A 57554-nucleotide genomic window follows, 5' to 3' on the forward strand; every position below is an offset into this window, starting at 1 on the left:
GCTCGCCCGCGACCACCTCGACGAGGACGCCTGGGAGGAGATCGAGGACAGCCTGATCACCGCCGACGTGGGCGTCGACGCGACCCGCGACATCGTCGACCGGCTGCGCGAGCGCACCCGGGTGCTGGGCACCCGCTCGGCTGGTGAGCTGCGGGCGCTGCTCGCCGCCGAGCTGGTCAACGCCCTCGACCCCGGCATGGACCGTTCGCTGCGGACCGCCCCGAAGGACGGCGTGCCGGCGGTGGTGCTTGTCGTCGGCGTCAACGGCGCCGGCAAGACCACCACCTGCGGCAAGATCGCCCGGGTGTTGGTCGCCGACGGCCGCACCGTGCTGCTCGGCGCCGCCGACACCTTCCGGGCCGCCGCCGCCGACCAGTTGCAGACCTGGGGTGAGCGGGTGGGCGCGGAGACCGTCCGGGGGCCCGAGGCCGCCGACCCGGCAAGCGTCGCCTTCGACGCCGTCAAGCGGGGCGTCGACACCGGCGTGGACACCGTGCTCATCGACACCGCGGGCCGCCTGCAGAACAAGGTCGGCCTGATGGACGAGCTGGGCAAGGTCAAGCGCGTGGTGGAGAAGCAGGGGCCCATCGACGAGACACTGCTCATCCTCGACGCCACGACCGGCCAGAACGGTCTGGAGCAGGCCCGCGTGTTCACCGAGGTCGTCAACGTGACAGGCGTGGTGCTGACCAAGCTCGACGGCACCGCGAAGGGCGGCATCGTGATCGCCGTGCAGCGCAAGCTCGGTATCCCGGTGAAGCTCGTCGGCCTCGGTGAGGGCAAGGACGATCTCGCCCCGTTCGACCCGGCGCAGTTCGTCGACGCGCTGCTGGGCACCGAACCCGCCGGACGGGACGCGTAGTCTCGGGTGACCACTGACGATCGCGCGTACGCGGGCTGGCGCGACCCCGGCCACCCCTCGCAGCGCCTCGGGAGACCGTACGTGACTTCGCAGGAGATCCCGCTGCACGGCGGCAACGTGAGCACCGTGGTCCGGGTCGGTGACACGGTCCGTCGTAACGCCGGCCCGTGGACCCCTTCCGTACACGCTCTGCTGCGGCACCTGGAGTACGTCGGGTTCACCGGCGCTCCCCGGGCGCTCGGGATGGACGAGCGCAACCGTGAGGTGCTGTCGTACCTGGAGGGGGAGTGCGGGGAGTACCCGCTCGCCCCGCACTGGGTGACCGACGAGGCGCTGGTCACCGTCGCCACCATGCTGCGGATGTTCCACGACGCGCAGTACGGCTTCGCCCCGCCGCCGAACGCGGTCTGGCGCTCGTTCGGGCCTCCGCCGCCGGACACCGAGGTGATCTGCCACCACGACGCCGCGCCGCACAACGTGATCTGGCGGCCCGACGGCACCCTCGGGCTGATCGACTTCGACCTCGCCTCGCCCGGCGCCCGGATCTACGACGTGGCGTACGCCGCGTGGACGTGGGTGCCGATCTTCGCCGACCGGGACTCGATCACGCTGGGCTGGAAGCGCCCGGACCGTCCGCGCCGGCTGCGGCTCTTCGCCGACGCGTACGGGCTGATCCCGCGGGATCGGCACCGGCTGATCCGCACCATCCGTAAGCGCATCGTGGACCACGTCGAGGGCATCCGCCGGATGGCCGCGGCCGGTGAGCCGGCGTTCGTGCGGATCGTGCACAAGGGGCACCTGCGGCGGCCGATGCGCGATCTGCGGCTGCTCGACTACGAGCGGCACGCGCTGGAGAACGCCCTCCGCTGAGCGCGGATCGGTCGATGCTCGGCCGGGCCCCTCACGCGCACCGGTCGATGCCGCTGGCCGGTCAGTCATCGACGTTCGCCGTCCGGTCGATCCACAATCGTCCATGCTGCTGACTGTGCGGAGTTCGTGACACGTCCGAAACAACTGGTCACGAAACGGAAACCCGCACGGGACCCTGGGTGAAACAGCCGGCCGCGAGGCTTCCGCGCAACCGGCCTACGGGCGACGCTGCCCCGGAAAGCCGCGAAGGAGGACTTCACCTTTAGGAGGCCAGCGTGCCTGAAGCACCGACGATCGACGGCGCCAATACCACATGGCTGCTGGTTTCGACCGCACTCGTGCTGCTCATGACCCCCGGACTGGCGCTGTTCTACGGCGGCCTCAACCGGGCCAAGGGCGTACTCAACATGATGATGATGAGCTTCTCGGCAATCGGGCTCATCTCTGTTCTGTGGTGGTTCTACGGCTTCAGCGTCGCCTTCGGCACCGATCAGAACGGCATCATCGGTGACCCGGGCGCTTACCTCGGCACCAAGACGTTCCTCGCCGAGACCGACCTGTGGGGCGCCACGACGGAAAACCCCAGCGGCATCGGGATTCCGCTCTACGTGTTCATGGCCTTCCAGATGGTCTTCGCGGTGATCACCGTCGCGCTGATCAGCGGCGCCATCGCCGACCGGGCCAAGTTCGCCGGTTGGCTGCTGTTCGCGTTCGGCTGGGCCACCCTGGTCTACTTCCCGGTCGCCCACTGGGTGTGGGGAGGCGGCTTCATCGGCGCCGACATCCACGCGCTGGACTTCGCGGGTGGCACCGCGGTGCACATCAACGCCGGTGCGGCGGCCCTGGCCGTGGCGCTGGTGCTCGGCAAGCGGCTCGGCTGGCCCCGCGAGGGCATGAAGCCGCACAACATCCCGCTTGTCGCGCTCGGCGCCGGCCTGCTGTGGTTCGGGTGGTTCGGGTTCAACGCCGGCTCGGAGCTGACCGTCGACTCGGTCGCCGGTCTCGCCTTCATCAACACCCAGCTCGCCACCGCCGCCGCGGTGCTCGGCTGGATCGCGGTCGAGTGGTTCAAGGACCGCAAGCCGACAATGGTCGGCGCGTCCTCCGGCGCGGTAGCCGGTCTGGTCGCGATCACCCCGGCCTGTGGTTTCATCGCCCCGTGGGCGTCCGTGCTGCTCGGCATCGTCGCCGGGGTCGTGTGCGCGCTCGCGGTAAGCCTCAAGTACCGGCTCGGCTACGACGACTCCCTCGACGTGGTCGGCGTGCACTTCGTCGGCGGCTGGATCGGCTCGCTCTGGCTTGGCCTGTTCGCCACCAACTCGGTGAACGCCGCGATCAGCGACGTGGTGGGCGGCTCCGACGGCCTGTTCTACGGCGGCGGCGCGACCCAGCTCGGTCGGCAGGCCCTCGCCGGCCTGATCGTCACCGCCTGGTCGTTCGGTATCGCCTGGGTGCTCGCCTTCGTCATCGAGAAGACGATCGGCTTCCGCGTCAAGGGTGAGGCCGAGGTCGAGGGCATCGACATCGCCGAGCACGCGGAGAGCAGCTACGACCTGTCCCCGGCCGGCGGCGGCACGGGCGGCGCGTTCGCGATGGCCGGTATCGGTACCCCCGGTGGTGGCACGCCGAGCGGTGCCACGCCGGAGGCCGAGCCCACCGAGCCGGTCAGCGCCAAGGTCGCCGGTTAACGTTCCTGGGATGGAGGGGTTGGACATGAAGCTGGTGACCGCGGTCATCAAGCCGTACCAGCTGGACGCGGTGAAGGAGGCTCTGCACGCCCTGGGCGTCGCCGGGCTGACCGTCAGCGAGGTCCAGGGGTACGGACGGCAGAAGGGGCACACCGAGGTCTACCGGGGTGCCGAGTACACGGTCGAGTTCCTGCCCAAGATCCGGGTCGAGGTGCTCACCGACGAGATCGACGTGGAAAAGATCGTGGACGCCATCGTCGGCGCCGCCCGTACGGGCAAGATCGGCGACGGCAAGGTGTGGGTCACAGGTGTCGAGGAGGTCGTCCGGGTGCGTACCGGCGAGCGCGGCCTCGACGCCCTCTGATCCGGGCCACGACGACATGACCTCGTTGATCAAGAAGGACGCGTCAGGGCACGCCGGTGACGGCGACGCGAACCTCTTGATCAACGAGGTCGTCGGCGTACCCGGGGGGATCGGGGAGGCCGCCCGCCGGGCGCGGGCGGCCGCGTACGACGAATTTCTGCGCGGACTGCTGCCGGCGCGCGACGGGGTCGCGCTGATGGCGGTCGGGGGGTTGGGGCGGCGGCAGTGCGCCCCCTACGGCGACCTCGACCTGGTGCTGCTGCACGCCGGGGTGCCCGGCACGGACGAGTTGGCGGCCTCGGTCTGGTACCCGATCTGGGACGCCGGCCTGCGCCTGGACCACTCGGTGCGGACCGTCTCCGAGGCCCTCTCGGTGGCCCAGGACGACGTCAAGGTCGCCCTCGGGCTGCTCGACGCCCGCCTGGTGGTCGGCGACCAGGCGCTCGCGGACGCCCTGATCCGCACCGCCGCCGACCACTGGCGGCGTACCGCAGTCCGGCAGCTGCCGGGCCTGCGGGAGGTCACCGTCGCCCGCTGGCAGGCACACGGCGAACTGGCCTTCCTCCTCGAAGGTGACCTGAAGGAGGCCGCCGGTGGGCTGCGCGACGTGGGACTGCTGCGCGCGATCTCCGCGGCCGGGATCACCGACGCGCTGCGCCCCGCCGTCCGCGCCGCCCACCTTCGCCTGCTGGACACCCGCGACGCCCTGCACCAGCAGGTCGGTCGCCGGGTCGACCGGCTGGTCGCCCAGGAACGCGAGGGTGTCGCCGCGCTGCTCGGCGTGGAGGACGGCGACGCCCTCCTCCGTCGGGTGGCCGGGGACGCGCGCACGGTCAGCCACGCCCTCGATGACGCCTTCCGCGCCGCCGACCGGCTGCGCTCCGGCCGATCCCGGGGCGGGAACGGCCCTCCCGTGCGCCGGCCCGTGGCCCGCGACGTGGTCGAGCACGACGGAGAGCTGGTGCTGGCCCGTACGGCGATCGGCGCCCGCCCCGACCCGAGCCTGTCGCTGCGGGTGGCCGCCGCGGCGGCCACGACCCGGTTGCCGATCGCCCGGGCCACCTGCGAGTGGCTGGCGGCGTACTGCCCACCGCTGCCCGCGCCCTGGCCGGCCGAGGCCCGGGCCGCGCTGACCACGCTGCTCGGCGCCGGTCCCGGCCTGGTCCCGGCCTGGGAGACCTGCGACAGGTACGGGCTGGTGGACGGCTGGCTGCCCGAGTGGACCAGGCTGCGCAGCCTGCCCCAGCACAACCCGGTGCACCGCTACACCCTGGACCGGCATCTCGTGCAGGCCGCCCACGAGGCCAGCCGGCACGCCCGCGAGGTGGACCGCCCCGACCTGCTGCTGCTCGGCGCTCTGCTGCACGACATCGGCAAGGGCCTGCCCGGTGACCACAGCACCGTCGGGGTGCCGCTGGCCGAGACGGTGGCGACCCGGGTCGGGCTGCCCGCCCCGGAGGTCGAGCTGATCGGCACGCTGGTCCGGCTGCACCTGCTGCTGCCCGACGTGGCCACCCGCAGGGACCTCGCCGACCCGGTAACCATCGCGTCGGTCGCCGGGGCGGTGGGCGACACCGGCACCCTGGACCTGCTGCACGCGCTGGTCCGGGCGGACGCCGCGGCCACCGGCCCGGCCGCCTGGTCGGACTGGAAGGGCCGACTGGTCGCCGAGCTTGTCGCCCGCGTCCGCACCGCCCTGGACACCGGCGTGCTGCCCGAGCCACCCGCCCCGGATCCGGCGCTGCTGGCCGGCCCGTTGCCTGTCGTCCACCTGACCGGGGACCGCGTGGCGGTGGCCGCCGCCGACCGACGGGGGCTGCTCGCCACGGTGGCCGGCTGCCTGGCCCTGCACCGACTGGAGGTGCTCTCCGCGGACGCCTCGGTGGTCGACGGCCGAGCCCTTGTCGAGTGCCGGGTGCAACCCCGCTACGGCCTGCCGGCCGATCCGGTCCCGCTGCGCGCCGACCTCCGTCGTGCGGTCGCCGGCGACGTGTCAGTCACCCAACGGCTGCGCGGTCGAGCGCTCGCCGCCCGGGGCAGCGGTGCCGCCCCGCGGGTCGTCTGGCACCGCGAGGCCGCCACCGACGCCGTGCTGCTCGAACTTCGCGCGGCCGATGCCGCCGGGCTGCTCTACCGGGTCGCCTGCGCGCTCGACGAGGCGGGCGCCCTGGTCCGCGCGGCACGCATCTCCACGCTGGGCGCCGACGTGGTCGACGCGTTCTACCTGGTGGGTGGCTGGCCGGACGACGCCACCCGGGCCCGCCTGGAGGCGGCCATCCTCGCCGCCGTCTGAGTGGGTGGGTACGCCCGGGGGCGTACGGGCGGTGCCGCTCGTGGACGCACGTCAGAGGGCGTGGTCGCGGGCAGAATGACGGCCATGCGATGGAACGGGTGGCGGGCGTGGCCGGACGTGGCGGGTGACGCCGTGCTCGCCCTGGCGCTGCTCGGGTTCGGCCAACTCGCCAGCGGGCTCGCGGGGGCCAACCAGCCGGGGTCGAGGCCTGTGGACGCCGTCTGCCGGGTGCTGATCGCCGTCGCGGCGCTGGCGCTCGTCGGTCGGCGGCGCGCACCGGTCGCCGTCCTCGCCGTGGTCACCCTGGCCACCACGACGTACCTGGTGCTCGGCTATCCGTACGGGCCGATCCTGATCACGTTCCTGGTCGCGGTGTTCACCGTGGCCCTGCGGCTGCCGGTGCGACCGGCGGCGCTCGCCACCGTCGGCGCTTTCGTGGTGCTGCTGGCGCACGTCTTCTGGTCCCGGGGCCCGGCGCCGGGCTGGACCGGAGTGCTCCCCGCGTCGGCCTGGGCTGTCGTACCGTTCGCTGCGGGCGTGGTGGTGCGGGTCAACCGCGAGGCCGCCGCTCGCAGCCGCGCCGAGCAGGCACGTGATCGTGTCGCGCAGGCCCGGCGGCAGGCCGACGAGGAGCGGCTGCGCATCGCTCAGGAGGTGCACGACGTGGTGGGGCACGGGTTGGCCGCGATCAGCATGCAGGCGGAGATCGCCCTGCATCTGCTGCCGAAACGGCCGGAGCAGGCGGAGGTCGCGCTTACCGCGATCGGTCGCACCAGCCGGGAGGCGCTCGACGAGCTCCGGGTCACGTTGGGCGCGGTGCGCCGGGGCGCGGAGCGTGAGCCGGTGCCGGGGCTGGCCCGGCTCCCGGCGCTGTGTGACCGGCTGGCCGGCGCCGGTCTCGCCGTCGACCTGCGCCAGGACGGCGAGCCTCGGGAGTTGCCGGCGGCGGTGGACCTGGCCGCGTACCGGGTGGTGCAGGAGGCGCTGACAAACGTGCTGCGGCACGCCGGGGTGGCCCGCGCGGAGGTGACCGTCGGCTACCGGGCCGACGAGGTGACGGTGGAGGTCACCGATCGTGGCGTCGGGGTCCCTGCCGGATCGTTCGACGCGACCGACGAGGAGGGCGGGGGGCACGGCCTGGCCGGTATGCGGGAGCGGGTGGCCGCGCTGGGCGGGCGGCTGACGACCGGGCCGCGTCCGGACGGCGGGTTCCGCGTCCTGGCCCGGCTGCCCGTGGAGCCGCCCGCGTGATCCGGGTGCTGATCGCCGACGACCAGGACCTGGTCCGCCTCGGTCTGCGCGCGCTCGTGGAGAGCGAGGACGACCTGGCGCTCGCCGGTGAGGCTGCCGACGGGCTGCGGGCCGTGGAGCTGGCCCGCCAGGTCCGGCCGGACGTGGTGCTGATGGACATTCGGATGCCCGGTATCGACGGGATCGAGGCGACCCGCCGGATCGTCGCGGATCCCGACCTGACCGGTACGCGGGTGGTGGTGCTCACCACCTTCGAGCTGGACGAGTACGTCTTCGACGCGCTGCGGCACGGCGCGAGCGGGTTCCTCACCAAGGACACCCGGCCGCCGGAGTTGCTGCGCGCCATCCGGCTGGTCGCCGAGGGGGAGGCGCTGCTGTCGCCGTCGGTGACCCGGCGGGTGGTGCGGGAGTTCGCCACCAGGCCGTCGCGGGCGCCCCGGCCGCACCCGCGGCTGGACACCCTCACCGATCGGGAGCGTCAGGTCGTCGGGCTGGTCGGTGAGGGCCTGAACAACGAGGAGATCGCCGCGCGGTTGGTGGTCAGCCCGGCGACCGCGCGGACCCACGTCAGCCGGGCGATGGGCAAGCTGGGAGCCCGGGACCGGGCCCAGCTCGTCGTCTTCGCGTACCAGTCGGGTCTGGTGTTGGGATAAGGCCCGGGAAGCGGGCCGGGCCGGGCGAGAGCGGCCCCGCGGCTGGGCGGTTACCCTAGCGGTGGCCGGACTCCGCAGTGCCGGCCGCGTTGTGCCCGCCGGAACACTGACAAACGGGATGTTCGTGTGTTTGACACCTTGAGTGACCGCCTGTCCGGGATCTTCACCAAGCTCCGCGGCAAGGGGCGGCTCACCGACGCCGACATCGACGCCACCGCGCGCGAGATCCGCCTCGCGCTGCTGGAGGCGGACGTCGCGCTGCCGGTGGTCAAGGGCTTCATCGCGGCCGTCAAGGAGCGGGCCCGCAGCTCCGAGGTCTCTCAGGCGCTCAACCCCGCCCAGCAGATCATCAAGATCGTCAACGAAGAGCTGATCAACGTGCTCGGCGGTGAGGGCCGGCGGCTCCAGTTCGCCAAGCAGCCGCCGACCGTGATCATGCTGGCCGGTCTCCAGGGTTCCGGTAAGACCACCCTGGCCGGCAAGCTGGCCCGCTGGCTCAAGGGTCAGGGGCACCAGCCGCTGCTGGTCGCCGCCGACCTCCAGCGCCCCAACGCCGTCGGGCAGCTCCAGGTGCTCGGTGGTCGGGCCGGCGTCGAGGTGTACGCCCCCGAGCCCGGCAACGGCACCGGTGACCCGGTGCAGGTGGCCCGCGCCTCGATCGAGCACGCGAAGCGCGCCGCCCGCGACATCGTCATCGTCGACACCGCCGGCCGCCTCGGCATCGACGCCGAGATGATGCAGCAGGCCGCCGACATCCGCGACGCCGTCAACCCGGACGAGGTCATCTTCGTCATCGACGCGATGGTCGGTCAGGACGCCGTCCGCACCGCCGAGGCGTTCCGCGACGGCGTCGGCATCACAGGCGTGGTGCTCTCCAAGCTCGACGGTGACGCCCGTGGTGGCGCCGCGCTCTCCGTGCGCGAGGTGACCGGGCAGCCGATCCTGTTCGCGTCCACAGGCGAGAAGCTGGAGGACTTCGACGTCTTCCACCCCGACCGGATGGCCAGCCGGATCCTCGGCATGGGCGACGTCCTCACTCTGATCGAGCAGGCCGAGCAGGCCTTCGACTCGGATCAGAAGGAGAAGATGACCGCCAAGCTGATGGGCGGCGAGCAGTTCACGCTTGACGACTTCCTCGACCAGCTCATCGCGGTGCGGCGGATGGGTCCGATCGCCAACGTGCTGGCCATGATGCCGGGCATGGGGCAGATGAAGGACCAGCTCGCCGAGCTGGACGACAGCCACTTCGACCGGGTCACCGCGATCATCCGGTCGATGACCCCGGGCGAACGCACCAACCCGAAGATCATCAACGGTTCCCGTCGGGCGCGCATCGCCAACGGCTCCGGGGTCACCGTGATGGACGTCAACCAGCTGCTCAACCGCTTCGCCGACGCGCAGAAGATGATGAAGCAGATGGGCGGCATGATGGGCCTGCCCGGCGGCGGCCGGCGCAAGGCCACCAAGTCCCCGAAGAACAAACGCAAGGGCACCAAGGGTGGCGGTCGTCCGCGTACGGGCGCCGGCGCCGGGCTCCCGGGCGGTTTCCCGGGCGGCATGCCGCAGCTCCCGCCGGGAATGGACCCGAACGACCTCGCTGGCGGCCAGGGCCTGCCGCCCGGCTTCAAGCTCCCGAAGATCGACTTCAACAAGCTCGGCAAGGGCGGCGACAAGGGCCCGCGCTGACGCGTGTCGGTGACGGCGGGCGACGTCACCCTTGCCTAGGGTGATGTCGCCCCCTGGAAGGAGATGTCATGACCGCGGCCCCGATCCTGCCCGAACGGCACGAGTGGACGGTCGACGACCTCGGCGAACTACCGAAGGACCTTCCGTACGAACTGATCAACGGAAGGTTGATCGTGCCGTCCCCCACTGCCGTACACCAAGAGTTCTGCGTCGAGCTCCTGCTCACGCTCCGCGTCAACTGCCCGCCGGAATACCTGGTCAGCATCGACCTGTCCATGCGGGTCGACAGGCGCAACGAGCCGCGCCCCGACGTGGTGGTCATCCGTCGTACGCACGCCAATCGGTCACCCGTCCCGGTCGAGGACGCCCTGCTCGCCGTGGAGGTCGTCTCGCCGACCTCCAGCTTCCGCGACATGTACGACAAGGCCAAGGTCTACGCGCACGCCGGCGTCCGGTCCTACTGGGTCGTGGACCCGTTGCAGGAGCACGTGACGCTCACCGAGTACACCCTCGGCGCCAACCGGGAGTACGAGCAGGTCGCCCACACCGAGGACCTGTTCGTCACCGAGCGCCCGTGGAAGGTCTCCGTGGACCTGCCGGCCCTGACCTCCCGGAAGAACGACCTGCTCGCCCCCGACGAGGAGTGATCGGGTAGGACTGTGCCCATGGCTCTTCATGTGCGCGGTGTGCTGCTCCCCGACGACGAGGTCCGGGATCTCTGGCTGGTCGGCGACCGGGTGACCCTCGCCCCGGTGCCCGGTGCGGAGACGGTCGTCGACGGCGGTTACGTGCTGCCGGGGCTTGTCGACGCGCACTGCCACATCGGCATCGCCCGCGGTGGCGCCCCGATCACCTCGCTCGACCAGGCCCGCGAGCTGGCCCACGTCGACCGGGACGCCGGGGTGCTGGCGATCCGCGACGCCGGCTCGCCGTACCCGTACCCCGAATTGGACGACGAGCCGGACCTGCCGCGACTGGCTCGCGCCGGCCGGCACGTCGCGCCACCGAAGCGCTACCTGCGCGACATCGGGGTCGAGGTCGGCGCCGCCGAGGTGGCCGCGACGGTGGCCGCGCAGGCGCGGGCCGGCAACGGCTGGGTCAAGCTGGTCGGCGACTGGATCGACCGGGGCGTGGGCGACCTCGCGCCGGCCTGGGACGCCGACACCCTCACCGCCGCCGTGCGGGCGGCACACGACGCCGGGGTACGCGCCGCGGTGCACACCTTCTCCGAGTCGGCCGTCGAGATCATGGTGCGCGCCGGGGTGGACTCGGTGGAGCACGGCACCGGCCTGAGTCTCGACCTGATCGACGAGATGGCCCGCCGGGGCACCGCGCTGGTCCCCACGATGATCAACATCGCGACCTTCGGGGGTATCGCCGAGCAGGCGCGCGCCAAGTTCCCCGGGTACGCCGAGCACATGCTCGCGCTGCGGGACCGTTTCCCCGAGGTGGTGCGGGCCGCGCACGAGGCGGGCGTACCGATCTACGTGGGCACCGACGCCGGCGGTGGCATCGACCACGGGCTGGCCGCCGAGGAGATGCTGCTGCTGCACGAACGCGCCGGCATGACGCCGATCGACGTGCTCGCCGCCGCCTCCTGGGGCGCCCGCGAATGGCTCGGCTTCCCCGGCCTGGTCGAGGGCGGCCTCGCCGACCTGACCGTCTACCCCGAGGACCCCCGCCACGACCTGCGCGTCGTCCGTGCCCCGTCCCGCACGATCCTGCGCGGTCGCGTCGTCCGCTGACCCTCAGCAGTGGTACGCCGCGTCGGGTCGCGCCGAATGCGGCGCAAGATAGTTGCGCGGATCGTGGTGCGGGTGCGGGGGGTGACCGCTGCCCGGAGGGCTCGTTGCGCGGCGTGGCGACTCCCGGGCGCGATGACGCCCCGCGTGGCGCATAGGATGTGCGGTCATGGCACGCGTGCTCACTCCCCGTGCGGAGGATTTCCCCCGCTGGTACCAGGACCTGATCGCCAAGGCGAAGCTGGCCGACAACGGCCCGGTCCGCGGCACCATGGTCATCCGTCCGGCCGGCTACGCCATCTGGGAGCGCATGCAGCTCGAGATGGACGCCCGGATCAAGGCCGCCGGGGCGGAGAACGCGTACTTCCCGCTGTTCATCCCGGAGAGCTACCTCAAGCGTGAGGCCCAGCACGTCGAGGGCTTCTCGCCGGAGCTGGCGGTCGTCACCCACGGTGGCGGCAAGCAGCTCGCCGAGCCGGTGGTGGTTCGCCCCACCAGCGAGACGGTGATCGGCGAGTTCATGGCCAAGTGGATCGACTCGTACCGGGACCTGCCGCTGCTGCTCAACCAGTGGGCCAACGTGGTCCGGTGGGAGCTGCGTCCGCGGATCTTCCTGCGCACCAGCGAGTTCCTCTGGCAGGAGGGGCACACCGCGCACGCCACCCGCGAGGACGCCCGCGCCTACGCGCGGCGGATCCTGCACGAGGCGTACGAGGATCTGATGGTCAACGTGCTCGGCATTCCGGTCGTGGTGGGCCTCAAGACGGCCCGTGAGCGCTTCGCCGGGGCGACTGCCACGTACACCTGCGAAGGCATGATGGGCGACGGCAAGGCGCTGCAGTTGGGCACCAGCCACGAACTGGGTCAGAACTTCGCCAAGGCGTTCGACATCAGCTACTCCGCCAAGGAGGGCGGTCGCGAGCACGCGTGGACGACCTCCTGGGGCACGTCGACCCGGATGCTCGGCGGTCTGATCATGGCGCACGGCGACGACAACGGCTTGCGGGTGCCGCCCAGGCTGGCCCCCATCCAGGCGTACATCATGATCGTCAAGGACGGCGAGGGCGTCGCGGAGGCGGCGGCCAAGCTGCACGACGGCCTGCGCGACGCCGGTGTCCGGGTCGCGCTCGACGACCGGACCGACACCGCGTTCGGCCGCCGGGCCGTCGACGCCGAGCTGCGCGGCTATCCGGTACGCGTGGAGGTCGGCCCCCGTGACCTGGCCGTCGGCAACGCGACTGTGGTCCGTCGTACCGACGGGTCGAAGTCTCCGACGCCGGTGGCCGACGTGGTCGGCGCGGTGCTGGCGGCGTTGGAGGCCGATCAGCAGGTGCTGCACGACCAGGCGCTCGCCCACCGGTTGTCGCGCACGGTCGAGGTGGCCACCCTGGCCGAGGCGATCGAGGCGGCCGCGACCGGCTGGGCGCGGGTTCCGTGGTCGGCTGTCGGTGTGGCCGGCGAGGCCGAGGCGAACGGCCAGGGCGTGACGGTGCGCTGCCTGCTGCGCGCCGACGGCTCGGTGCCGGACTCGGAGGACGAGCCCGACCTCGTCGCCATCCTCGCCCGCGCCTACTGAGGTGACTGCCGACCGCTTCGAGCCAGGTCGGCTGATCCTGCACCGGAACGTGCGGCGGGGGCGGATCGGGTGGGTCAGGCCGGCGCGGGTCGTCCTCGACGACGAGCGGGGGCTGCTGCTCTGGGTCGCGGAGGGCTCGCCGGTGGCGCACGAGGTCAACGAGGTCGGCCTGACCATGCGGGGGCTGCCGTTCGCCGAGTGGATCACGCCGACGTACCAGCTCGCACAGGGGCGCTGGAACGGGCCGCCGCTGTTGAAGTTCCTGCCCACCGGGGCGGCGCACTCCGTCTGGTGGTTCCGCGACGCGGCGGGCCGGTTCAGCCACTGGTACGTCAACCTGGAGGAGCCCGGCGTCCGCTGGGACGACGGACAGGTGGCCGGCGTCGACGTGATCGACCAGGACCTGGACGTGGTGGTCGCCCCGGACCGCACCTGGCAGTGGAAGGACGAGGACGAGTTCGTCGAACGTCTCGCCTTTCCGGAGGACTACTGGGTGACCGACGAGAAGGCCGTCCGCGCCGAGGGGGAGCGGGTGATCGCGCTCGCCGAGGCGGGTGTGTTCCCGTTCGACGGCACCTGGTGTGACTATGTCCCGCCACCGAACTGGGGCGTACCGGATGGGCTGCCCGCCGGTTGGGATCGTCCGCCAGTCCGCTGAGCTGCATCCATTACTGTCTGTCATTCTGCGGACATAGAGCGTGGTGCCAACGGTGTGGTGGCCTAGGGTTCAGGCAACGTCACCACCAGTAATGGGAGGCCCGATGGCCGACCAGATCAACACCTTCTCCGATCTGCAGGCCCGCGCCAGCGTGATCCTCGCCCGGCTGAGCGACGCTCCCGCCCTCGCGATCGCGGCAGCCACGAATCCGCTGCTGGCCGTCGAGCACCTCGACTACCAGTTCAACCCCGACACCCGTACCGGCATCGGTGACCGCATTCGGCTCGGACCGACAGCCGCCGAGAAGCTCGCCGATCTGCGTACGACTATCGCCCGGCGGGTCGACCGTCAGGTCGACCCGGACGACGGTCCTGCCGTCCGCCGGCTCCTCACCGACCTGGGCGTGCTCCCGGGCTCCGACGGCGATGAACCGGACACCGACCCGCCGCGCTGGCAGCCCGGCGGTGCCGGCGCCGACCCACTGGAACCGCTTCGGGACCGGCACCCGGTGCTGGTTCCGCTGCTGGAGTACCGGCGGATTTCCGCCCGTCGGCCGAGGTTCGCACCCCCGCGGGCCTTCGCCGCGATTCTCAGCGGCGCGGTGACCACGCCGTTGACGGCCGTGACCGGCCGGCTCCAGTCGCCCGCGCCCGACACCCCTCCCCGCTGACCAACGGGCGGCCCGCCGCTCGGCGACCACCCCAAGCAACTTCTGACGTCTGGCCCGGCCTCCGGTCGTCCACACCCTCCGGCCTCCACCACATCGGCCCCGAAGGGGGACCAATGGCCGACACCCATGGCTTCGAGGTCGTCGTCGAGGCGACTTCGCCCGTTCTCCGCAAGGCCCTGCAGGGCGCCTGGAAGTCCGCCGAGTGCGGCGACACCAGCACCGACGAGGGACGCATTCCGCAGTACCTGCCGGTCCCGGCCGGCCTCGGGATCGGCGGGCTCACCACGGCCGGCGGCCAGGTGGAGATCCCCCGAGACCAGCTCGACGCCACTCCACGACCCGACATCGACGGTTGCGAACTCACCTTCGGTCTGGTCATCCAGGTGATCGTCGCCGACCCGCCGGTGCCCTCCGCGCAACTGCTGGACCTCACCGCCACCGCGCACGCCGGCGTGCCGATCGGGGTGCTGCCCGACTCGAAGAACGTGGGGCTGCGCTTCGACGGCCTGCCCCGCAGCGCGGTCACCGCGACCCTGACCAGCGGCGACCCTCTCGCCCCGAAGCTCGTTCAGATCCTCGGCGAGTACGTCCACTTCGCCTACGAGAACGGCGGCCCAGGGGGCGTGCTGCATCCCGGTATTCCGGCGATCCCACACGAGCAGGACGACACCGGGCTGGTACTCGGCCTCGGCGTCGGGAGTTACACCCTCGACACCCACCTGGAGATCTACGACGACCAGGCCGACCCCGCCCACCGGATCGACGTCAGTCAGCCCGACCCGACGCACGTCCTCATCAGCATGCCGATCTACCTGCGGATGTTCCACATCGTGGGCAGTGGCGCGGCGCCCTCGCTGGCCGACCCGATGGCTGTGGAGACCCGGCTCGCCATCACGGTGCCGCTGGAGACCCCGCCGGGGGCGTACACGTTGCGCTTCGACACCGCGACAGTGGTGGCGGGGCCGATCAACCCGGCGCCCGGCATCGAGGGCACCCACTTCACCACAAACAACGCCACCCTCTTCGGGTTTCTCGACAACGCGCTGCAAGCCCAGCTCAACCAGCAGGGGGCGGCGTTGGTGCACGGCTTCGGGGCGCAGAGCATCGTGGTGCCCACCGTGGCGCAGATCGAGACGGCCATCGGTGACCTGCTCTTCGACGACCTGGTCGGGCGGGGCTTCCTGGCCCTGTGGACGCCGGAGGTGGGTGGCGAGGTCTTCGAGGCCGACAATGTCGCCACCCGGGTCTTCGCCGACCTGCTGGTGATAGCGATAAACGCCGGCGAGGGCGCCGACATCGGGGCGATGACAAACGTCGTACCGGCCGGGCGGGACTTCGCCATCCTGCTCGACGGGACGATCGTGCAGGAGAACATCGACTCCGCCCGCGTCGCCAACGGCTGGGCGGACAGCGACCTGCCGCGCCGCGTCGACCAGGGCGACGACAAGGCGGACGTCCGGGAGTTGGACGTCGAACTCCGGGACGGGTCGATCCGGATGACCGGAGAGCTGACGGTCATCGACGCGATCCTCGGCAGCATCGACGTCGACGCCAGCTTCCGGGCCGACGTCGGACTGCACTGGACCCCGAGCGGCGATCTCAACCCCGACGGCGTCCAGCGAATGGACAACCACCTGATCGGCGAACCGGACGTCGACCCCGAGGAGTCGGTCCTGTTCTGGGTCATCGCCATCATCCTGGCGATCATCAGCTTCGGCGCCGGGAGCATCCTGATCGGGGTCATCATCATCGTGGTCGCCGCGGTGATCACGGCCGTGGTCAACAACATCGGCGGGTCGCGCCTTGTCGACCCGATCACCGGGGCGGTCAGCGGCATCACCGGCTGGCCGCCCGAGCTGGCCCGGATCGGGCGGGTCAGGGCCGTCTTCTTCGACCCGATCGTGATCAACGCCGACGGGCTCGTCCTCGCCGGTGACCTGGAGGTGCTCAGCTCCTGTGAGAGCACCGAGGTGCTCGCCGCCCGCAGCAGTGGACCGTACACCGGGACAGCCCAGTCGGCAGTGCTGCTGGCCGCCGGGCACACCAGCGCCGCGGCCGGCTACACCTGGCTGGCCGGCGACGGCGCGGCACCGGCCGCCACGGCGGACGTCAACCACGTCTACGCGGCCAGCGGCACCTACCTGGCGGCGCACTCGTTGACGATCAACCAGCCCGGCGGCGCCACCAGCCGCCACTTCGCGCTGGTGTACGTCGCCAACGTGGCGCCCACTGTCGACGCCGGCCCGGACCTCACCGTGGACGAGGGTGAGGTGGTCACACTCGTCGGCCGGTTCAGCGACGTCGAGTACGCCGACACCCACGAGACCACCTGGAACTTCGGCGACGCCCAACCCACCGAGCCGGGCACGGTCGTGGAGACCAACACCCCGCCGCGGGCCGAGGGCACCAGCACCGTCCAGCACGCCTGGTGTGACAACGGGGTGTACGAGGTGACCCTGCGGGTCCGGGACCAGAACGGTGGGATGGCGACGGACACCCGGACCGTGACGGTGCGCAACGTCCCACCCGTTGTCGATGCCGGCCCGGACCTGTTCACCTACCCCTGCACGGTCCTCACCCTCACCGCCGCGTTCACCGATCCCGGTTGGTGCGACACGCACACTGCCGTCTGGGATTTCGGCGACTGCACCCCGCCGCTGCCGGCCGTGGTCACCGAGACGCACGAGCCGCCGGCCGGCAGGGGAACCGCCGTGCTGTCCCACCGCTACCCGGACTGCGGCACGTTCCTGACCCGGTGCACGGTGGTCGACGACGACGGTGGGACCGGTGTCGACGAGCTGGTGGTCCGGGCCGTCGACGTGGTGAACCGGCACTTCGAGGACGGGTTCGCCCAGCGCACCACCGGACAGGTCGCCAACGGGTGGGAGCCGTACGTGCTGGCCGGCCCTGCGGCCGGGGGCACCGGGCACCATGTCGCGAGCAACTTCGTGGTGCACGGTGGTCGCCGGGCGCAGGGGCTCGTTCCTGGTCCGCAGCAGCGGGTCGGCATCCGGCAGCAGATCGGGGCCAACCCGGGCTGGGCCTACCAGCTCACCGCCTGGTACGACCTCGACCAGGCCGAACCCGCGACGGCCCGGCTCGGCGTCGACCCGACCGGCGGCACCGACCCCACCTCCGCCGCCGTCGTCTGGAGCGAGGGCACGAGCGCGCAGCGGTGGACCCCGCTGGTGGTACGCGTCGCCGCCCAGGCCGCCGCGGTGACCGTCTTCCTGGAGGCCGTGGCCGACGGCGGTGAACCCCGAAGGGGCGGCGGACGGGTGTGGTTCGACGACGTGGACCTGCTGGCCGCGCAGCCGTACTGCCCGACGGAGCTGCCGCCGCCACCACCACTGCCGCGCGACTGCCTCGACTTCGCCGACCGTCAGCCCGGCACCCAGTACCCGGCCGAGTGGACGGACCACGGGTTCCTCATCCGTTCGCTGGACGGCGGCGGCCGGGTGGTCGTCGTGGTCGGGCCGCCCACCGGCGGCGCGGCCCTCCAGCTCGGCGCCGGCGTCTACATCGCCCTGCCCCACCCGGCGGACCGGGTCGTCGCCACAGTGGTCAACCAGGGCGGCAAACCGGTCGAGCTGGCCGCGCTCGACGACGACGGCACGCAGCTCGACCGCGTCGAGGTGCCGGCGAACTCGCCACCGGGCCCGGCGGCGGTGACCCTGGCCGGTCCCGGCATCGTCGCCGTCCGAATCGTCGGCCGGTCGGCGGAGGGGCTGCTGGTCCGGCTCTGCGCCGAGTACGCCGACACCGCCGGGCCGGACGACGACTCCGCTGGCGAACACGGCGATCCCACGTCGCACCCGGTTCCCGTCGATCCCGGTGTCACCGGTTCGACCCGCCGGTCCGACCCTCCGACCCGTGGCGGCTGCTGTGGCTGAACCTGGCTCGCTCGACAACGTCCGTGCCGTGCTGGCCGCGCACCGGACCGACCTCACCCGACGGTACGCCGCAGTCGGCACCGGCATCGGCCGGCCCGATCCGTCCGGCCCGTACGTCATCAGCGTCTACGTCACCGACCCCGTGTTGGCGGCCCGCACCGGCGAGAGCGTCGACGGTGTCCCGCTGCGCTTCGTGCTCACCGGGCCGTTCGAGGCCCGCCGAACCTGATCCATCACCCCGTTGCACGGCAGGAGGCGCCATGTCCAATCCGAACGACGACAGTTACGTCAAGGCCCGGGCGTTGGCTCGGGCGGCTCGTCAAGGCCCACTGGCCGGGCTGCTCGGTGACCCGAACGTCAGCGGTCTCGCCTACGGCCGACGGGAGGTCAGCGGCCGCCGCACGGACGAGCCGGCCCTGGTGGTGTACGTGGTGCGCAAGGTGCCGACGCAGTTCCTACCCACCACCCGTTTGCTGCCGCGGCGGGTCTACTTCGGGCCCGACTTCGTCGAGGTCGACGTGGTGGAGACCGGCCCGTTCTTCGCCCAGGAGTTCACCGCCCGGGAACGTCCGGCGCCCAACGGGGTGAGCATCGCGCACGTCAACGTCACGGCCGGCACGCTTGGCGCGCTGGTCACCGACAACACCGACGGTTCGCTCTGCATCCTGAGCAACAACCACGTGCTGGCGAACTCCAACGCCGGGGTGATCGGCGACGCGATCACGCAGCCCGGCTCGTACGACGGCGGCACCGCGCCGGCCGACACCATCGCCACGCTCAAGCGATTTGTCATGATCAACCCAGCTGGCAACCGGGTGGACTGCGCGATCGGCCAGGTCTCCCAGCCCAACGACGTAGTCGACCGGGTCAAGAACGACATCTTCCCGGTGGCCAACAGCGACCATCCGGCGGTCGGTCTGCTCTTCGCCGGCTCGTGCAACCGAACCCTGATCAACCCCATCGACGAGGTGCTGCGTCAACTCGACGTGACCTTCCCCGCGGGGGCAAGCGCCATCGCCGGCGTCGACATCGGCAGCAACGTGGAGAAGGTCGGTCGGACCACCGAGTACACCACCTCCACGGTGACCGAGGTGGATGTCAGCGCGAGCATCGACTACGGCCCCGGCGTCGGCGTGGCCACCTTCGAGGGCCAGATCGCCACCGCCCACCTGTCCGAGGGCGGCGACTCCGGGTCGGTGGTCTACCTGGGCGGCGCGGGGGGCAACGAGAGTGCCTGTGGCTGCGCCTCCAGCAGTACCGCCCGCCGGGTCCTGGACCGTGACGTCGACCTCGACGTGGCGGTCGAGAAGGAGTTCCGGCAGCGCTACCTGCAGCAGACCAGTGTCGGCCGGTTCGCCGTCGACACCTACTTCGCCAACGAGGATCGGCTGGTGGCTCGGGCCCGGTCGACGAAGCTCTCCGACGCCGACCGGCGGCACCTGCAGAAGCTCTACGACACGTACGCCGAGACGGCCCGTGCGGTACTGCTCCAGCCGCAGCGCTCCGAGGCGACGCTCACGACCGAGCACCTCGACGAGGCCCGCAAGACGCTGCGCCGGTTCGCGGACCGGTTGACCGCCGAGGAGCTGTCCGCCGCCGAGGAGGTGCTGGCGCTGGCCAACGACGCTGTCGGTCGTACTCCGGTGGAGATCCTGCGGATGCTCGACGATGAGCAACTGCTGCGCAAGGCGCAGGAGTTGGTGGAGCGGGTGCCCACCCTGTGTGCACCGGGCAGTGGTCGGCGCGGCGACGGTGGCTGTGGCTGTGGCGGCGGTGCGAGCGGCGGCGACGCCCGGCAAGCGGCGGACGAGAAGCCCACCAAGTCGAAGCCGAAGCGGAAGCGGTGACGATGGGTGACCCAACCGGCCCGGACTGGCTGGCCAGCGCCCGTGCCCGGGAGGCGCTGGCCGGCCTGGACGGGCGGATGCGGGAGGCCGTCGCCGCGTCGGACCCGGCGCTCTGGGCGATGGCGACGGCGCTGCAACGCCGTGGCGGCAAGCGGATCCGTCCCGCGCTGCTGCTGGTCGCGGCCGAATTCGGCACCGTCCGTCCGGCACATCTGCTCGACGCCGCCGCGGCGTTGGAGTTGTTGCACCTCGCCTCGCTCTACCACGACGATGTGATGGACCGTGCCGTCACCCGGAGGCACGGCCCCAGCGTCAACGCCGAATGGGGCGAGCCGGCGGCCGTGGTCGCCGGGACCTTCCTGGTCGCCCGGGCGATCGCCCTGCTCGCCGCCTTCGACGACAGGTACGGCCGGGAGGCGGCGGCCGCCCTGGTCGCGCTCTGCACGGGCCAGCTCCGCGAGACGGAGAACGCGTTCTACACCAGACTCACCGAGGCCGAGCACCTGGAGATCATCGCTGGCAAGACGGCGACCCTGTTCGAGTTGCCCTGCCGGTTGGGCGCGCTGCTCGCCGGTGCGTCGCCGGCGACCGTCGAGGCGTTGGCCGGGTACGGCCACGACCTCGGGGTCGCCTTCCAGCTCACCGATGACGCGCTCGACGTGCGCGGCAGCTACGCGGCACTCGGCAAGCGGCCGCTGACGGACGTACGGGAAGGGGTCTACACCATGTCGGTGCTGCGGCTGCTGGCCCGCGACACAGCGGTGGCCGGGCGGGTGCGCGACCTCCTCGAGGTACGCGAGCCCACTCCGGCGGAGTTGACCGAGGTGGCTGAGCTGGTCGTCGCCTCGGGCGCGGTGGACGAGGTCCTCGCCGAGGCCCGGAGCAGGGCCGCGCAGGCCGCCCGGCGGCTGGATCCGCTGCCGCCCGGCCCGGCCCGGGACTCGCTGGTCCGGCTCGCCGACTATGCCGTCACCCGGGCGGGTTGACGTGGACCCGCCGGACAGGCCGAGCCCGATGATGGTTCCGGACCGGCTCGACGGCTTCGACGCGGTGGTGGTGGGCGCCGGGCCGGGCGGTGCGGCCGCGGCGTACCGGTTGGCGGTGCTGGGCCGCCGGGTTCTGCTTGTCGACAGGCGCGAGTTTCCCCGCGACAAGTGTTGCGGCGACGGCCTGACCCGCAGCGCGGTGCGTCTGCTGGCCGACATGGGAGTGCTCGACGAGCTGACGGGTGCCCAGCGGGTCGGCGGGGTGCGGATCCGGATGCGCGGGCGGGGCGCTCGCGACTTCCACTACGAGGACCCCGACGGCACCGGGTACGGCATGGTGGTGCCCCGGCTGGAGTTGGACGCGGTGCTGTGCCGGCGGGCGGTGAGCGCCGGCGCGGTGCTGTGGACCGGGGCGCGCGCCACCGGGCTGATCGGCGGCGGCGCCGGGGTCCACGGCGTGCGGATCGAGTACGAGGGACACCGGTTTGCGCTGCGCGCCCCGGCTGTGGTCGCCGCCGACGGGGCCTCCTCGCGGCTGGCTCACCAGGCCGGGTTGCGGAGTCCGGACCGGGAGTGGACCGGGTTCGCCGCCCGGGGTTACTTCACCGAGGTGACGGACCTCGACGAGTTGCTGGAGATCCACCTCCCGCTGGCCGACGTCACGGACCGACGGGTGCTGCCCTCCTACGGCTGGGTGTTTCCGGTCGGTGACGGGACGGCAAACGTCGGCGTGGGCCTCTTCGACCCGACCCACCGGGAGAACGTCCGGTTGCTGTACGAGCGTTTCGTCGCCGACCTGGCGGCGACCGACAGGCGGTTCCGGGCGGCCCGCCCGGCCGGGCCGATGACCGGTGCGCCGCTGCGGCTGGACTTCGACCCGTCCCGGTGCGGTGTGCCGGGGCTCCTGCTGGTCGGCGACGCGGCGGGTCTGGTCAGCCCGTTCACCGGCGAGGGCATCAGCTTCGCCCTGGAGTCGGGTCTGCTCGCCGCCGACCGGATCGACGCCGCCCTTCGTCACGCCGAGGTGGGACCTGTGGATCCCGCTCCGTACGCCCGGCAGTTGGCCGTCCGGCAGTCCGGCTATTTCGAGACCGGCCGGTACTCGGTGCGCCGGTACCTGCTCGCCTGGCGGGTGCTCGACGCCACCTTCGACGACGACCGCCCACTCTTCGCGCTCTGCCGAAGGCTGGCGCTCTTCCCGGACGGCGCGCGAGCCGGTGTGCTGCTGGACCCGCTGCCCGCGCCGGCCCCGGAACTCGCCCGCCACCTGCGGCGCGATCTTCTGGCGGTGGGCGAACTGCTGGCCGGATGTGTTCGGGAGGACTGGCCGATGTTCGTCCGGCTCGGCGGGGTGGACGAGGACCTGTCGACCCTCTCGCTACGTCCGTCGGTGCTGCTGCTTGTCGCCGCAGCGGTAGGTGGCCGGGAACATCCGCTGCGGCACGCCCTCGCCGCGGCGGTGGACCTGGGGCTTCTCGCCGGGTTGGCGGTGGACAGCGCCAGAGACGAGGCCGGGTCGACCGGGCCTCGGCCGACGCCGTGGGGCAACCGGTTCGCGGTGCTTGTCGCGGACTTTCTGTTGGCCCGCGCCTACGAGTTCGCCGCGCAGGGCGGTGGCCCGGTCGTCGCCGAGTTCGCCGAGGCGTTGACGGTGGCCTGTGAGGGTCGGGCTCTGGAACTGCGTGCCGGCCCGCCGTCCGGTTCCGATGCCGGTGGCGCCCTGCTGGCGGGGCGGGCCGCCGTCGCGTTCGAGTTGCCGTGTCGGCTCGGCGGTCGGCTCGGAGGCGCTCGGGTGCCGGTGGTGAACGCGTTGGCCGCGTACGGTCGGGAGGTTGGCGCGGCCCACGCCCTCGGCGAGCAGCTTCGGGACCTGACCGGGGCGTCCCGGTGGGGTGGGTCGGCGCGGCCCGGGGCGGCGGTTGCGCACGACGACCCGCGGGTGATCGGGCTGCTCGGCCTGGTCGCCGAGCATGCCCAACGTGCACGTGAGGCGCTGCGGACGGTGCCCGCCGGTCCGGCCCGCGAGCTGCTGGCTCGGCTGGCCACCCCCGAGTTGTCGGGCCGCGAGGGCCCCGGTGGGAGAGTGATGTCGGTCACGTAGTGGTGTCAGGTGGGCTCGCTCGGGGCTCCGGTGCGAGGGATCGGCGCTCCATCTGGCAGAATGGGTCGCTGGTATCCGGCGCGCGTCCGGCGCCCTCTAACCCGGGCACGTCGCTAGTCCACCGAGTAGTCTCCGGCCCAACCCCACGGGTCCGGTCGGCGCTCACCCACGCACACCGCCCATAACGGGCTGGTGAGATCGCAACAGGAGCGAAACAACTGTGGCCGTAAAGATCCGGCTCCTGCGGATGGGCAAGATCCGCAACCCGCAGTACCGCATCGTCATCGCCGACTCGCGCACCAAGCGCGACGGCCGGGCGATCGAGTTCGTCGGGGTTTACCAGCCCAAGGAAGACCCCTCGATCATCGAGGTCAAGTCGGAGCGGGTCCAGTACTGGCTGTCCGTCGGCGCTCAGCCGAGCGAGGCGGTGCAGCGGCTGCTGGAGCTGACCGGTGACTGGCAGAAGTACAAGGGCCTGCCGGCCCCGCCGCCGCTGAAGGTCGCCCCCGAGCGGGCCGACCGCAAGGCGGCGTACGAGGCTGAGGCGAAGGCCGCCGCCGGTCTCGCCCCGGAGACCCCGGCCAAGCCGGCCAAGAAGGCCGCCAAGGCTGCCGAGGCTCCGGCCGAGGCCCCGAAGGCCGAGGCCGCTCCGGCGACCGAGGCTCCGGCCGAGACCCCCGCTGCCGACGCCGGTGAGCAGGCCTGACATGCCTCTGCGTCCGGCGTTGGAGCACCTGGTCAAGGGCATCGTCGATCACCCGGATGACGTCCGGGTCCGGATGGTCGATTCCCGTCGGGGCAAGCGGCTCGAAGTCCGCGTGCACCCCGAGGACCTCGGCACGGTGATCGGGCGGTCCGGCCGGACCGCCAAGGCGCTGCGTCAGGTGATCGGCTCCATCGGCGGGCGCGGGGTACGCGTCGACATCGTCGACTCGTACTGATGCAGCTCGTCGTCGGAAGGATCGGCAAGCCGCACGGTGTCCGCGGTGAGGTCACCGTGGAAGTGCGGACCGACGAACCCGAAGCACGGTTCGCCCCCGGTGCGGTGCTGCGCACCGAACCGGGGGCGACACCCCCTCCCACCACCGACGAGCCCGGGGTGCCGTTCCGGGTTCCCGCGAAGCTGACCATCGAGGAAGCCCGCTTCCACCAGGGTCGGGTGCTTATCGCTTTCGAGGGCATCCTGGACCGCAACACCGCCGAGGCGCTGCGCGGAACCCTGCTCGTGGTGGACAGCGCCGACGTGGCGCCTCCGGAGGACCCGGAGGAGTTCCACGACCACCAGTTGGTGGGTCTGGCCGTGGTCACCCCTGCTGGCGAGCAGCTCGGCGAGGTCGCCCGGATCGACCACGCGCCCTCGTCCGACCTGCTGGTGCTGCGGCGTCCCGAGGGGCGTACCGCGTTGATCCCGTTCGTCCGGGCGATCGTCCCGGAGGTCGACCTGGCCGGTGGACGCGTGATCGTCGACCCGCCGGCCGGACTGCTCGACCTTTAGGACCACCCCGCATGCGCGTCGACGTCGTGTCGATCTTCCCGGAGTACTTCGCCCCACTGGACCTGTCGCTGATCGGCCGTGCCCGGGCCAACGACGTACTCCAGCTCGCCGTGCACGACCTGCGGTCCTGGACCCACGATGTGCACCGCACGGTCGACGACACCCCCTACGGTGGCGGCCCGGGCATGGTGATGCGCCCCGAGCCGTGGGGCGCGGCGCTGGACGCGCTCGCCCCGGCCGAGGCCCCACCGCCCCGGCTGCTCGTGCCGTCCCCGGCGGGCGTCCCGTTCACCCAGGCCATGGCGCACGAGCTGGCCGCCGAGCCGCACCTGCTCTTCGCCTGCGGCAGGTACGAGGGGATCGACCAGCGGGTGTTGGCGCACGCCGCCACCCGGATGCCTGTCACCGAGGTGTCGCTCGGCGACTACGTTCTCTTCGGCGGCGAGGTCGCGGTGCTGGTGATCCTTGAGGCGGTCACCCGACTGCTGCCCGGGGTGCTGGGCAACGCCGGCTCGCTGGACGAGGAGTCGCACGCGCACGGGCTGCTGGAGGCCCCGATCTACACGAAGCCGCCGAGCTGGCGCGGGCACGACGTCCCGGAGGTGCTCCGCTCCGGCGACCACGGCAGGATCGCGCGCTGGCGGCGCGAGGAGGGGCTGCTGCGGACCGCGGCCCAGCGCCCGGACCTGTTGGCCGCGCTGCCGCCCGAGCGGCTCGACAAACGGGACATCGCGGCGCTGGAACGGGCCGGATTTCAGCCACCACCGGGGGATGTGGCAAAGTAGGGGGGTTGCCGCATCCGTCCGCGCCCGCGGGCGGCTGCGAGGATTCCCGACCGGGGTCGGTTCGCCGACCACCACCCGGGGATCAGAATCACCCACCCGCGCACCGAGTGACGGTGCGCCGTGAGCCTTACGAGGACGCAGCGATGAACATCCTGGACGCCCTTGACGCCCAGTCGAAGCGGACCGACCTTCCCGACTTCCGTGCCGGTGACACCGTCAAGGTGCACGCGCGGGTCGTCGAGGGCAACAGGTCCCGTGTCCAGATCTTCCAGGGCGTCGTGATCCGCCGCCAGGGTGACGGTCTGCGCGAGACCTTCTCGGTCCGCAAGGTCAGCTTCGGCGTCGGCGTCGAGCGGACCTACCCGATCAACGGCCCGGGCATCGACCGGATCGAGATCGTGACCCGCGGTGACGTGCGTCGCGCCAAGCTCTACTACCTGCGCGAGCTGCGCGGCAAGAAGGCCAAGATCAAGGAGAAGCGGGAGAAGCAGCCCAGCTGACTTCCCGCTCGCCACGCCGCCTGAGCTGCGCGTATGCCGTACCGACCAGACCGCACTACCCTGGTCGTACGGGCGCAGCCAGGCGGCGACCCCGCCAACGTGGCGGGCAGCCGTCCACTACCGCCCGTGGAGCCTCGACGAGGCTCCCGGGCGGTGGTGTTTCTGTGGACCGGGGAGTGGCGTGGTGCAGACGCTTGACGAGGACGGCACCGTCGATCCGTGGCGCCGGCGGGTGCGCCGCGGCCGCCGCCAGATGCCCCTCTGGCAGGAGCTTCCACTGCTGCTGGTGGTGGCGTTCTGCCTCGCGGTGCTGATCCGCACGTTCCTGCTCCAGGCGTTCTTCATCCCGTCCGGTTCGATGGAGGACACCCTCCTGATCGGCGATCGGGTGCTGGTCAACAAGGTCGTCTACGACGTTCGGGATCCGGAGCGCGGCGAGGTGGTGGTGTTCCGGGGCACCGACCGCTGGGCGCCGCAGGTCGACGAGCAGCCGGAGCCCGGGTTCGCCGGCAAGGTGGCCCGCACCGTCGGGGATCTGGTCGGGGTGAGCCGTCCCGGCGAGAAGGACTTCATCAAGCGTGTGATCGGCGTGCCCGGTGACCGGGTGAAGTGCTGCGACTCCCAGGGCCGGGTCACCGTGAACGGCACCCCGCTCAACGAGCCGTACGTGCTGCGCGACTCCCCGCTGGATCTGCCACCGAATCCGCAGGAGTGCCGCTCCCGGCGCTTCGACGAGGTGGTCGTACCCCCGGGGCAGATCTTCGTGATGGGGGATCACCGCGAGGTCTCCCAGGACGCGCGCTGCCAGGGGCCGGTGCCGATCGACAATGTGGTCGGCCGGGCGTTCATGGTGGTCTGGCCGTCGTCGCGCTGGGCCGCGCTGTCGGTGCCGTCGACCTTCGACGACGTGGCCGCGCCGGCTACGGCAGCGTCCGGTGCGCCCCCGGTCCGGCCGTCCCCACAGGGCGGTGTGCTGCTGATACTCCCGATGGTGGCCGCGCTGAGGGGTTCCCGCGCGTTCCGGACGGTGCCGTCCGGTCCGGCAACGTAGGCTCCTTGGCGTGATTGACGAGCAGACCGACAAGCCGCGCAGCTCCTTCTGGAAGGAGCTGCCGATCCTGCTGGGTGTGGCGATCCTGGTCGCGGTGCTGGTCCGCGCCTTCGTGCTGCAGACCTTCTTCATCCCCTCCCCGTCCATGGAGAACACTCTCAAGATCGATGACCGGGTGTTGGTCAACAAGCTGGTCTACGACTTCCGCTCACCGCACCGCGGCGAGGTGATCGTGTTCAAGGCGCCCACCGAGTGGAGCGGCAACCCCGACGGTGAGGACTTCATCAAGCGGGTGATCGGCGTCGGCGGCGACCACGTGGTCTGCTGCGATCCGCAGGAACGGCTGATGATCAACGGCAAGTCGCTCGACGAGCCGTACATCTTCTCGATCGACGGCGTCCGCGACAAGCCGGCCGACCAGGAGTTCGACATCACCGTGCCGAAGGGGCGGCTGTGGGTGATGGGCGACCACCGGTCGGCCTCGGGTGACTCGCTGGAGCACTGGCAGCAGTCCAACCAGAACATCACCGAGGCCACCATCCCCGAGGGTGAGGTCGTCGGGCGGGCGTTCACCGTCTTCTGGCCCGTCAACCGGGCCACCTGGCTGACGGTGCCCGACGGGTTCGACGGCATTCCCAAGCCGTAGAACCGGCGGGGGCATGGGCGATCCACTGCGCGTCTGGCAGGCTGGTGCGGTGACCGTGAGCGCGAGGAGTGAGCTTGCGAGCCCCGCAGGCGCGAACAGTGCCGACCGTGTCTACACCCCTCGACGCGCGGCCCGGGTGCTGCTCGTCGACGGGGCCGGTCGGGTCCTGCTGTTCGCGGGCTTCGACCCGGCCCGCCCCGAGCATCGCTACTGGTTCACGCCGGGCGGCGGGCTCGACGAGGCCGAGTCCCCGGCGGCCTGCGCGGCACGGGAGCTGACCGAGGAGACCGGGCTGCGGGTCGACCCCGCCGACCTGGGCGAAAGCGTCTTCTCCGACACGACCGAGTTTCCGTTCGACGGCGGCTGGTACCGCCAGGAGCAGGACTTTTTTCTGCTCCGGGTGTCGTCGTGGCCTGTCGACACCGTCGGCTTCACCGACGTCGAGCAGCGCAGCATCGCCGGTCACCGCTGGTGGCTGCCGGCCGAGCTGGCCGCCAGCGGCGACCGGTACTACCCACCCGAGCTGCCCGACCTGCTGGCCCGGCTCCTGCCGCCGGCCGCCGAGGCCCGCTCCGAAGAGGGACCGTGCTGACCCCGCCGCGCACAGTCGTGCGCCGGGAAGCCGGCCTGTACGCGCTGGAGCGAGCGCTGCAACGGCGCGGCTTCCGGCACGTGGCCGGCGCCGACGAGGCCGGCCGGGGCGCCTGCGCCGGCCCACTGGTCGCCGCCGCGGCGGTGCTGCCGGAGGGGCGACGCGGCGAGATCGACGGGCTGGCCGACTCCAAGCTGCTCACCCCGGCCAGCCGGGAACGGGTGTACGCCGAGGTCGTGGACCGCGCCCTGGCGTACGCCGTGGTGGTCATCCCGGCCGACGAGGTCGACGCCCGGGGGCTGCACGTGTGCAACCTGGCCGCGATGCGCCGGGCGCTCGCCTCGCTCACCACCCGCCCGGAGTACGTGTTGACCGACGGCTTCGGCGTGGACGGTCTCGGTGTGCCGGGGCTCGCGGTGTGGAAGGGCGACCGGGTGGCCGCGTGTGTGGCGGCGGCAAGCGTGCTCGCCAAGGTCACCAGGGACCGGATCATGGTGGAGATGGACGGGGTGTTCCCGTCGTACGGCTTCGCCGAGCACAAGGGCTACATCACCCCGGAGCACAGCGCGGCGCTGCGGGAGCACGGACCGTGCCGGGAGCACCGCTTCTCGTACGTCAATGTCGCCGCCGTCTCCGGCCGCGACGGCCGACCGCCGCGCGCCCGACGGCCCGTCGGCCCGGCGTCGGACGAGCCGATGGAGCGCTCCTGGGCGTCAGGGGGTACCGTCGGCGTGGCGTTGGGCGAGCAGCCTCGGCCTCCGGCGCCGGTGGGGGAAGATGTGGTCATGGAAGGCGGAGTGCGATGAGCGCGGAAGATCTCGAAAAGTACGAGACCGAGATGGAGCTGCAGCTCTACCGGGAGTACCGCGACATTGTCCGCCAGTTCTCCTACGTGGTGGAGACGGAGCGCCGGTTCTACCTGGCCAACCAGGTCGACCTGCACGTGCGCAACTCCGACGGCGAGGTCTATTTCGAGGTCGAGATGCACGACGCCTGGGTGTGGGACATGTATCGTCCGGCCCGCTTCGTGAAGAACGTCCGGGTGATGACCTTCAAGGACGTCAACGTCGAGGAGCTGGAGAAGCCCGACATCTCGCTGCCCGCCGACTCCGGCTTCGGCGGCTGACGACCGCGGGCCACACCACGGTCCCCCCATCAGTGGCGCGGCCCGCCGTGCCGGTCACTCGGCCGGCACCACGACCTCGACGCGCTGCACCAGGTTGTTGGCGAAGCCACCACGGTTCCACGGCTGCTCGACCGGCTGGGTCCGCCCGGACGCGTCGGTCGCCCGCGCGCTGAGGACGTACCGGCCGGGCGTCGCCGTCCACTCGTGTCGCCACCGCCGCCAGGCGAACTCCCCGCCCGTCGCCGGGTCCAGCTCGGCCGGCGCCCAGCTCGCCCCGCCGTCGACGCTCACCTCCACCGCGACCACCGGAGCGTGCCCCGACCACGCCCGACCGTCCAGAGTGCACGGTCCCGCAGGCAGCACCCGGCGGCGCGTCATGAAGTCGGGAAAGCCAGGCGGGCGGACCAGCGCGCGCGGCTCGATCCGGGTGACAGGCACGCCCGGGTCGTCGGCGTCGCGACGCAGCCGGTACGCCACCGCGTTCTGGTATCCCTCGAACGGCTCCGTCCGGACCTCGATCGAGTGCAGCCACTTGACGTGGGCCATGCCGTACCAGCCCGGCACGATCAGCCGTAGCGGGGCGCCGTGCTGCGGCAGCAGGGGAGCGCCGTTCATCTCGTACGCCAGCAGCACCTCCTCGCGCAGCGCGTCGGCCACCGGCAGCGCCCGCTGGTAGTCCTGCTCGACGCCGCGCTCGACGCCGTGGTCGGCGCCGGTGAACACCACGTCGACCGCGTCGGCGCTCAGGCCCGCCTCGCGCAGCAGCGGAGCGAGGGGGGTGCCGGTCCACTCGGCGTTGCCGACCGCCTCGACCAGCCAGGGCTGGCTCACCGGCCGGGGGTGCAGCAAAGCCCGGCCGTTGCCGGCGCACTCAAGGGTGACCCGGTGGGTGACCCGTGGTCGCTCGCGCAGGTCGGCCAGGGTGACGGTCAGCGGCCTGTCGACCGCGCCGGCGAGCGTCAGGGCGTGCGTCGCCGGATCCACCTCCGGGATGTCGTAGTGGATCAGCAGGTAGTGCAGCCCGGCCGGGGTGACGTCGTACCGCAGCGCCTCCAGCGGAAGGCCGTGGTTGCGGGCGGCGAGTTGCAGCTCGTCGGCACTGATCGCCTCGTCGGGGTCGGCGAGCCGCGACGGGCCGCTCACGTCGGCCACCCTCGGCGTCCGGTCATCGACAGTGGTCATGGGCGGCCTCCCCGGTGCAGACGGCGGCACCCGCCGTACCCGGCCCAGCCTAGGCCCTGTGTGGCCGCCCAGTGGTGGTGAGCTGGTCCGGCGGACGGCGGGCCCGGGGGACAGCGTCCACCTAACAGATCACCGGAGCCGTCGGGTGGTCGTCCACAGCACCTCCGGTTGTCCACAGCTCGAGCGGTCGGGCTGGCGGACGACCCGGCGTCGCCCGGAGGCTGCCGTCATGCGACAGCCATTCGTCCGTTCGATCCGCCGCACGCTGCTGCTCAGCGCCGCGCTCCCGCTCGCACTGACCGTCCAGCTCTGCGGGCTGACGGTGCTGGTGGCTGCGGTGCCGGGCCAACCACCGACGCCGCTCGTGCCGGTCGCCGCCCGGTCGGTCACGGTCGCCGACCCGATGCCCACCGGGCGGTTCCGCTGGCCGGTCGACGGGCCGCCTCGTCCGGTGCGCCGGTTCGACCCGCCGCCCCGACCGTGGCTGCCGGGACACCGTGGCGTCGATCTGGCAGCCCCGGCCGGAGCGGTGGTCCGCAGCGCCGGGCCGGGCACCGTGCTCTTCGCCGGTCTGGTGGCCGGCCGCCCGGTGGTCACCGTGGGGCACGCCAACGGGCTGCGGACCACCCACGAACCGGTCCAACCAGCGGTACGCCCCGGCCAGCCGGTCACCACCGGCACACCGCTGGGCGAGCTGCTGCCCGGGCATCCGGGTTGCCCGGCCGAGGCCTGCCTGCACTGGGGCCTGCGGCGGGGCGAGGAATATCTCGACCCGCTGGCCCTGCTCGGCCTCGGCCCGGTGCGCCTGCTCCCGCTCGGTGAGCGGGATCGGGTCAGCGCTGGGCGAGCAGCGCCGGCAGCCGCACGGCCAGCCGTTCGTACTCGTCGGCGGCGTTGTAGACCTGGCCGGTGAGCCGCAGCCATCCCCGGCCGGCCCAGCTCATCACCGCGACCTCGGCGGCGAGCCGCTCACCGATCCGCGCCTGCAACGCCCGCGCCGCGTCGATCGTGGTGCCCGTGCCGGCCGGCAGCGGGATGAGACGCAGAGCCACCTCCGGCCCGCCGGGGTCGGGCAGATCGGAGGGCGCCACCCCCAAGGCGTCCCCCACCACCCGCTGGCCGTACGCGGCGAGCGCCGCGTTGTGCTCCCGGACCCGGTCGACGCCGAGGCTGCGCAGCGTGAACAGGCCCGCCGGGGCGGCCAGCCAGGAGGTGTAGTCGAGGGTGGCCTGCCATTCGATTCGGGCCGGGAAGCCGGCTTCCTGCTCCCACGACACCACCAGCGGCTCGATCCGCTCCCGCCACTGCGGAGCCACCGCCAACAGCGCGGTGCCGCGCGGGGCGTAGCCCCACTTGTGCAGGTTGCCCGCCCAGAAGTCCGCGCCGATGCTCGCGACCGTGGTGGAGAGCATGCCGGGGGCGTGTGCCGCGTCCACCAGGACGGGCACGCCGTTCTCGTGGGCCACCCCGACGATGGCGGCGATCGGGAAGAGCTTGGCGGTGGCGGAGGTGAGCTGGTCGACGACGAGCAGTCGCGTCTGCCCCGGGCGCAGACCGGCCCGGATGATCTGCACGATCTGTTCGTCGGTGGCGGCCAGCGGGATGGGCAGAACGCGGCTGACCGCGCCGGTGCGGCGGCACTCCCGCTGGATGGCCAGGCTCACCGCCCCGTACCCGTGGTCGGTGCTGAGCACCTCGTCACCGGGTTGCAGGCCCACCGACTGGAGCACCACCGCGACGCCGGTGGTGGTGTTGCCGATCAGCGCGCTGCCGTCCGGATCGGCGCCCAGGAACCCGGCGAGATGCCGGCGGGTGTGCGCGATCCGGTCGACGAGCCCCTGGGTGAAGAAGCGCAGCGGGTTCGACTCCATCTCGTCGCGCAGCCGCTGCTGGGCTCGCTGCACGCCGATCGGCACCGCGCCGAACGAGCCGTGGTTGAGATGGCTGACCGCCGGGTCCAGGCTGAAGAGCAGGCGGGCGCCCGGGATCGGCTCGGGGGGCTGCGGGACGCTCACCCGATGATCGTAACCGTCGAGCGGCCCGGCCTCGCGGTCCTTGATCAGGCGCGGGGGTGTGCCTGCCGGTAGGCGGCGCGCAACCGTTCCACCGAGACGTGGGTGTAGATCTGCGTGCTCGCCAGCGACGAGTGGCCGAGCAGCTCCTGCACGGCGCGCAGGTCGGCGCCGCCCTCCAGCAGGTGGGTGGCGGCGGAGTGGCGCAGCCCGTGCGGGCTGGTGCGGGGGAGGCCGGCCGTCTCGGCGTACGCACCGACGATCTGTCGCGCGGTCGTCGGGTTGAGCCGGCCACCGCGGGCCCCGAGCAGCAGCGCGTCGCCGGAGCGGGAGATCGCCAGCACCGGGCGGCCCCGGCGTAGCCAGTCGTCCAGGGCGCGCTGGGCGGGCACCCCGTAGGGCACCGCGCGCTCCCGCCCACCCTTACCGAACACCCGGATCACCCGACGGCCGTGGTCGACGTCCCCGACGTCCAGCCCGCACGCCTCGCTGACCCGCACGCCTGTCGCGTACAGCAGCTCCAGCAGCACCCGGTCGCGCAACAGCACCGGCTCGGCGGCCGCCGCATCCGTCGCGTCGACGGCGGCTCCCGTCGTCGCTGCCCCGTCCGGCAGCGCATCGGTCGTGGTCGTGGCGCCTGCGGTCTTTCCCGTCGTGGCCGTGGCGCCCGTGGGCGCACCCGTCTCGGTCGTGTCGTGCGGGATCACTCCCATCGCGGTCGTGCCGTGTGAGGTCGTCGACTTCCGGGCCGGTGCCTCCATCAGGGCGGCGGCCTGATCGGCGCGGAGGACGCCGGGCAGCTCCCGGTGCGCGCGAGGGCTGGCCAGTGCGGCCCCCACGTCGGCGGGGAGCAGCCCGGCGCGGTGCGCCCACGCGCTGAACGCCCGCGCCGAGGCGGCCCGACGGGCCAGCGACGTACGGGCGGCACCCGTGGTCCGCTGTCGGGCCAGCCAGCTCCGCAGCACCGACAGGTCCATCTCGGCCAGTTCCAGGCAGCCCATCCGCACGGCGTGGTCCAGCAGCGCGACCACATCGGTGACGTACGCGCGGACGGTGTGCGCCGACCGGTTGCGGACCTGGGCGAGGTGCTCGGCGAAGTCGTCGACCGCGTCCCGCAGCGCCGGCGGTAGCTCCTGGTGGGTGGCCCGGGTGCCCCGGCCGGACCGGCTCACGGCTGCCGCGCCGATGGCGGCGTCACGGTGGCTGCGCCCCCACTGACAGATGGCACGGCACCAGCGTACGGCCGATGATCCCGCACCGCCGGCCGCGCCAGCGTCGGTGTCGCCACCCGTGACCGCTCATGCACCGCCCTTCGGTTTGGTGGCCGGGGCGAGGGCGTAGCCGTCGTCGCGGCGCACCACCATGGACAACTCCTCCAGCAACGACAGCTTGCGCAGCGCGGTACGCACGTTCAGGCCGGCGCGTGCGGCGAGCGCGTCCACACCCCGTACGCCCCGGCGGGGCAGCGCCTCCAACATCGACCGGGCGTCGTCGTCCAGGTCGTCGCCGGGCCGCTGCGGGCCACGGGCCAACGGGGCCAGGTCTGCGCCGATCCGGCCCACCTCCTCGAGTACGTGTGCCAACCCGGTGACCAGCCGCGCCTTGGAGCACTCCCGTAGCAGCTCATGGGCACCGACGGACATCGCCGAGGTCACCGGCCCGGGCACCACCATCGCGACCCGCCCGGTGTGGATGGCCCGCCGGGCGGTCTGCGTCGCGCCGCTGCGTGCCGACGCCTCCACCACGACGGTGCCGAGGGTGCCCCCGGCGATGACCCGGTTGCGGATCAGGAACCGGGGGCGTAGCGGCTCGGCACCGGGTGGCCACTCGCTGACCAGCAGCCCGGTGTCGGCGATCCGGTCGAAGAGCGCGGTGTTGCCCATGGGATAGGGCCGGTCCACCCCGCAGGCCAGCACCGCGACGGTCAACCCGCCGGCGTTGAGGGCGCCCCGGTGCGCGGCGGCGTCGATGCCGAACGCGCCACCGGAGACGACTGTCCAGTCCCGCTCGGCCAGCCCGTACCCCAGTTCCGTGGCGACGTGCTGGCCGTAACCGGTGGCCGCCCGCGCGCCGACCACCGCCACCGAGCGCTCCAGCGCCTCGCCCAGCGGCCAGGCGCCGCGTACCCAGAAGCAGAGCGGCGGCGCGGTCTCAACGTCCACCCGGCGGGTGGCGTCCGGCAACCGGAGCGTTTTCAGACCGGCCACCCGGGCCGGCCACTCCTCGTCGTCGGGGGTGACCAGGCGGGCGCCGAGCCGGTCGGCCCTCGCCAACGCCTCGGCGGCGACCGCCCGCGCGTCACCTGCGGCCGACCGGGCGGCCACCGTGCTGTGCAACCAGCCATCGGGGCTGCCGCCGTCGAGCAACAGCTCCAGTGTCGCCACCGGACCCAGCCGGTCGACCAACTGGTGCACCGCACGGGTGCCCGGCTCGGCCAACCAGGTCAACGCCACCCGGGCCAGCCTGCTCTCCTTGTCGGCGCTCACGCCGCCTCCCCTGTCCGTAGTTGGATCGCCTCTCGTACGTCCTCGCGGTCGGGCCGGTCCCGGCCGTCCAGGTCCGCGATGGTCCAGGCCATCCGGATCACCCGGTCGAAGCCCCGCGCCGAGAGCGAGCCGGAGTCGAGCCGGCCGCGCAGCTCGGCGGTGACAAGCGCCGGTAGTCGCCACGGCGGGCGGCGCAGGATCGGGCCGTCCACCTCGGCGTTGAGTCGCCGTCCGAGGCCGGCCCAGCGGCTGGCCGCCGCGCGGCGGGCCGCAGCGACCCGGGTGGCGACAGTGGCCGAGGACTCGGCGTCGCCACCGGACGCCATCAGCTCTGCCGCCCGCACGGGCATCAGCCGCACCTGCACGTCGATCCGGTCGAGCAACGGCCCGGAGAGCTTGCCCAGGTAGCGGCGGCGGGCCAGCGGCGAGCACTCGCAGTACGCGTCGCCGGACGGCTTCGCGCAGGGGCACGGATTGGCGGCCAGCACCAGTTGGGTGCGGGCCGGGTACTCGGTGCCGCCCCCGCTGCGGCTCAGCAGGATGCGACCGTCCTCCAGCGGCTGGCGCAGCGCCTCCAGCGCGCCCTTGCTGAACTCCGGCGCCTCGTCCAGAAAGAGCACCCCACGGTGGGCCAGGGACACCGCGCCGGGGCGGGCCAGCCCGGAACCGCCGCCGACGAGGGACGGGACCGTCGCGGTGTGGTGCGGTGCCTGGAAAGGCGGGCGGCGCAGCAGTCGACCGCCCGGCGGCAGCAGCCCGGCGACCGAGTGCAGCGCGGTCACCTCCAGCGCCGCGTCGTCGTCCAGCTCGGGCAGGAGTGACGGCAGCCGCTCGGCAAGCATCGTCTTTCCGGCACCGGGAGGGCCGAGCAGAGCGATGTGGTGCCCACCCGCCGCGGCGACCTCCAGCGCGCGCCGGCCCAGCTCCTGCCCGGCGACCTCGGCGAGGTCGGGGCCGACGGGAGCCGGTGCCGGGGCGTCCGGCGGTGGTTCGATCAGCGGTGTGCCGTCGCGCACGAAGGCGACCAGCCGGTGCAGCGTGTCCACCGCTCGCACCCGTACGCCGGGGATGACCGCGGCCTCGGCGGCGTTGCCGGCGGGCACGATGACCCGCTCGACGCCGGCCCTGGCGGCAGCGGCGACCATCGGCAGCACCCCGCGCACCGGCCGGACCGTCCCGTCCAGGCCGAGCTCGCCGAGGACCACGACGCCCTCCAGCGGGAGCAGCGGGAGCTCACCCGAGCCGCCCAGTAGCGCGGCGGCGATGGCCAGGTCGAACGCCGAGCCGAACTTCGGCAGCGTCGCGGGCAGCAGGTTCAGCGTGATCCGCCGGTTCGGCCAGCGTTGACCGGAGTTGACGACGGCGGCGCGGACCCGGTCGCGGGCCTCGTGCAGGGCGGTGTCCGGAAGGCCGGAGATCACCACGGCCGGCAGGCCGGCGGCCAGATCCGCCTCGACCTCGACGAGGTGGCCGGTGACGCCGACCAGCCCCACGCAGAGCACCTTCGCGTAGCTCATGGGGCGTCACCGATCAGTCGGCGGCGCATCTCAGAACGCGCCCTTCAGGTGGTCGACCTGCGCGGGACCGGCGTCGGGCAGTCGTACCGACAGCACGTCGAACCGCACCTCGTCGGCGCTCGTGCCGGTCTCGGCGAGCCAGCGCGCGGCGAGCCCGCGCAGGCGACGGGCCTTGGCCGGTACGACGGCCTCGGCCGGTGTGCCGAACGTGTCGCCCCGACGCGTCTTTACCTCGCAGAACGCGAGGACCGGACCGTCCCAGGCGATGATGTCGATCTCGCCCTGTGGGCAGCGCCAGTTCCGGGCGATAGGGCGTAGCCCCGCCTCGCTCAGGTGCCGCGCGGCGCACCGCTCGCCGTACGCGCCGACCGCCTGGTTCCGCTTCGTCATGGCCGCGACGGTGCCTGTCGGAGTACGCGCGTCGCGACCCGGCGACGGCCCGGCTGTGGACGACGGGTGACCTGTGGACAACCGGACGATCAAGCCCGCGCTGTGCTAGGTGTGCGTAAGCCTCCGACCGAGGCCGGCAGCACGGGCTGGGCCGGGCTCCAGATGGGGCGTGCCTTGATCAGGTGATGAGAAATAGGTGTCAGGACCGCTGCCGACCTACTTCTCATCACCTGATCAAGGTGCCGCAGCGCTATCCGAGCACAACTCGTGCCCGGCGGCGGTCGGCGGTCGGCCGGGCGGGCTGAAATGGCGCGGGCAGGGGCTGTCGCATACGGTGCCTGACGTGGACGGACGACGGAGCTTTCCGGAAGATCAGGAGTCGCGCTGGTACTCCGACGAGCGGGCTCGCGGTTACGGCGATTCCGAGTGGCGCGGTGCGGGTGAGCCGCGATACCGGGACAGCGAGATCCCCGAGCAGCGCGGCGTGGACGACGGCCGGTCCCTGGAGGACACCGGCGTCGGCCGACGCCGGGAGCCGGATTCGGGGCGTTTCGGCGGTACGCCGGAGCCGGGCTCCGGCCGCTTCGGTGCGGTGGACGCGGGCCGCTTCGGCGGTACGGCGGAGTCGGACCCGGGTCGTCTGAGCGCGCTGGACGTCGGTCGGCCCGAGCCGGACTCGGGCCGGCTGAGTGCGCTGGACGTCGGTCGGCCCGAGCCGGACTCGGGTCGTCTGAGCGCGCTCGACGTCGGTCGGCCCGAATCGGACTCCGGGCGGTTCCGCGCCGTCGACGCCCAGCCGGGGAGGTTCGGCGGCACCGAGCCCGACTCGGGACGCTTCGGCGCGGTCGACCCGCTGGGTGACGCGCGTACGGACGGGGACGGTTACCGGGCGACGCGCTCGCGCAGGGCGGATCGGGATCCCTCCGAGATCTCGGGTGAGCTGCCCGGTCGTCGGGCCGCCCGAGAGTCGCTGACCACCGCAACGCCGGAAGCCGCTCGAGACGCCGGCCCAGCGGCCCTCCGAGACACCGCGCCAGCGGCCCTCCGAGACACCGCGCCAGCGGCCCTCCGAGACACCGGGGCAGCCGCCACCGGAGACGCCAGCCCGGCGGCCGGGGTGCTCGCCGACCCGACCCGGCCCGCCCCGCTCGCCGGATATCCGATCATCGAGCCGACCCGGGGCGGTGGGGAGCAACCGCACCCGCTGGAGATGCCGACCGGCCCGATGCCGGGGATCGGCCCCCGTCCCGACCTGCCCGTCGGCGAGCCTCCGGCATACCCCCCGGCGGCCGACGGTGTCTACCGGACCCGCCGGCCGGCGTTGGCCGCGCTCTTCGCCCTGCTGGCGTTGATCTTCGAGGTCCCGGCGCTGCGTGTGTTGCTGGCCGGCGTGACCGGCGACCCGCTGGACGCCGGCAACGTCGTGGTGGGCATCTGCCTGGTCGCCGGGCTGCCGATCTTCGCATCGGGGCTGTACGGGCTCAGAACCGGCGGACTGGCGCTCTCCGACAGCGGGCGGGGCTGGCTGCGCCCTCCGACGGCGTACCTGACCGTCGGCCTGGTGCTCTTCGTCGCCGCCGCCCTCGCCGCCGGCTGACTCCGCGCGGACGGCCCGCCGGCTGACTCCGCGCGGCCGACCCGCCGGCTGACTCCGCGCGGCCGACCCGCCGTACGCACCCGGAGGTCGGGGGGCGGGGAAGGGGCGTACACTGGCCAACTGGCGACCGCCTCGCGCGGTCGACCTCGCGCGCCCTCTTCACGAATCGTCGTGGAGCGACGGCCTCCCTGGTCCCGATCTTGATCGGGTCCACCATGGGTCGGCGACCAGGCGCCAGGACGCCCGGCCACCGGCCGGGCGTGACAACCAGGGATCTTGAGGAGTACCCCACCCATGGCCGTCGTGACCATGCGTCAGCTGCTGGAGAGCGGTGTCCACTTCGGGCACCAGACCCGGCGCTGGAACCCGAAGATGAAGCGCTTCATCATGACCGAGCGCAACGGCATCTACATCATCGACCTGCGCCAGACTCTCGACTACATCGAGAAGGCGTACGAGTTCGTGCGTGGAACCGTCGCGGAGGGTGGCAGCATCCTCTTCGTCGGCACCAAGAAGCAGGCCCAGGAGGCCATCGCCGAGCAGGCGACCCGGGTCGGTCAGCCGTACGTCAACCACCGTTGGCTCGGTGGCATGCTGACCAACTTCCAGACGGTGTACAAGCGGCTCCAGCGGATGAAGGAGCTGGAGGGTCTGGGTGACCTCAGCGGCACCGCCGCCGGTTACACCAAGAAGGAGACCCTGCAGCTCTCCCGCGAGAAGATCAAGCTGACCCGCACGCTTGGTGGTCTGCGGGACATGCAGAAGCTGCCGGCCGCGGTCTGGATCGTCGACACCAAGAAGGAGCACATCGCCGTCGACGAGGCCCGCAAGCTGGGCATCCCGGTGATCGCCGTCCTCGACACCAACTGTGACCCGGACGAGGTCGACTTCCCGATCCCGGGTAACGACGACGCGATCCGCTCGGCCGAGCTGCTGACCAAGGTCGTCGCCGCCGCCGTCGCGGACGGTCTGATCGCGCGTTCCGGCCGTCGCCGGGGCAACGACGAGAAGCCCGAGGGTGTCGCGAGCGACGAGCCGCTGACCGAGTGGGAGCGCGAGCTGCTGGAGCCGAAGAAGGCCGACGAGTCGGCCGCCCCGGCCGAGCAGCCCGCCGCTGCCGCCGCCGAGCAGCCCGCCGCCGAGCAGGCCGCCACCCCGGAGCAGCCGGCGCAGGCCGCCACCGAGCAGCCGGCGGCCGCCACCGCGGAGTGACCCGTACCGTCGCTGCCCGCCGTCCGTTTTCGCGAACGGCGGGCAGTGACGGTACGCCGGGCACGATCCGCCCGGATCCGGGTAACCGGCACCTCTGACCATCCACACGCCGTCTCAACACCGAAGAGAGAGCCATGTCCCAAATCACCGCCGCGGACGTCAAGAAGCTCCGCGACCTCACCGGCGCCGGCATGATGGACAGCAAGAAGGCGCTGACCGAGGCCGAGGGCGACTTCGACAAGGCCATCGAGATCCTGCGCGTCAAGGGCGCCAAGGACGTCGGCAAGCGGGCCGGCCGTACGGCCGCCAACGGCCTGGTCGCCCACTCCGGCAAGGCGCTGCTCGAGCTCAACTGCGAGACCGACTTCGTCGCCAAGACCGACTCGTTCATCGCGCTGGCCCAGCAGCTGGTGGAGCACGGCGAGCGTGCCGGCGTGAACAGCGCCGAGGAGCTGCTCGCCTCCGAGCTCGACGGCAAGGTCGTCGCGGATCTGGTCCAGGAGCAGTCCGCCAAGATCGGCGAGAAGCTGGTGCTCAACCGGTTCGCCAAGGTCGAGGGCACCACCGCGGTCTACCTGCACCGCAAGGCGCAGGACCTGCCGCCGGCCGTCGGCGTGCTGGTGTCGTACACCGGCAAGTCCGACGAGGCGGGCGACGCCGACGCCCGTGGGGTCGCCATGCAGATCGCCGCGATGCGGCCGAAGTACCTCACCCGGGACGAGGTTCCGGCCGAGGTCGTCGAGTCCGAGCGGCGCATCGCCGAGCAGACCGCCCGCGAGGAGAACAAGCCCGAGGCGGCCCTGCCGAAGATCGTCGACGGTCGGGTGAACTCCTTCTTCAAGGACTACGTCCTCGTCGAGCAGTCGTCCGTGGCCGACAACAAGAAGACGGTGAAGCAGATGCTGGCCGAGGCCGGCATCGAGGTCACCCGCTTCGTGCGGTTCGAGGTCGGCCAGGCCTGAGCCGCCACCGGGCGCCGCGTGCGCCCGTGGGCAGGAGACGTCGACGAGGAGGCCGCCGGTGTACGTGACAGGCACCGCGGCCTCCTCGTCACATAGGGTCGGCAGCGGCAGGTTCGCGGTAACGCGTCGCGCGGGGCGTGCGCGTGGGGGAAGGCGGGGCGGATGACGCAGGTTGTGAGTGACCGGACGCTGGCTGTGGACGATCCGACGGCGCCGCCGCCGGGGCGGGCCCGCCGGGTGGTGCTGAAGCTCTCCGGTGAGGTGTTCGGTGGTGGCGCGATAGGCGTCGACCCGGACGTCGTGCAGGCCATCGCCCGGCAGATCGCCACCGTGGTCCGTCGCGGGGTGCAGGTCTCCGTGGTGGTCGGTGGGGGCAACTTCTTCCGCGGCGCGGAGCTGCAGAAGCGCGGGATGGACCGCGCCCGCGCCGACTACATGGGCATGCTCGGCACCGTGATGAACTGCCTCGCGCTGCAGGACTTCCTGGAGAAGGAGGGCATCGAGACCCGGGTGCAGAGCGCCATCACGATGGCCCAGGTCGCCGAGCCGTACATCCCGCTGCGGGCGATCCGGCACCTGGAGAAGGGCCGCGTGGTCATCTTCGGCGCCGGCGCCGGCATGCCGTACTTCTCCACCGACACCGTGGCCGCCCAGCGCGCGCTGGAGATCCGGGCCGACGTGGTGCTGATGAGCAAGAACGGGGTGGACGGCGTCTACACCGCCGACCCGCGGATCGACCCCACCGCCAGCAAGCTCGACTCGATCACCTTCTCCGAGGTGCTGCGCCGCAACCTGCGGGTGGCCGACGCCGCGGCGTTCAGCCTCTGCATGGAGAACGGCCTGCCGATGCTGGTCTTCGGTGCGCAGGGTGACGACACCATCATCCGCGCGGTGGGTGGCGACAAGATCGGCACCCTGATCACCGCCTGAGCCCGCCCCGCCCGGGGCGACGGCCACGGCGGTCCTGACGACTTTCAGCAGAGCCCACGACGAGCACAGAAGGAGGCGAGGAGACCGGTGATCGACGACACCCTCCTCGAGGCCGAGGAGAAGATGGAGCGTGCGGTTGAGCACGCCAAGGAGGAGTTCGGCGCCATCCGTACCGGTCGCGCCAACGCCGCCATGTTCTCCAAGGTCATCATCGACTACTACGGCACGCCCACGCCGCTGACCCAGATGGCGTCGATCGCGGTCCCCGAGCCGCGGATGGCCATCATCAAGCCGTACGACAACTCGCAGATCAACGCGATGGAGAAGGCGATCCGCGACTCGGACCTCGGGGTTAACCCGAACAACGAGGGCAACCAGCTGCGCATCCTGCTCCCGCAGATGACCGAGGAGCGCCGCCGCGACATGATCAAGGTGGCCAAGAACAAGGGCGAGGAGGCCAAGGTGGCCATCCGCAACGTCCGCCGCCGCGGCAAGGAGGAGCTGGACCGGATCGTCAAGGACGGCGAGGCAGGCGAGGACGACGGCCGCCGCGCCGAGAAGGAACTCGACGATCTGACCCAGCGGTACGTCGCCAACATCGACGACCTGGTCAAGCACAAGGAGACCGAGCTGTTGGAGGTCTGAGGCCGCACCCGGCGTACGCCGGGTGAGCAGCAGCCGACGTGAGGCCCGCCCCCGGTCCGGGGACGGGCCTCGTGCCGTCCGCGAGTCAGCGGGGGATCCGGACGGTCCGGGTCGTCTCGGTCAGGGTCGTTCCGACGTACGCGTCGTGCAGCTCGAAGCGCACTGTCGCACGACCAGGGTGCAGCACCGGGCCACCCCGGTAGAAGCCCATCGAGATGCTGGCCGTGCCGCCGTCGCAGACGATCTCGCCGGCGCCGAGGCCGCCGGTGGCCCAGTAGGTCGGCAGGCCGTCCTGGGTCAGTGACGCCGACAGGAAGTACACGCCGACCGGGCAGTTGCGCACCTCCCCCCGGGCGACCGTGGCCGGGAACGCCGGCCCGGTTCCGTCAGGGCTTCCGTCGTACAGGTAGATCTCGCTGGTGCGGTGGTCGATCCTGATGCTGGCGTTCCGTGTCGCCGCGGTGGCCGGTGAGGCCGCCGCCAGGACGAGTGCGGCCATCGTCAACACCGCCAGGCTGATTCTGCGCACGAGCGCTCCTTCCCCGTTGAGGTGGTGCAAGCCGCCGGCGGACGCCGGCACACCGACAGCCGACCATCGATGGGCGGCGCGAGTCATCCCCTGTTCGCCCGGATACGCGGTCGGATAGGCGTCGGTGCGCCGCCGGCGCTCGTACGGGCGGCGGCCGAGATCCTCGTGCCCGGCGTCCCGCCACCGCCGTCACGGCAGCGCGGCGACTCGCCGGATCTCACCCACAGCGACCCCGGAGGAGCTCTGACGGTCAGGGGCGCCAGCGTCCGCCTCGCCCCGGCGGCCGGTGCAGTAGGCTCGGCAGGATTCCCGGCCACCGGGCGGTGCACACCGGGAATCGACCGACCTTCGGGCCGGTCGAGCCGGAGGAACACAGTCGCGCGTGTAGGGGATGCTTGTGGTCTTGCGTCATGTGGTGGTACTCGTGCCGCGTCGCGGTGCGTGATGTCCCACCCCGACCCCTACACGGACGAGCCGCGCGGCTGGGACCGGCCCGAGCGTCCGGTGGCCCTGCCCTGGCCCGAGCAGGAGCTTGAGGCGGGCCAGTGGAGCCGCCGTCCGGCCGCCGGGCCGGAGTTGTACGCCGAGCCACGCACCCGCCCGTACGCCGAGCCGTATCCGGCGGACCCGTACGACGAGCGGGGCCGGGCGGTCCGTCCGGACGACCGGGACCGCTTCGAGGACCGGGAGCGGCGCGACCGATTCGACGACCGGGACCGATACGACGACGATCGGAACCAGCCCGACCGGTACGACGATCGGGGTCGCCCCGGCCGCTACGGCGACGGCCCGGCGGCTGGTGACGTCCCGCCCCGTTACGCCGACCCCGGCGTAGGCCGGCGTTACGACGACTCTGACGCGCCGTCCCGCTTCGACGACCGTGACGTCCCGCCGCGCTTCGACGACGACGCCGGTTACCCGACCGCGCAGCTCGCGCCGATCGGCGCCGAGATTCTGCCGGACGATGACCCGGTGGTCGAGCCGGAGCCGCCGGCCGGCCGGCGGCCGAGGGGCCGGCGACGGGCCAGCATCGACCGGCCGGCGACCCAGCAGGTGGGCACCGGGCGGGCCGGCCGGAACCTCCCGGCGGCGATCGGGGTCGGGCTCGGCCTCGGCGTCCTGATCGTGGTTCCGCTGGTCTTCTACCCGCTGGCGTTCCTGCCGGTGATCGCCGCCGCCATCGGGGTCGGCATCTGGGAGATGGCCCGCGCGGTCCGCCGTAGCGGCGCCCACCCGCCGCTGCTGCCACTGCTCGCCGGTGGCGTGCTGACGATCGGGCTGGCGTGGTTCGCCGGCCCGGACGCGCTGAGCCTGGGCCTGCTGGTCACCGTGCTGGGCACGATGATCTGGCGGTTGGGCGACGGTCCGGCCGGCTTCCAGCGGGATCTCACCGCGGCCACCCTGATCGCGGTCTACGTGCCGTTCCTCGGCGGTTTCGCGGCGCTGCTGGCGGCCGCCCCTGACGACGGCCGGCTGCGCATCCTGGCCACGCTGATCGCGGTGGTCCTCTCCGACACCGGCGGGTACGCGGCCGGAGTCTCCTTCGGCCGCCATCCGATGGCCCCGTCGATCAGCCCGAAGAAGTCCTGGGAGGGTTTCGCCGGCTCGGTCACCGCGGCGGCGTTGGGCAGTGCCCTGCTGCTGTGGCTGATGTTCGAGGTGGCCCCCTGGTGGGGTGCCGTGTTCGGGGTGGCCGTCTCCTGCGCGGCGGTCCTCGGCGACCTCGCCGAATCGATGATCAAGCGGGACCTCGGAATCAAGGACATGAGTAACCTGCTGCCCGGGCATGGTGGCCTGATGGACCGGCTGGACTCGATCCTCTTCGCGGTGCCGACCGCGTACCTGCTGTTGGCGATCTTCGTGCCGGTGGTGGGGTGAGGCATGGATCACCGTGGCCGGAGCGTTCCCGACCGACGGCCGGGACCGGTTCCACACCTCCGGACGGGTGTCCGACGCCGGAGGCGTGACACACTGGACCAGCCATGACGAGCCTGCCGTTGATCCCCGCCCTCTCGGACGCCCCCGCCGCACGCCGGGCCTCCATGCCGCCGCAGCACCTCGCCGACCTGGATCTGGCCGGCCGCCAGGCGCTGGTCGCCGGGTTGGGTGAGCCCGCGTTCCGTGCCAAGCAGATCTCCAACCACTACTTCGGGCGGCTGGTCCGCGACCCTCAGGCGATGACCGACCTCCCCGCGGCGACACGTGAGCGGCTGGCCGACCAGTTGCTGCCCACGCTGCTCAACCCGGTGCGCGAGCTGGCCTGTGACGACGGCGCGACCCGCAAGGCGCTCTGGAAGTTGCACGACGGCGCGCTTGTGGAGAGCGTGCTGATGGGCTACCCGGACCGGGTCACGGTCTGCATCTCCAGCCAGGCGGGTTGCGGCATGGCCTGCCCGTTCTGCGCCACCGGCCAGGCGGGGCTGACCCGCAACCTGTCCACGGCCGAGATCGTCGACCAGGCGGTCTACCTGGCCGGGGTGGCGGCCTCCGGCGCTGTCGCCGGCTCACCGCCGCGGCTGTCGCACGTCGTGTTCATGGGCATGGGCGAGCCGCTGGCCAACTACAACCGGGTCATCGCGGCGATCCGTCGGCTGGTCAGCCCCGCTCCGGAGGGTCTGGGTCTGTCCCAGCGGCACATCACCGTTTCCACGGTCGGCCTGGTTCCGGCCATCCGCCGACTGGCCAGCGAAGACCTCTCTGTGACCCTTGCGTTGTCGTTGCACGCGCCCGATGATGATCTGCGCGACGAACTCGTGCCGGTAAACCAGCGCTGGAAGGTAGCCGAGGTGCTGGACGCAGCGTGGGACTATGCCGCCCGGACGGGCCGTCGCGTGTCCATCGAGTACGCAATGATCAGGGACGTGAACGACCAGCCGTGGCGAGCTGACCTGCTCGGGCGGCTGTTGGCCGGCAAGTTGGCGCACGTCAACCTCATCCCGCTCAATCCGACGCCGGGCAGCCGCTGGGACGCGAGCCCGAAGCCGGTCGAGCGGGAGTTCGTCCGGCGCTTGCGTGACGCGGGAGTGTCCACCACCGTACGGGACACCCGGGGTCGCGAGATCGACGGCGCGTGTGGCCAGCTCGCCGCCGCCGAGGACACCGACACCTTCACCGACCGCGCCGGAGAGGCACCGGCGTGACCGGGCGTGGCGAACGAGACCAGGAGACATAGTGGCGAGTCAGGGTCAGCGTTTCCGGCGCAAGGCGCTCCGCCGGGGATACAAGGTCGACGAGGTGGATGCCTTCCTCGACCGTGTCGAGGCGACGCTCGACGGCCGGCAGGTGGGTGCGCCGGTGGCCTCCCAGGAGGTCCACGACGTCGTCTTCCGGGTCCGGTTCAATGGCTACGACGAGTGGCAGGTCGACCTGCACCTGGACCGGGTCGAGCGACAGCTGGCCGAGCTGGAGGAGCGTACGAGCGCCGGGCGCGGCGGCGACCCTCGGATGGGTGACCGGCTGGGCCCGCCGGACCGGCTGGGCCCGCCGCTGCGCGACGACCGTGGGGGCATGGTTCCGCAGCCGATGCCACCTCGGCCGATGCCGGCGCAGGCCGGTCCGCCCGCCGACCGCTACGGCCGGTACGACGAGCCCACCGGCGCCTTCGCCGGCGGGTACGACGCTCCCCGCGGCGGCTACGACGCGCAGCGCGGCCCCGGCGGCCCTCCTCCGATGGGTCCCGGCGGTCCGATGGGTGGCCACGGCGTCCCGCCGCGTGGCCTGCCCGCCGGTCCGGGGGGTTACGGTCCGCCCGACGACCAGCGTGGGCCCGGCGGTTACGGTCCGCCGGACGACCAGCGTGGGCCCGGCGGTTACGGTTCGCCGGACGACCAGCGTGGGCCCGGCGGCTACGGTTCGCCGGACGACCAGCGCATGCCCGGCGGCTACGGTCCGCCGGACGACCAGCGCATGCCCGGCGGTTACGGCCCGCCCGACGACCAGCGTGGGCCCGGCGGCGGCTACCCGCCGGAGGAGCCCCGCTTCGACGGCTTCGAGGCCGGTCGGCACGGCCGCGCGGACATGACCGCCGAGATCCGGATGCCCGAGCGGGACCTGCGCGACCTGCGCCGTGGCCCGGCCGGCCCGCCCCCGATGCAGCAGCAGGGCATGGGTGGCCCGCCGATGGCTGGCCCGCCCGCCGTGGCTGGCCCGCCGATGGGCGGTCCTCCGATGGTCGGCCCGCCGATGGCCGGCCCGCCCGGCAGCGACCTGTACCGGGTCGACCAGATCCGCCGCAGCTTCCAGGTACGCCGGTTCGGCAGCGGGTACGACCCGGATCAGGTGGACCGGTTCTTCGACACCCTGCTCGGCGGCATGCAGCGCCGCAACCCGATGCCCGTCGACCCGAAGGATCTGGACACGCTTCGGTTCGGCCTGGTGCCCGGCGGCTACTTCGAGGCCGAGGTCGACGCCGCGCTCAAGGACGTGCAGGACATTCTCTTCGGGCGCTGACCCCGACACGGACGCGAACGAGGGCCCGTCCCCTGGTGGGGGCGGGCCCTCGGCGTACGTCGGCCGGTTGTCCGGCGGCCGGTCGGGTCAGGAGCGCAGGCCGTTGCGCCGCAGCACGGTGTCGCCGATCACGATGACCAGCAGCAGCGCGGCCAGGCCGACCAGCCAGATGTCCTCGACCCTGCCCTCGTGGTTGCCGCAGAACGCCATGACGACCAGCGCCAGCGCGGACAGCACGGCGCCGATGCGCCCCGACTTGCGGTGCCCGGGCTTGTGCTGGTCCGGCGACGTTACCGGCTCGCTTCCTGCCACTGTCGGTCCTTCCCTCGCGATCGGATCTTTGGTTAGTCTGGCACGCCTCGTGCCGAGCCCGGCGCAGGGTCCGACCAGATGGGGGACGGCATGACCCGCGAGGACGACCGGGAACTGCTGAAGGCGGCGTACGAGGCGTGGGAGTCGGAGAAGTGGCCGCTGGCGGGCGAGCTGCTGGAACGACTGGCGCGGCGCCACCCGGACCACCCCAAGAGCGGTGTCTGGTGGTACGACGCGGCGCTGGCGTACAAGTTCCTGCGTAACTGGGCCAAGGCGTACGAGTTGGGCCGCGAGGCTGCCGCCCGAGCCGAGCCGAACGCGCAGGACCCGGCGTTCTGGAACCTGGGCATCGCGGCGACGATCATGGAGGACTGGGAGACCGCCCGGGCCGCCTGGCGCGGCTTCGGACTGACCGTGCCGGACGGCGACGGCGAGATCGTCGCCGACTTCGGCGCCACGCCGATCCGGCTCGATCCGGCCGGTACCGGTGAGGTGGTCTGGGCGCAGCGGCTGTGTCCGGCTCGGGCGCGGGTGCTGAACGTGCCGACCCCCGAGTCGGGCCGCCGCTTCGGCGAGGTCGTGGTGCACGACGGAGCGCCCAACGGGGAGCGGGAGGTGAACGGGCAGGCGTACTCGGTCTTCGACGAGCTGCTGCTGTTCCGTGCCTCGGCGCTGCCGACCATGACTGTCGAGGTCACGGCCGCGACCCCGGAGGACGTCCGGGCGCTGGCCGAGCTGTTCGACGAGCACGGGTACGCGGCCGAGCCGGCCAGCGGTGTGCGGATCATCTGCTCCTGCTGTAGCGAGGGCAGCGTGCGGCAGGATCGCGACCACCAGGTCGGTGGCGGGCAGCAGGTGAACGTGGCGGCCCCGGTCGACGAGGTCCCCCGGCTCCTGGATGGTTGGTGTGCGGCCGCCCCGACAGTGCGAAGCTGGGCGTTCCCGGCCACTACCTGACCTGGCCGGGTCCCGGAAGTACGCCCCGCCGGGCCGGGCGGAACGCACTACGGGCGTCGCGGGGCGGCGGTCAGACTGCCTCCGGTAGCGTTTGGCGTACACCTGATTGTCTGTATGAGGGGGACTGTGCGGTGCGAGTGACCGGAACCGGGCACGCCAGCATGCGGATCGACACGGCCGCGGGCAGCATCCTGTGCGACCCGTGGGTCAACCCGGCCTACTTCGCCTCCTGGTTCCCTTTCCCGGACAATTCCCTGCTCGACTGGGAGACCCTGGGCCAGGTCGACTACCTGTACGTCTCGCACCTGCACCGGGACCACTTCGACGCGAAGCACCTGCGGGACTTCGTCTCGAAGGACGCCACAGTCCTGCTTCCCGAGTTCCCGACCTCGGAGATGGAGGACGAGTTCCGGGCGCTGGGCTTCACGAAGTTCCTGAGGGCGCCGAACGAGCAGGTCGTGGAGCTCGACGGCGGCCTGAAGATCATGATCCAGGCGCTGACCAGCCCCACCGACGGCCCGATCGGCGACTCCTCGCTCTGGGTCGAGTACGACGGGGTGCGGCTGCTCAACCAGAACGACGCCCGCCCCACCGACCTGAGCGTCTTCGCCGAGTTGGGGCACGTGCACGCGCACCTGCTCCAGTTCTCCGGCGCCATCTGGTACCCGATGGTCTACGAGCTTCCGCAGGCGGCGAAGACCGCGTTCGGCAAGCAGAAGCGCGACCGGCAGTTCGACCGGACGTGGCGCTACATCGACGACCTGAAGGCCGACCACGTCTTCCCGATCGCCGGCCCACCGTGTTTCCTCGACGACGCGCTGTGGCAGTTCAACGACATCCACGGCGATGAGGGCAACATCTTCCCGGACCAGTCGGTCTTCCTGAGCGAGTACGCGAAGGTCGGCGGCACCAACGGCATCGTGCTGCTGCCGGGCAGCGTCGCCGAGGTCACCACCGAGGGCGCGAGCACGACCCACCCGGTGCCGGTGGAGGAGTTCTTCGCCAACAAGGTCGCCCACCTGGAGGAGATGCGGGAGCGCAAGCGCCCGATCATCGAGGCGGAGAAGGCGTCCTGGCGGCACCCCGAGGTGGACGTCCTGGGCGAGATGAAGCGCCGGATCGAGCCGCTGCTCGACGAGTCGATCTACCTGGCCAAGGGGGTCGGCGGCCCGGTCCGCTTCGACCTGGTGGGGTACGACGGCGAGAGCGTCGAATCCATCGTGGTGGACTTCCCCGGTAAGGAGGTCCGGCCGTACGCGGACGAGAAGGTCCGCTACCGCTTCCGGACCGAGCGGTCGCTTGTCGAGCACCTGCTCTTCATCGACGAGGTGGACTGGGTCAACTCGCTCTTCCTGTCCTGCCGATTCTCGGCGGCCCGGATCGGCCAGTACAACGAGTTCGTCTACGCGTTCTTCAAGTGCCTCTCGGAGGAGCGCCTCCAGTACGCCGAGGGCTGGTACGACGAGCACGAGCGCAGCACCGACGCCGAGGACATCACGCTTGGCGACTGGGTGGTGCAGCGGCGCTGCCCGCACCTGAAGGCGGACCTGACCCGGTTCGGCATCGTCGAGGGTGACCAGCTCACCTGCCAGCTGCACGGCTGGCGCTTCGACCTGCCCTCTGGCCGCTGCCTGACGAGCGTGGGCCACAAGGTGCGGGCCCACCGCGTAGACGCGGAGTCTCCCGCCCCGGCAGGCGAGGCCGTGATCTAACCCCCACCCGCCCGGTTGATCATGAAGTTATTGCCGCGACACGCCGCTGCGGCAGGCAACAACTTCATGATCAACGGGGTCTGGGGTGGGGGTCAGGTCGCCAGGTCCGCCAGGATTCGGCGGGCGGCGTTGTGGCCGGCGGCGCCGATCACGCTGCCGGCCGGGTGGCAGCCGGCGCTGCCCGCGTACACGCCGTCGATGCCTGTGGCGTACGGCATGCGGTCGGTGAACGAGACGGTGTTGTCGACGTGGTGGATGTGCCCGCCGGTGATGCCGAAGTGCGCCTCGATGCCCGGCGGGGGCAGCGGCACCGCGTCGGCGATCAGGTCGGCGGTGCCGGGGGCGTACCGCTCGACGATCTCGACGAGCCTGTCGACGTAGCCGGGCAGTTCCGCGTCCCAGGTGGTGCCGTCCAGCTCGTACGGGACCGACTGGACGAACAGCGCCGACGAGTGGTGTCCGGCGGTGTCGGAGAGCGACGGATCGACTGTGGTGTGCAGGTACCACTCGATGGTGGGCTCCGCCGGCAGTCGCCCGGCCCGCACGTCGGCCCACATGTCGCGCAGGGCGGTCATCGGCGAGGTGGTGTCCCCGCCGACTAGCGATGCGGACCCGGGCAGCAGGTGGATCGTGGAGCCGAACGGGCTCGGCGTGCCGGGCGGCAGGCAGGAGAACGTCGGCAGCCCGCTGAGCGCCAGGTTGAGCTTGAGGGTGGTGCCGGGCCGGCGGACCGCCGCCATCCGCTCGCCGAGTCGTGCCGGGAGCGCGCCGTCGGGCACCAGGTCCATCAGCCGGTACGGGTCACACGCGCCGAGCACCACACGCGCGGCGACCTCTCGGCCGTCGGCCAGCACGACTCCACTGGCCGCGCCGCCGTCGAGTGTCACCGCGCTCACAGGCGTACCGGTCAGGATGGTGGCCCCGGCGGCGCGCGCGGCGTCGGCGAACGTACGGGAGACGGTGCCCATCCCGCCCTCGGCGATCATCCAGGTGCCGCCGGAGCCGGGCAGTCGGCACATGTTGTGAACCAGGAAGTTGTGGCCGGTGCCGGGGTCGTCCGGGCCCGCGTTGAGCCCGGACAGCCCGTCGGTGACCGCGTACATGCTGACCAGCAGCTCGGAGCGGAACTCGAACCGGGCCAGGTAGTCCGCGACCGAGCCGCGGACGAGGTCGACGAAGACCTGTCGCAGCGCCGGGCGGACGTGCCGGTCGGCGGTCTCCTCGGCGGTCAGCGGCTCGGCCAGCCAGGCCGGGGCGAGGTCCTCGCGCAGCGCGGCCAGCTCGGCCTGCATGGCGTCGTCGGCGGCCACGTCGGCGGGGGAGAAGAACTCGGCGAGCTGCGTGCGGGTGGCGGCGGTGTCGCGGCCGAAGAGCAGGTACGGCGAGCCGAGGCCGCCGGGCGTGGGCAGGAAGTAGTGCGGGTCGCGGCGCAGCACCGGGATCCGCACGTCGAGCGTGGCGAGCAGCTCCGGGGGCATGAGCCCGAGCAGGTACGACCCGGTGGAGTGGCGCAGCCCCGGCACCTTCGGGAACGGGTTCTCGGTGCGGGTCGCGCCGCCTATGACGTCGGCCGCCTCCAGCACCAGCACGTCGAGGCCGGCGCGGGCCAGCAGAATCGCGGAGACCAGACCGTTGTGCCCGGCGCCGACGACGACGACATCGACCCGGCCACGAAGTTCGCTGCTCATGCCGCCGCAGCCTAGTCCGTGCCGCCCTCGCCCGCGGTGATCAAGAGGTCGGCGGGGAGGTGGAGGGTGAAGGTGGTGCCTTGGGTGGGAGTGCTGGCGGCGTTCACCGTGCCGTTGTGGGCCTCGGCCAGTTTGCGGACGATGGCCAGGCCCAAGCCGCTGCCTCCGGTCTGGCGACTACGCGACCTCTCCGCCCGCCAGAAGCGGTCGAACACCCGGGGCAGGTCCTCGGCGCTGATGCCGCTGCCGGTGTCTGCGACCGCGATGGTCACCTCGCCGTTCGCCATCCGGGCGCTTATCGTCACGCTGCCACCCGCGGGGGTGTGGCGTACGGCGTTGGCGACGAGGTTGCCGACGGCCTGGCGCAGCCGTACCGGGTCGGCGTACACCCGCGGGTCGGCGTCGATCCGCACCGAGAGGTCGACGGCGGCACGGTCGGCCTGGACGCGGTGCGCCTCCGCCACCTGCGGCAGCAGGTCGGCGAGGTAGACCTGTTCCGGGTGCAGACGCAGGGCGCCGGCGTCGGCCTGTGCGAGGTCCTGCAGATCGGCGATGACGTGTTGGAGCAGCGTGGCCTCCTCCAGCAGCGACGACACCAACCGCTGGTCCAGGGCGGCGACGCCGTCCTCGGCGGCCTCCAACCAGCCCCGGATGTTGGTGACCGGGGTCCGCATCTCGTGGGCGATGTCGCTGACCATCGCCCGGCGCAGCTGTTCCAGGCGTTCGCGCCGCTCGGACATGTCGTTGAACGCCTCGGCCAGCCGGGCGATCTCGTCTCGGCCGGTGACCCGGACGCGGGCGGATCCGTCGCCGTCGCGCATCCGTTGCGCGGCCCCGGTCAGCGCGTGCAGCGGCCGGGTCAGTCGGATGCCGGCGAGCACTGTGACGCCGACCGTCACCAGCAGGACGAGACCGGCGACCGCCGCGATGCGGGCCTGGTTGGTCCCGGACAGGTCGAAGGTGCTCGTGGGGCGACCACCGGGATCGGCGACGAACAGGGTCGCCGCCGGGGCGACGTACGGAAGGAGTTGTTCGCGCCGGCTGGTGCCGACACAGGCGCTGGCCGCGCGGTTGTGGTCCTGGTCGACCTCGGCGGCGTCCCGGGAGTCGTCGCGTCCGGCGGTCGGTTGCCGTGCCCAGGTCCAGTCTCCCGCGACCCGCACGGCGGGCAGTTGGCGGCGAGCCAGACAGGTGTTCACCAGTGCGTTGAGCTGCGCCAGCGCCTTGCGTTCGGTTGCCGTGGGGACCGCCAGGTCGGATCGGTACTGGAGACAGGCGATGTTGTCGGTCAGGTCGGTGCCGGGGGTGTCGATGCGTGGACGGCCGGTGGGGCCGTCCGCGACGGCTGCCTCGACCTTCGCCCGCGCCGTCAGGCAGTTGACGGCCTTGACCGCCCTGTCGTGCAGCGTCCGGCGCTCGTCGGGTGGGAGCAGGTACGGGCCTGCGGCGCGGGGATCGATGCGGGCGTTTCCAGCGCCGCCGCCGACAGTGGCGAATCCCGGGGTCAGGGCGGTGTCCACGGAGAGGGCGTCGACGGTGGCGGACGGCTTCGAGGGCAGCGGACCGGCCTGCGGGGCGGAGTCGGCGACCGGTGTGGCGGTTCCGGTGATCAGGGCGATGCGCCGGCCGACCTGCGCGGCGAGCGGTTGGATTGTCGCGTCGACGCCGTCCCAGCTCGGGTGGGTCGCCGCGTAGCCGATCAGCGTGTCGTAGATGCGCGCGTCGTCGGCGAGCGCCTGCCCCTGTTCCTGTCGGATCGCCCCGGTCGTGGTGCGGACGGCCAGCCAGGCGGTGGCCGCGATCGAGCCGACGGCGATGAGGACGGCCAGCGTCAGCATCCGGAGCAGCAGGCTGCGGCGCAGCGGCACCTCACGCCGCATGGTGACCCTGCTCGGCCAGCTTGTATCCGACGCCGTAGACGGTCACCAGGCGGGTCGGCTTGCGGGGGCTGGGCTCGATCTTCCGGCGCAGGTTCATGACGTGGACGTCGACGGTCCGGCCGGTGATGTACCTGTCGAAACCGTGCAGGTGGCCGAGGAGCTGGTCGCGGGTGAAGACCCGTCCGGGCTGGGCGGCCATCGCCTGGAGCAGCTGGAACTCGCCGGGCGTGCAGTCGACGCGTCGTCCGTCGACGCGTACCTCGTGGCGGATCGGGTCGACGTGCAGGGCGCCGACGCGCAGCACCGGGTCGGCCACGTGCGCCGACCGCTGGCCCCGTCGCAGCAGCGTCCGCACGCGGGCCACCAGCTCGCGCGGGCTGTACGGCTTCGTCATGTAGTCGTCGGCACCGAGGTCGAGGCCGAGCAGCAGGTCGTCCTCGGTCGACCGGGCGGTCAGCATGAGCACCGGCAGGTCGGAGTCGCGGCGCAGAATGCGGCAGACGTCCAGGCCGTCGACCTTCGGCATCATCACATCGAGGATCAGCAGCGCCGGTGGGCGTTGACGGATCTGCTCCAGGGCGGCCCGCCCGTCGCCGACGACGACGACCGCGTGGCCCTCCCGTTCGAGGTAGCGGCGTGCCAACTCGGCCTGCTTCTCGTCGTCCTCGGCTATCAGCACCAGCGCACCCACGGCAGCGACTGTACGTCGACGGGTCGCCGCCGACGGTGCCGCTGAGCTGGGACTACCGGATGAGCATCGGTTCCTGACAGGTCTCTGACAACTGGCCGTGACGCTACCGGCATGACGAACGCACGACGAGTCGGACTGGCCACGCTCACCCTGATCACCACCGCACTGGGCGGTTGCGGCGGCGCCGAGTCCGACGATGCCGCACGCACGGCCGATGTCGCGTCCCTCGCCACGGGTTCCGCCGCGCCCACCGCGTCCGCCTCCGGCGGGACCGCGACCGGTCGTCCGCAGCTGCGCCTGGACATGACCGAGGAGGAGGAGGAACGGTTCTGGTACACGTACCAAGTCTGTCTTCGGGACAACGGTGTGAAGGAGTTGAAGGAGCGCTCGGCCGGGGCCGCCGCCGGGGGCAAGCGCATCATCTCCCTCGACCAGAGCGGTGAGCCGAAGGCTGCGTATGTGGCGTGCGCCGACAAGCTGCCGCTTCAGCCGCCGGAGCTGGACGAGGAGAAGAACCCGAACTACGCGGCCCAGTGGAACGACTACGTGCAGTGCCTGCGCGGACGCGGGATGAAGATCCACTCGCTGCCGGACGGCTCCGGCTGGACGTACGACGACGGCGTCGCGGACCCGTCGGGCGGTCTCCAGGGCGCCGCGTACGACAAGGCCGAGAAGGAATGCACGATGGAGGCGTTCCGTGGCAAGAAGTAAGCCGACCCGGCGGACCGCGATCCTGGTGGCGCTTGTGACGGTGGTGGTTGCCGTCGGCGCCGGGGTCGCGGTGCTGACGCTGCGTCGCGACGGTGCGGACGACACGGCGAGCGCCCCGCCGCCGGTGACCACGACGACTGTGACCCGTACCGACCTGTCGGACAGCCGGTCGCTGGGCGGGACGCTCGGCTTCGGTCCGGAGCGGGTGGTCAAGGGGGCGGGCGAGGGCGTCGTCACCCGACTGCCCAAGGTCGGCGACACGGTGGCCCGGGGCAAGCCGCTCTACCGGGTCGACGACCGTCCGGTACCTGTGCTGTTCGGCGACACCCCGCTCTTCCGTACGCTCGACAAGCCCGGCCTGGTGGGCAGCGACGTGCGGATCGTGTGGGACAACCTGACGGCGCTCGGCTACCACACCGGCTCGCAGCCGACCCGGGCCAAGGACGGCACGAAGATCGGCGCGGGCCGTGCCCTGCTCACCGACGCCCTCGTGGCCGCGATCAAGAAGTGGCAGCAGGCGCTCGGCCTGGAAGCCTCCGGCCGCATCGAGGTCGGGCAGGCCGTGGTGCTGACCGGGCCGGTCCGGGTCAGCGCGGTGAAGGCCGTGCCCGGTGACCCGGTCGCCGGCGAGCTGCTGGCCGTCACCGAGAAGGTCAAGCTGGTGACCGTACCGGTGGAGGCGACCGAGGTCGCCACCGTCCGGGTGGGCGCAGCCGTGACGGTCACCCTGCCGGACAGCTCGGAGATTCCCGGCCGGATCGCGTCGGTCTCCCACACCGTGCAGGGTGGCGGCCCGGACGCGGGGGCCGGTCAGAGCGGTCCGCCCACGGTGGACGTCCTCGTCACACCGGCCAGGGCGGTGGACGTGGCGAAGCTGGACGCGGCGTCGGTCCAGGTCACGTTCACCACGAGCACCCGGAAGAACGTGCTCACGGTGCCGGTCGGCGCGCTGGTGGCGCTCCGCGAGGGCGGCCACGCCCTCCAACTGCCAGACGGCGGGCTGCTGGCCGTGGAGACCGGGATGTTCTCCCGAGGGCTCGTCGAGGTCAGCGGTACCGGCGTCACCGAGGGCCTCACGGTGGTGACCGCGGCGTGAGCACCGTCATCCCCTTCCGGGCCCGGAACGCGCCGACCGAGGTGATCCCGGTGTACGCGGAACCGGTCCTGCACCTGGAGAGGGTGAGCCGGACGTACCCGGGCGGTGTCACCGCGTTGGACGACGTCTCGCTTACCGTCCGCGCCGGTGAGCTGCTCGCCATCGTCGGACCGTCCGGGTCCGGCAAGTCGACACTGCTGAACATCATGGGCACGCTCGACCTGCCGACCAGCGGGCGGGTACGCGTCGCCGGGCAGGAGGTGACCGAACTGTCCGACCGTCGGCTCTCGGCGCTGCGCGGCCGCTGGCTCGGATTCGTGTTCCAGCAGTTCCACCTCGTCGGCGGGCTGGACGCCGCCGAGAACGTCGCCACCGGGCTGCTCTACGCCGGCGTACCCCGTCGTCGCCGACGGCAGACGGCGACCGACGCCTTGGCCCGGGTCGGCCTGGCGCACCGGGTCGGTCACCTGCCGCACCAGCTCTCCGGTGGGGAGCGGCAGCGGGTGGCGATAGCGCGCGCACTCGTCAACGACCCCGCGTTGGTCCTGGCCGACGAGCCGACCGGCGCTCTGGACACCGCCAACGGGGAGGCGGTCCTGGCGCTCCTGCTGGCGTTGCACGAGGAGGGCACGACCATCGCCGTCATCACCCATGACCGGGACCTCGCCGCCCGGACGCCCCGACAGGTGGAGATCCGCGACGGGCGGATCGTCTCCGACACCGTTGACAGGAGTCGATGATGAGCACACCGAAGCAGGCACCCGGCGGTCGGCTGCCCCGGCTCGCCCCGACCGACGTACTCCGGCTCGGTCTGCTGGGGCTCACCAGCCGGCGGATGCGGGCGGTCCTGTCCGCCCTGGGCATCTCCATCGGCATCGCCACGATGATCGTCGTGGTGGGCATCCCAGCGTCCAGCCAGCGTGACCTGATGAACCAGCTCTCGGCTCTCGGCACCAATCTGCTGCGCGCCGAGCCCGTACCGGATCGGGACCCGCCGGTGCTGCTGCCGGAGGACTCCGTCGCGATGGTGGACCGGATCCGCCCGGTCGAGACGGTGAGCGCGGTGGCGAACACCCACGCCACGGTCCGCCGCAACGACCTGGTGGACAGGTACGACACGTCGGGACTCAGCGCACTGGCCGCGCGCCCCGACCTGCTGGAGACGGTCAACGGTCGGGTTCGCACCGGCCGCTTCCTCGACGCCGGCACGGCGAGCCTCCCGACCGCCGTCCTGGGCTACGTGGCCGCGAGCCGGCTCGGG

General features: G+C 72.2%; 53 protein-coding genes and 2 pseudogenes (2 of these 55 running past the window's edge). 43 read left to right on the plus strand and 12 right to left on the minus strand.

Going from position 1 to position 57554, the window contains the following annotated elements; translation table 11 throughout:
• The 28 genes from ftsY to ACGFIE_RS14580 form a co-directional block, all read left to right on the plus strand.
• A protein-coding gene (gene ftsY, locus ACGFIE_RS14445; RefSeq protein WP_393294500.1) for a signal recognition particle-docking protein FtsY crosses the window boundary here: on the plus strand, positions 1-862 show its 3' portion. Its footprint begins 329 nt before the window's first position; the window shows 862 of its 1191 coding nt (coding positions 330-1191); its start codon lies beyond the left edge, outside the window; its stop codon occupies positions 860-862.
• Between the two features lie 6 nt (positions 863-868).
• Positions 869-1732, plus strand: coding sequence for an aminoglycoside phosphotransferase family protein (locus ACGFIE_RS14450; protein WP_393294502.1), 864 nt, complete (start codon positions 869-871; stop codon positions 1730-1732).
• Positions 1733-2007: 275 nt separating this feature from the next.
• Positions 2008-3420, plus strand: a complete 1413-nt coding sequence (locus ACGFIE_RS14455; protein WP_393294504.1) for an ammonium transporter — start codon at positions 2008-2010, stop codon at positions 3418-3420.
• A 25-nt stretch (positions 3421-3445) separates the two neighbouring features.
• On the plus strand, positions 3446-3784 hold the full coding sequence (locus tag ACGFIE_RS14460) for a P-II family nitrogen regulator (protein WP_007456507.1): 339 nt from the start codon (positions 3446-3448) through the stop codon (positions 3782-3784).
• Positions 3785-3800: 16 nt separating this feature from the next.
• On the plus strand, positions 3801-6077 hold the full coding sequence (locus ACGFIE_RS14465) for a [protein-PII] uridylyltransferase (RefSeq protein ID WP_393294506.1): 2277 nt from the start codon (positions 3801-3803) through the stop codon (positions 6075-6077).
• Positions 6078-6161: 84 nt separating this feature from the next.
• Positions 6162-7328, plus strand: a complete 1167-nt coding sequence (locus ACGFIE_RS14470) for a sensor histidine kinase (RefSeq protein WP_393294508.1) — start codon at positions 6162-6164, stop codon at positions 7326-7328.
• Positions 7325-7981: a response regulator gene (locus tag ACGFIE_RS14475; protein ID WP_393294510.1), complete on the plus strand. Its 657-nt coding sequence runs from the start codon at positions 7325-7327 to the stop codon at positions 7979-7981. The genes ACGFIE_RS14470 and ACGFIE_RS14475 overlap by 4 nt, the downstream gene beginning before the upstream one ends.
• Before the next feature lie 126 nt (positions 7982-8107).
• A complete protein-coding gene (ffh, locus tag ACGFIE_RS14480) occupies positions 8108-9667 on the plus strand; it encodes a signal recognition particle protein (protein WP_363679438.1) in 1560 nt (519 codons plus the stop codon).
• Positions 9668-9735: 68 nt separating this feature from the next.
• On the plus strand, positions 9736-10314 hold the full coding sequence (locus tag ACGFIE_RS14485) for a Uma2 family endonuclease (RefSeq protein ID WP_393294512.1): 579 nt from the start codon (positions 9736-9738) through the stop codon (positions 10312-10314).
• Between the two features lie 18 nt (positions 10315-10332).
• On the plus strand, positions 10333-11412 hold the full coding sequence (locus ACGFIE_RS14490; protein WP_393294514.1) for an amidohydrolase family protein: 1080 nt from the start codon (positions 10333-10335) through the stop codon (positions 11410-11412).
• A gap of 166 nt (positions 11413-11578) precedes the next feature.
• Positions 11579-12985 carry a proline--tRNA ligase gene (proS, locus tag ACGFIE_RS14495; RefSeq protein ID WP_393294516.1) on the plus strand — a complete coding sequence of 469 codons (1407 nt, stop codon included), beginning with the start codon at positions 11579-11581 and terminating at the stop codon, positions 12983-12985.
• A gap of 1 nt (position 12986) precedes the next feature.
• Positions 12987-13643, plus strand: a complete 657-nt coding sequence (locus ACGFIE_RS14500; RefSeq protein ID WP_393294518.1) for a DUF402 domain-containing protein — start codon at positions 12987-12989, stop codon at positions 13641-13643.
• A gap of 103 nt (positions 13644-13746) precedes the next feature.
• Positions 13747-14313, plus strand: a complete 567-nt coding sequence (locus ACGFIE_RS14505; RefSeq protein ID WP_393294519.1) for a hypothetical protein — start codon at positions 13747-13749, stop codon at positions 14311-14313.
• Between the two features lie 113 nt (positions 14314-14426).
• Positions 14427-18206, plus strand: a complete 3780-nt coding sequence (locus ACGFIE_RS14510; protein WP_393294521.1) for a PKD domain-containing protein — start codon at positions 14427-14429, stop codon at positions 18204-18206.
• The gene (locus ACGFIE_RS14515; protein ID WP_393294523.1) at positions 18199-18435 is read left to right on the plus strand and encodes a hypothetical protein; all 237 of its coding nucleotides are present in this window, start codon (positions 18199-18201) and stop codon (positions 18433-18435) included. The genes ACGFIE_RS14510 and ACGFIE_RS14515 overlap by 8 nt, the downstream gene beginning before the upstream one ends.
• A gap of 31 nt (positions 18436-18466) precedes the next feature.
• A complete protein-coding gene (locus tag ACGFIE_RS14520; protein ID WP_393294525.1) occupies positions 18467-20053 on the plus strand; it encodes a hypothetical protein in 1587 nt (528 codons plus the stop codon).
• A gap of 2 nt (positions 20054-20055) precedes the next feature.
• Positions 20056-21039, plus strand: a complete 984-nt coding sequence (locus ACGFIE_RS14525) for a polyprenyl synthetase family protein (protein ID WP_393294527.1) — start codon at positions 20056-20058, stop codon at positions 21037-21039.
• A 28-nt stretch (positions 21040-21067) separates the two neighbouring features.
• A complete protein-coding gene (locus ACGFIE_RS14530) occupies positions 21068-23140 on the plus strand; it encodes a geranylgeranyl reductase family protein (protein ID WP_393294529.1) in 2073 nt (690 codons plus the stop codon).
• A gap of 220 nt (positions 23141-23360) precedes the next feature.
• Positions 23361-23846, plus strand: a complete 486-nt coding sequence (gene rpsP / locus ACGFIE_RS14535; RefSeq protein WP_344353339.1) for a 30S ribosomal protein S16 — start codon at positions 23361-23363, stop codon at positions 23844-23846.
• On the plus strand, positions 23821-24081 hold the full coding sequence (locus ACGFIE_RS14540; RefSeq protein ID WP_172862164.1) for an RNA-binding protein: 261 nt from the start codon (positions 23821-23823) through the stop codon (positions 24079-24081). The genes rpsP and ACGFIE_RS14540 overlap by 26 nt, the downstream gene beginning before the upstream one ends.
• Positions 24081-24635 carry a ribosome maturation factor RimM gene (rimM, locus tag ACGFIE_RS14545; RefSeq protein ID WP_363679447.1) on the plus strand — a complete coding sequence of 185 codons (555 nt, stop codon included), beginning with the start codon at positions 24081-24083 and terminating at the stop codon, positions 24633-24635. The genes ACGFIE_RS14540 and rimM overlap by 1 nt, the downstream gene beginning before the upstream one ends.
• 11 nt (positions 24636-24646) lie before the next feature.
• Positions 24647-25420: a tRNA (guanosine(37)-N1)-methyltransferase TrmD gene (trmD, locus tag ACGFIE_RS14550; RefSeq protein ID WP_393294532.1), complete on the plus strand. Its 774-nt coding sequence runs from the start codon at positions 24647-24649 to the stop codon at positions 25418-25420.
• A 143-nt stretch (positions 25421-25563) separates the two neighbouring features.
• Positions 25564-25920: a 50S ribosomal protein L19 gene (gene rplS / locus ACGFIE_RS14555; protein WP_091245871.1), complete on the plus strand. Its 357-nt coding sequence runs from the start codon at positions 25564-25566 to the stop codon at positions 25918-25920.
• A gap of 181 nt (positions 25921-26101) precedes the next feature.
• Positions 26102-26971, plus strand: a complete 870-nt coding sequence (gene lepB, locus ACGFIE_RS14560; RefSeq protein ID WP_393294534.1) for a signal peptidase I — start codon at positions 26102-26104, stop codon at positions 26969-26971.
• A gap of 10 nt (positions 26972-26981) precedes the next feature.
• A complete protein-coding gene (lepB, locus tag ACGFIE_RS14565) occupies positions 26982-27617 on the plus strand; it encodes a signal peptidase I (RefSeq protein ID WP_363679451.1) in 636 nt (211 codons plus the stop codon).
• A 49-nt stretch (positions 27618-27666) separates the two neighbouring features.
• Positions 27667-28209 (plus strand): NUDIX hydrolase, encoded by a 543-nt coding sequence (locus tag ACGFIE_RS14570; RefSeq protein WP_393294536.1) that lies wholly within the window; start codon positions 27667-27669, stop codon positions 28207-28209.
• Positions 28203-29015, plus strand: coding sequence for a ribonuclease HII (locus tag ACGFIE_RS14575; protein WP_393294537.1), 813 nt, complete (start codon positions 28203-28205; stop codon positions 29013-29015). Before ACGFIE_RS14570 ends, ACGFIE_RS14575 begins: the two co-directional genes overlap by 7 nt.
• Positions 29012-29335: a DUF2469 domain-containing protein gene (locus ACGFIE_RS14580; protein ID WP_007075222.1), complete on the plus strand. Its 324-nt coding sequence runs from the start codon at positions 29012-29014 to the stop codon at positions 29333-29335. Before ACGFIE_RS14575 ends, ACGFIE_RS14580 begins: the two co-directional genes overlap by 4 nt.
• Positions 29336-29389: 54 nt before the next feature.
• On the opposite strand, the gene ACGFIE_RS14585 is transcribed toward ACGFIE_RS14580, so the two are convergent.
• A complete protein-coding gene (locus ACGFIE_RS14585) occupies positions 29390-30517 on the minus strand; it encodes a sulfite oxidase (protein WP_393294540.1) in 1128 nt (375 codons plus the stop codon).
• 229 nt (positions 30518-30746) lie between these two features.
• On the opposite strand from ACGFIE_RS14585, the gene ACGFIE_RS14590 reads away from it, so the two are divergent.
• The gene (locus ACGFIE_RS14590) at positions 30747-31430 is read left to right on the plus strand and encodes a murein hydrolase activator EnvC family protein (protein ID WP_393294542.1); all 684 of its coding nucleotides are present in this window, start codon (positions 30747-30749) and stop codon (positions 31428-31430) included.
• On the opposite strand, the gene ACGFIE_RS14595 is transcribed toward ACGFIE_RS14590, so the two are convergent.
• The 6 genes and pseudogenes from ACGFIE_RS14595 to ACGFIE_RS14620 all read right to left on the minus strand — a co-directional run bounded on the left by ACGFIE_RS14595 (position 31351) and on the right by ACGFIE_RS14620 (position 36922).
• Positions 31351-32532 carry an aminotransferase class V-fold PLP-dependent enzyme gene (locus tag ACGFIE_RS14595; RefSeq protein ID WP_393294544.1) on the minus strand — a complete coding sequence of 394 codons (1182 nt, stop codon included), beginning with the start codon at positions 32530-32532 and terminating at the stop codon, positions 31351-31353. The genes ACGFIE_RS14590 and ACGFIE_RS14595 overlap by 80 nt on opposite strands.
• A 44-nt stretch (positions 32533-32576) precedes the next feature.
• Positions 32577-33173: pseudogene (locus tag ACGFIE_RS14600) on the minus strand (tyrosine-type recombinase/integrase); the annotation flags it as partial.
• 108 nt (positions 33174-33281) lie between these two features.
• Positions 33282-33701 (minus strand): annotated as a pseudogene (locus ACGFIE_RS14605) (site-specific integrase); the annotation flags it as partial.
• Between the two features lie 126 nt (positions 33702-33827).
• The gene (dprA, locus tag ACGFIE_RS14610; protein WP_393294664.1) at positions 33828-35102 is read right to left on the minus strand and encodes a DNA-processing protein DprA; all 1275 of its coding nucleotides are present in this window, start codon (positions 35100-35102) and stop codon (positions 33828-33830) included.
• Positions 35012-36532, minus strand: a complete 1521-nt coding sequence (locus tag ACGFIE_RS14615) for a YifB family Mg chelatase-like AAA ATPase (RefSeq protein WP_393294546.1) — start codon at positions 36530-36532, stop codon at positions 35012-35014. The genes dprA and ACGFIE_RS14615 overlap by 91 nt, the downstream gene beginning before the upstream one ends.
• A gap of 30 nt (positions 36533-36562) precedes the next feature.
• Positions 36563-36922, minus strand: a complete 360-nt coding sequence (locus tag ACGFIE_RS14620; protein ID WP_393294548.1) for a YraN family protein — start codon at positions 36920-36922, stop codon at positions 36563-36565.
• Between the two features lie 343 nt (positions 36923-37265).
• Here ACGFIE_RS14620 and ACGFIE_RS14625 point away from each other — a divergent pair, with 343 nt between their 5' ends.
• The 5 genes from ACGFIE_RS14625 to frr all read left to right on the plus strand — a co-directional run bounded on the left by ACGFIE_RS14625 (position 37266) and on the right by frr (position 42268).
• On the plus strand, positions 37266-38519 hold the full coding sequence (locus tag ACGFIE_RS14625; RefSeq protein WP_393294550.1) for a hypothetical protein: 1254 nt from the start codon (positions 37266-37268) through the stop codon (positions 38517-38519).
• A 294-nt stretch (positions 38520-38813) separates the two neighbouring features.
• Complete coding sequence (gene rpsB, locus ACGFIE_RS14630; RefSeq protein WP_363679473.1) at positions 38814-39731, plus strand: 30S ribosomal protein S2; 918 nt, start codon at positions 38814-38816, stop codon at positions 39729-39731.
• A 134-nt stretch (positions 39732-39865) separates the two neighbouring features.
• A complete protein-coding gene (gene tsf / locus ACGFIE_RS14635) occupies positions 39866-40693 on the plus strand; it encodes a translation elongation factor Ts (RefSeq protein WP_393294552.1) in 828 nt (275 codons plus the stop codon).
• Positions 40694-40855: 162 nt separating this feature from the next.
• Positions 40856-41623, plus strand: a complete 768-nt coding sequence (gene pyrH, locus ACGFIE_RS14640; protein ID WP_151490294.1) for a UMP kinase — start codon at positions 40856-40858, stop codon at positions 41621-41623.
• Between the two features lie 87 nt (positions 41624-41710).
• Positions 41711-42268 carry a ribosome recycling factor gene (frr, locus tag ACGFIE_RS14645; protein ID WP_007456584.1) on the plus strand — a complete coding sequence of 186 codons (558 nt, stop codon included), beginning with the start codon at positions 41711-41713 and terminating at the stop codon, positions 42266-42268.
• Between the two features lie 85 nt (positions 42269-42353).
• On the opposite strand, the gene ACGFIE_RS14650 is transcribed toward frr, so the two are convergent.
• Complete coding sequence (locus tag ACGFIE_RS14650) at positions 42354-42797, minus strand: hypothetical protein (RefSeq protein WP_393294555.1); 444 nt, start codon at positions 42795-42797, stop codon at positions 42354-42356.
• Between the two features lie 444 nt (positions 42798-43241).
• On the opposite strand from ACGFIE_RS14650, the gene ACGFIE_RS14655 reads away from it, so the two are divergent.
• The 3 genes from ACGFIE_RS14655 to ACGFIE_RS14665 all read left to right on the plus strand — a co-directional run bounded on the left by ACGFIE_RS14655 (position 43242) and on the right by ACGFIE_RS14665 (position 47246).
• Complete coding sequence (locus tag ACGFIE_RS14655) at positions 43242-44675, plus strand: phosphatidate cytidylyltransferase (RefSeq protein WP_393294557.1); 1434 nt, start codon at positions 43242-43244, stop codon at positions 44673-44675.
• A gap of 104 nt (positions 44676-44779) precedes the next feature.
• Entirely contained in the window at positions 44780-45937 is a 1158-nt protein-coding gene (gene rlmN / locus ACGFIE_RS14660) for a 23S rRNA (adenine(2503)-C(2))-methyltransferase RlmN (protein WP_393294559.1), read from the plus strand.
• A gap of 31 nt (positions 45938-45968) precedes the next feature.
• Positions 45969-47246, plus strand: coding sequence for a DivIVA domain-containing protein (locus ACGFIE_RS14665; RefSeq protein WP_393294561.1), 1278 nt, complete (start codon positions 45969-45971; stop codon positions 47244-47246).
• Positions 47247-47333: 87 nt separating this feature from the next.
• On the opposite strand, the gene ACGFIE_RS14670 is transcribed toward ACGFIE_RS14665, so the two are convergent.
• Complete coding sequence (locus ACGFIE_RS14670; protein WP_363679486.1) at positions 47334-47558, minus strand: DUF2631 domain-containing protein; 225 nt, start codon at positions 47556-47558, stop codon at positions 47334-47336.
• 78 nt (positions 47559-47636) lie between these two features.
• On the opposite strand from ACGFIE_RS14670, the gene ACGFIE_RS14675 reads away from it, so the two are divergent.
• Both ACGFIE_RS14675 and ACGFIE_RS14680 read left to right on the plus strand, forming a co-directional pair.
• Positions 47637-48515: a tetratricopeptide repeat protein gene (locus ACGFIE_RS14675; RefSeq protein WP_393294563.1), complete on the plus strand. Its 879-nt coding sequence runs from the start codon at positions 47637-47639 to the stop codon at positions 48513-48515.
• Between the two features lie 131 nt (positions 48516-48646).
• Complete coding sequence (locus tag ACGFIE_RS14680) at positions 48647-50227, plus strand: Rieske 2Fe-2S domain-containing protein (protein WP_393294565.1); 1581 nt, start codon at positions 48647-48649, stop codon at positions 50225-50227.
• Positions 50228-50319: 92 nt separating this feature from the next.
• Here ACGFIE_RS14680 and ACGFIE_RS14685 read toward each other — a convergent pair whose 3' ends face one another.
• Genes ACGFIE_RS14685 through ACGFIE_RS14695 form a run of 3 tightly spaced genes read right to left on the minus strand, consistent with a single transcriptional unit; the run spans position 50320 to position 54486 of the window.
• Entirely contained in the window at positions 50320-51915 is a 1596-nt protein-coding gene (locus ACGFIE_RS14685; RefSeq protein WP_393294567.1) for a phytoene desaturase family protein, read from the minus strand.
• 11 nt (positions 51916-51926) lie between these two features.
• Positions 51927-53795: an ATP-binding protein gene (locus ACGFIE_RS14690; protein WP_393294569.1), complete on the minus strand. Its 1869-nt coding sequence runs from the start codon at positions 53793-53795 to the stop codon at positions 51927-51929.
• Positions 53785-54486, minus strand: coding sequence for a response regulator transcription factor (locus tag ACGFIE_RS14695; protein WP_393294571.1), 702 nt, complete (start codon positions 54484-54486; stop codon positions 53785-53787). Before ACGFIE_RS14695 ends, ACGFIE_RS14690 begins: the two co-directional genes overlap by 11 nt.
• A gap of 111 nt (positions 54487-54597) precedes the next feature.
• On the opposite strand from ACGFIE_RS14695, the gene ACGFIE_RS14700 reads away from it, so the two are divergent.
• The 4 genes in view from ACGFIE_RS14700 to ACGFIE_RS14715 are tightly spaced (at most 50 nt apart) and all read left to right on the plus strand, a layout consistent with a single transcriptional unit that may run on beyond the window.
• On the plus strand, positions 54598-55197 hold the full coding sequence (locus ACGFIE_RS14700) for a hypothetical protein (RefSeq protein ID WP_393294573.1): 600 nt from the start codon (positions 54598-54600) through the stop codon (positions 55195-55197).
• Positions 55184-56293 (plus strand): efflux RND transporter periplasmic adaptor subunit, encoded by a 1110-nt coding sequence (locus ACGFIE_RS14705; RefSeq protein ID WP_393294575.1) that lies wholly within the window; start codon positions 55184-55186, stop codon positions 56291-56293. Before ACGFIE_RS14700 ends, ACGFIE_RS14705 begins: the two co-directional genes overlap by 14 nt.
• Before the next feature lie 50 nt (positions 56294-56343).
• Entirely contained in the window at positions 56344-57033 is a 690-nt protein-coding gene (locus ACGFIE_RS14710; protein WP_393294666.1) for an ABC transporter ATP-binding protein, read from the plus strand.
• Positions 57030-57554 carry the 5' end (the start) of an ABC transporter permease gene (locus ACGFIE_RS14715; protein ID WP_393294577.1) on the plus strand. Its footprint extends 696 nt past the window's final position, so the window shows 525 of its 1221 coding nt (coding positions 1-525); its start codon is at positions 57030-57032; its stop codon lies beyond the right edge, outside the window. The genes ACGFIE_RS14710 and ACGFIE_RS14715 overlap by 4 nt, the downstream gene beginning before the upstream one ends.

The sequence above is a fragment of the Micromonospora sp. NPDC049275 genome, assembly GCF_043197115.1.
Taxonomy (GTDB): domain Bacteria; phylum Actinomycetota; class Actinomycetes; order Mycobacteriales; family Micromonosporaceae; genus Micromonospora.

Bases quoted from the DNA above. Each gene is read 5' to 3' on its own strand.
- ACGFIE_RS14460 (WP_007456507.1), top strand. From the start codon at position 3,446: ATGAAGCTGGTGACCGCGGTCATCAAGCCGTACCAGCTGGACGCGGTG.
- ACGFIE_RS14465 (WP_393294506.1), top strand. From the start codon at position 3,801: ATGACCTCGTTGATCAAGAAGGACGCGTCAGGGCACGCCGGTGACGGC.
- ACGFIE_RS14470 (WP_393294508.1), top strand. From the start codon at position 6,162: ATGCGATGGAACGGGTGGCGGGCGTGGCCGGACGTGGCGGGTGACGCC.
- ACGFIE_RS14485 (WP_393294512.1), top strand. From the start codon at position 9,736: ATGACCGCGGCCCCGATCCTGCCCGAACGGCACGAGTGGACGGTCGAC.
- ACGFIE_RS14490 (WP_393294514.1), top strand. From the start codon at position 10,333: ATGGCTCTTCATGTGCGCGGTGTGCTGCTCCCCGACGACGAGGTCCGG.
- proS (WP_393294516.1), top strand. From the start codon at position 11,579: ATGGCACGCGTGCTCACTCCCCGTGCGGAGGATTTCCCCCGCTGGTAC.
- ACGFIE_RS14505 (WP_393294519.1), top strand. From the start codon at position 13,747: ATGGCCGACCAGATCAACACCTTCTCCGATCTGCAGGCCCGCGCCAGC.
- ACGFIE_RS14510 (WP_393294521.1), top strand. From the start codon at position 14,427: ATGGCCGACACCCATGGCTTCGAGGTCGTCGTCGAGGCGACTTCGCCC.
- ACGFIE_RS14520 (WP_393294525.1), top strand. From the start codon at position 18,467: ATGTCCAATCCGAACGACGACAGTTACGTCAAGGCCCGGGCGTTGGCT.
- ACGFIE_RS14525 (WP_393294527.1), top strand. From the start codon at position 20,056: ATGGGTGACCCAACCGGCCCGGACTGGCTGGCCAGCGCCCGTGCCCGG.
- ACGFIE_RS14530 (WP_393294529.1), top strand. From the start codon at position 21,068: ATGATGGTTCCGGACCGGCTCGACGGCTTCGACGCGGTGGTGGTGGGC.
- rimM (WP_363679447.1), top strand. From the start codon at position 24,081: ATGCAGCTCGTCGTCGGAAGGATCGGCAAGCCGCACGGTGTCCGCGGT.
- trmD (WP_393294532.1), top strand. From the start codon at position 24,647: ATGCGCGTCGACGTCGTGTCGATCTTCCCGGAGTACTTCGCCCCACTG.
- rplS (WP_091245871.1), top strand. From the start codon at position 25,564: ATGAACATCCTGGACGCCCTTGACGCCCAGTCGAAGCGGACCGACCTT.
- ACGFIE_RS14580 (WP_007075222.1), top strand. From the start codon at position 29,012: ATGAGCGCGGAAGATCTCGAAAAGTACGAGACCGAGATGGAGCTGCAG.
- ACGFIE_RS14585 (WP_393294540.1), bottom strand. From the start codon at position 30,517: ATGACCACTGTCGATGACCGGACGCCGAGGGTGGCCGACGTGAGCGGC.
- ACGFIE_RS14590 (WP_393294542.1), top strand. From the start codon at position 30,747: ATGCGACAGCCATTCGTCCGTTCGATCCGCCGCACGCTGCTGCTCAGC.
- ACGFIE_RS14615 (WP_393294546.1), bottom strand. From the start codon at position 36,532: ATGAGCTACGCGAAGGTGCTCTGCGTGGGGCTGGTCGGCGTCACCGGC.
- ACGFIE_RS14620 (WP_393294548.1), bottom strand. From the start codon at position 36,922: ATGACGAAGCGGAACCAGGCGGTCGGCGCGTACGGCGAGCGGTGCGCC.
- rpsB (WP_363679473.1), top strand. From the start codon at position 38,814: ATGGCCGTCGTGACCATGCGTCAGCTGCTGGAGAGCGGTGTCCACTTC.
- tsf (WP_393294552.1), top strand. From the start codon at position 39,866: ATGTCCCAAATCACCGCCGCGGACGTCAAGAAGCTCCGCGACCTCACC.
- pyrH (WP_151490294.1), top strand. From the start codon at position 40,856: ATGACGCAGGTTGTGAGTGACCGGACGCTGGCTGTGGACGATCCGACG.
- ACGFIE_RS14655 (WP_393294557.1), top strand. From the start codon at position 43,242: ATGTCCCACCCCGACCCCTACACGGACGAGCCGCGCGGCTGGGACCGG.
- rlmN (WP_393294559.1), top strand. From the start codon at position 44,780: ATGACGAGCCTGCCGTTGATCCCCGCCCTCTCGGACGCCCCCGCCGCA.
- ACGFIE_RS14675 (WP_393294563.1), top strand. From the start codon at position 47,637: ATGGGGGACGGCATGACCCGCGAGGACGACCGGGAACTGCTGAAGGCG.
- ACGFIE_RS14685 (WP_393294567.1), bottom strand. From the start codon at position 51,915: ATGAGCAGCGAACTTCGTGGCCGGGTCGATGTCGTCGTCGTCGGCGCC.
- ACGFIE_RS14690 (WP_393294569.1), bottom strand. From the start codon at position 53,795: ATGCGGCGTGAGGTGCCGCTGCGCCGCAGCCTGCTGCTCCGGATGCTG.
- ACGFIE_RS14700 (WP_393294573.1), top strand. From the start codon at position 54,598: ATGACGAACGCACGACGAGTCGGACTGGCCACGCTCACCCTGATCACC.